The following is a 42,778-nucleotide window of genomic DNA, read 5'->3' on the forward strand; positions in this document are numbered from 1 at the left end:
GACGACCGGGTTGATAGGCCGGAGATGGAAGCCTCGTGAGGGGTGGAGTTGACCGGTACTAATAGGCCGAGGGCTTGTGCTGTAGATGTTCGCGTTCACTGTGTGGGTTCTGAGACCACGACCGGCCGGTTCCGGTGGTTGTGTGTGTCATGGTGTTTCGGTGGTCACAGCGAGAGGGAAACGCCCGGTTCCATTCCGAACCCGGAAGCTAAGCCTTTCAGCGCCGATGGTACTGCATGGGGGACCGTGTGGGAGAGTAGGACGCCGCCGAACAATATTTGAGAGAAAGCCCTGCCGGGTTCGCCCGGCGGGGCTTTCCCGCGTTCACGAGAGTCCCGTCCTCCGGGCTTTCGGGGTGGGTGGCGTATGCGTTACGACCTGGTGATCTTCGACAACGACGGTGTCCTGGTGGACAGCGAGCCGATATCCAACCGGATTCTCGCGGCCTATCTGACGGAGTTGGGGCATCCGACCACGTACGAGGAGTCCATCCGGGACTACATGGGCTCGGCCATGCACCGGATCCACGATCTGATCCTGGAACGCTCTGGACAGCGCCTGCCCCACGACTTCGACGCCGTCTTCCACAACCGGGTCTTCGAAGCGTTCCGGCGTGACCTGTTGCCCGTACCCGGTGTCGCCGAAGTGCTGGGGGCGCTCGACTCCGAAGGCGTGCCGTACTGCGTGGCCTCGTCCGGCACCCATGAGCGTATAAGAGTGGCGCTCGGAAGGACGAGACTGTACGGGCGGTTCGGGGAGGAACGGGTCTTCAGCTCGCAGGACGTCGGCCGGGGGAAACCCGCGCCGGATCTCTTCCTCCACGCGGCACGGGCGATGGGGGTGCCGCCCGAACGCTGCGTCGTTGTCGAGGACAGCCCACTGGGAGTACGGGCGGCTGTCGCGGCCGGGATGGACGTGTACGGGTTCACCGCCATGACGCCGGGGAAAAGGCTGCCGGAAGCGACGGGGCTGTTCTCCTCGATGGAGGAACTTCCCGGACTCCTGGCCTGAGCCGGCCAGGAGCGGCCCGATACGGTGGCCGGTATGAGTGGCGGCGCACAGCTGATGTGGGACGAGGCGGTCACCGGATACGACTTCGGGCCCGGGCATCCGATGGACCCGGTGCGCCTGAAGCTGACCATGGAGCTCGTCGAGGCGTTCGGACTGCCCGGCGCCTCCGGGCTGAGGGTGGTGGCCGCGGCGCCCGCCGGTGACTCCACACTCAGACTCGTGCACCGCTCCGACTACGTTGACACCGTGCGCCGGATTTCCGCGGATCCCCGGGCGGCGGACGGGTCGTACGGCATCGGGACCGAGGACGACCCGGCCTTCGGGGGAATGCACAACGCCTCGGCACTGATCGCCGGGCAGTCGGTCGGGGCCGCCGAGGCGGTGTGGCGGGGGGAGGTCCTCCACGGTGTGAACTTCGCCGGCGGACTGCACCACGCGATGCCGGGCGGAGCGGCCGGTTTCTGTGTCTACAACGATGCTTCCCTGGCCATCGCCCGGCTCCTGGAGCTGGGCGCCGAACGGGTCGCCTATGTGGATATCGACGTCCACCACGGGGACGGCGTCCAGGCGGCCTTCTGGGACGATCCACGGGTGCTGACGGTGTCCCTGCACGAGCACCCCCGCATGCTCTTCCCCGGAACCGGCTGGCCGGAGGAGACCGGCGGGGAGAAGGCGGAGGGGAGCGCGGTCAACATCGCGGTCCCGCCCGGCACGTCCGACGGCGGATGGCTGCGGGCGCTGCACGCGGTGGTGCCGGGGCTGCTGCGTTCCTTCCGGCCTCAGGCGCTGGTGACCCAGCACGGTGCCGACACACACATCGAGGACCCTCTCGCGCACCTGGCGGTGACCGTCGACGCGCAACGGGCCGCCGCGGAGGCCTGTCACGACTGGGCGCACGAGTACGCGGAGGGGCGCTGGGTGGCACTCGGCGGGGGCGGTTACGCGGTGGTCGATGTCGTACCCCGCGCCTGGACGCACCTGGTGGCGATCGCGGCGGGTGAGCCGATCGCCCCGAAGACCACGGTCCCGGAGGACTGGCGGCGGCAGGTGTACGCGCACACCCGGCAGGACGCGCCGCGGCGGATGACGGACGGGCGCGAGCCGGTGTGGTCGGACTGGGGGTCGGGGTACGACCCGGCGAGCGCCCTGGACCAGGCGGTGCTGGCCGCGCGGCGCTCGGTGTATCCGGCACACGGGCTGCTGCCCTGAGCCGCCGCGGAGCCTGGCTCCGCGTGTTCCGTACGACCGGGGGACGGCGCTCTCCGGCCGGTTCCCGGGCCTCTACGTCCCCCGTCCGGCGCTCTGTCGGCGCAGGGACCTCTCCTCCTCGCACCGGCGCAGGGGGGGATGTGTCGACATGGCGACTCGGTTCGGGGTACGTAATCGACTCCCCGGTGCTTACGGGGAGTCGCGCTGATTCAAGACGAGGGAGCGCGTCCTCCCCCCGATGCTCCGGGCGCGCCCTTCCGCCCGCTCCTCTCCCGTGCGTGCGGTCTCCGGCGCCGCGGCGACACCCGGAAGCCGTTGCGGAGTCGGCGATCGAGGAGTACCGACGGGCAGCGCGGCAGGTCAGCCGGGCATCGGGAGACGGGGCCGGCCGACGAGGGCTGTTTCGCGGCGCCCGCCGCCGGGTGGGAGGGAGCGGCCGTCCCGGCTCATGACTCCAAGGTATCGGACGGATACTTTCCGATTGCTCACTATGCCCCTGGTCGTTCATTTCTGTCACGTTTGGGGACCGGTGGCTGCTCCTCTTCCCCACTTGCATCACCCGCCCCTAATCTGGGGAGGAGCGCGCATGCGAGCTGGAGACACCGGAGGGGAAGCCGGTGCCCGACATGTGCGGAAGGTTCAGGTGTGACATGGCTGCTGCCGAGAGGCCTCTGAACGAGGTCGTGTTCCTGACCGTGGCGGAAGTCGCCTCGGTGATGCGAGTGTCCAAGATGACCGTGTACCGCCTGGTGCACAGCGGTCATCTGCCGGCGATCCGGGTAGGCAGGTCCTTCCGGGTGCCGGAGCAGGCCGTCCACGAGTACCTCCGCGGATCGTACGTGGAGGCGGAGAAGAGCGCGTAACCGCGGAACGACGGGCTTGTGGCCCCCTCGTGTCACGAGCACTATCCGGCGCCGGGTAGGCTGGGCCGACGTAGGTCGTGTGGGCTCGGACGCCCCGCACCGAGTGACGAAGTGAGCGAGGGTAAGTCGTGGGCTCTGTTATCAAGAAGCGGCGCAAGCGGATGGCCAAGAAGAAGCACCGCAAGCTGCTCAAGCGCACGCGCGTTCAGCGCCGCAACAAGAAGTGAGCGGGCGCGCCGCACACTGACCACCGCCCTCCCACCGCCGTGTCGGTGGGAGGGCGGTGGCGTTCCGCCGGGTGGAGGCGGCCGGCCGATACGGTGGCCACAGGCCCGCCCGCAAGCGGTTCGGGGAACAGGCCGCGAGGAGCGACGAGGAGTACGGAGGGCTGCCGGGGCCCGTGGCAGGGTTTCCGGGGGCGGTCAGCCGCACGCTGAGAGGGAGCAACGTTGGGCAAGGTCGTGCTCGTCACAGGCGTCGCCCGCCGACTCGGCGGGCGCTTCGTACGGCGGATACTGCGCGAGCCCGACGTCGACCGGGTCGTCGGGGTGGACGCCGTGCCGCCCGGACACCACCTCGGCGGGGCGGAGTTCGTCCGTGCCGACATCCGGCAGCCCTCGATCGCCGGGGTGCTGGCCGAGCACGGCGCGGACACCGTCGTGCACCTGGACGTCAGCGGGGTACAGCTTCTGCCCGGTACCCGCGCATCGGTCAAGGAGACCAACGTCATCGGCACCATGCAGCTCCTGGGCGCGTGCCAGAAGGCGCCGTCCGTGCGGCGTCTGGTGGTGAAGTCCAGCACGAACGTCTACGGCTCCTCCTCCCGCGACCCGGCGGTGTTCACCGAGACCACGCCGGCCAAGGCGCTGCCCGGCGGCGGCTTCACCAAGGACATCGTGGAGGTCGAGGAGTACGTGCGCGGATTCGCCCGCCGCCGCCCCGACGTGGCGGTGACGGTGCTGCGCTTCGCCAACATCCTCGGCCCCGACGCCGACACGCCGCTGGCGGAGTACTTCCGGCTGCCGGTGCTGCCGACCGTCCTCGGATACGATCCGCGGCTGCAGTTCGTCCACGAGGACGATGTCGTCGAGGTGCTGCGGCTGGCGGCCGGGGAGCCGCGGCGCGGCACGCTCAACGCGGGGACGTTCAACATCGCCGGCGACGGGGTACTGCTGATGTCCCAGGCCGCGCGGCGGCTGGGACGGCCCACGCTGCCCCTGCTGCTGCCGGCGGTCCGGTGGACCGGGACCGCGCTGCGCACGGTCGGTGTCACGGACTTCTCGGCCGAGCAGATCCGGCTGTTGACGCACGGCAGGGTCGTGGAGACCACGCAGATGCGCGAGGTGCTCGGTTTTGGGCCGCGGTACACCACGGCCGGGACCTTCGCCGACTTCGCGCGCGCAGGGAGCCCGGGGCTGTTGCCGCCGGAGAGACTCGCACACGCGGTGGACCGTATCGAGGAGGTCGTCCGCCATGGCTGACGCCAAGGTCATTCCCTTCGACGACGACCGGTCGCGCGGCGGCCCCGGGCGGTCCGCCCGGGGATGGACGGCGGGCGGCGGGCGGCGTACGGGCGACGAGGGCCGCCTCGGTCAGGAGGGCCGGGGCGGCGCGCAGGCGCCGCTCGGGGCCGTGCCCGAGGCCGGTGCGCCCGCGGGCACACCGGTGGGCGCGCGGCCCGGTCCGGGAGACGGGCCCCGGACATGGCGGGAGGAACCGGGTGAGCGGGACAGGGGTGACTGGGACCGCAGGATCGCCGGAGGGCTGGCCTTCCTGCGGCGTCGGATCACCGGGGAGTACGAGGTCGACGAGTTCGGCTACGACGCCGATCTCACCGGCCACGTGCTGATGTCGATGCTGCGGCCGGTGTACGGGAAGTACTTCCGGGTCGAGGTGCTCGGCGTCGAGAACATCCCGTCCGAGGGCGGCGCGCTGGTGGTCGCCAACCACTCCGGGACACTGCCGCTGGACGCGCTGATGCTCCAGGTCGCCGTGCACGACCACCACCCGGCCGAGCGGGCCCTGCGACTGCTGGCGGCCGACCTGGTCTTCATGCTGCCGGTCGTCAACGAGCTGGCCCGGAAGGCCGGGCACACCCTGGCGTGCGCGGAGGACGCCCAGCGGCTGCTGGAGCGGGGGGAGGTCGTCGGGGTGATGCCGGAGGGCTTCAAGGGACTGGGGAAACCGTTCTCCGAGCGCTACAAGCTCCAGCGGTTCGGGCGCGGCGGCTTCGTTTCGACCGCGCTGCGGACCGGGGCGCCGATCGTGCCGTGCTCGATCGTCGGGGCGGAGGAGATCTACCCGATGGTGGGCGACTTCAGGACGCTGGCGCGGTTGCTGGGCATCCCGTACTTCCCGGTCACGCCCACCTTCCCCTGGCTGGGGCCGCTGGGGATGGTGCCGCTGCCGACGAAGTGGACGATCCAGTTCGGTGAGCCGGTCCCGATGGACGACTACCCGCCGGAGGCGGTCGACGATCCGATGCTGATGTTCAACCTCACCGACCAGGTGCGCGAGACGATTCAGCACACCCTCTACCGGCTGCTGGTGAGGCGGCGTTCGGTGTTCTTCTGAGCGGGCGCTTCCGACGGTACGGGCTCCGGGCGGCCGGTGCTCTTCCGGCACCGGCCGCCCGGCCGCTAATCGGAGTCGTCGCCCACCTCGATCCCCAGCCCCGGCAGGAGGTTCGGGAGGAGCGGCGGGATGGTGATGCCCGGCTCGGGGAGCCGGGGAGCGCCGTCCGGTGACGCCGACGCGCCGTCCTCGCCGGGAGACGGCTCCAGCGGATCGCCGGGATCGGGGAGGAGTCCCTCCCCGTCCGGAGCGGCGGATCCGGACGAGCCGGACGAGCCGGACGGGCTGGGCCGCCGTCCACCGTCCCGGTCGCCTCCCTCCGCGCCGTCCGCACCGCTCTCACCGGGCGCGGGCGACGGCGGCCGGGCCGTGCGGTCGGCGCCTGGCCGTTCGCCGCGTTCGGTGCCGGGGGCGGAGTCTGTGTCCTCCCGCCCGGGGTCCAGCAGGGACCGCAGCGGGCCGACCTCGTCCTCTATGGCGTCGAAGAGTGAACTGACCTCTTCGCCCACGTCGGTGAGCTGGATGGGGAGGCCCGCGCGTACCTCGTCCCACCTGGTGCGGTGGGACTGGGAGAAGGACGACAGCGAGCGGATCGGTGCGATCTCGCCCTCGCGCTCATACGCCTGGCTGAGCAGCCGGTGGCCCTCGGAGACGTCGTCGCGCATGTGGGAGAGCGTCCTGCGGATCTCGCCGAGCGACTCGTGGTCCAGCGGGCCCGATCGGCCGCGCTCCAGCAGGCGCCGGGCCTCGTTCAGCCGTGCGGAGGCGTGGTCCAGATGGACTCCGCCGCGGTCGGTCTCGTCGCCCGCCATTCCGAGTCTGAGATCCTCTATGCCCAGTTTGAGGCTGTAGAGGGTGTCGCCGGGCAGAGCGTCGGTGCTGGCCACGGCGGCTCCGCCGAGGGCGCCCGCCGCGACGCCGATGCCCAGGCCGCCCGCCGCCAGTCCCCTGGTCAGCCGCGTCCTGGGACGCAGCCTGCGCAACGCTCCCAGCGGAGAGATTTGGCGGGATCCGCCGCGCCCCGTACGGGCGGAGCGCGGGCCGGGCACCGAGGCGCTCTCGCCGGCCCCGGCGAAGGCGCTCTCCGCGGCGGCGAGGAGCCGCGCCCGCTGGGCGGCCTTGACGTCGGGGTCCAGCACCGGTTTCGGCAGGGCGCCGAGCCTGTCCGCCAGTGACAGCAGTATCGTCCGCCTGTCGGGCGGCCCGCTCTCCGGCGCGGCTTGTGTCCTCTCCGCCGCCCCGGCCGGGGCGGCGGAGGCGGCGCCCCCGGACCGGTCGGCCGCCGTACCCTCGGGCTCGCGCTCGTCGAGGGCCTGGGCGAAGGCGGTTGCCCGCCGGCTCGGCGATACGGCTCCCATCACGGGCGGCACCTCCTCTCGTCAGCACAGTCGACTCCCTGCCCCACAGGAGGGTTGCACGGCCGTGCGGCGGCGGCTCGGAAGCCGCCGTCCGGACGCGACGGGCCGCGGGGAGTCTGCAAACCGCACAACGACCACCGGCCGGGGGGGTTACGCCCCGCGGGAGGCGCGATCGCCCTGCCGCCCCCCGCTGAATGGAACGTCATCGCGCGTCACCGTGTGTCATCGGCTGTCCTCCGGCAGCAGCCGGGCCAGGGTCCGCACCGCCCGGTACTGGAGGGTCTTGATCGCGCCCTCGTTCTTCCCCATGACCCGCGCGGTCTCGGCGACCGACAGCCCCTGCAGGAAGCGGAGCGTCACGCACTCCTGCTGCTGCGGGTTGAGGCGGCGGACGGCGTCCAGCAGGGCGGCGTTGGAGAGGGACTCCAGGACCGAGTCCTCCGGGCTGCGCTCCACTTCGTTGGCGTCGAGCATCTCGCCGGTGGTCACTTCGAGGCGGAAACGGCTCGACTTGAAGTGGTCCGCGACCAGATTGCGCGCGATGGTGACCAGCCAGGCGCCGAAGTCCCGGCCCTGCCAGGTGAAGGTTCCGATCCGGCGCAGGGCGCGCAGGAACGTCTCGCTGGTGAGGTCCTCGGCCGTGGCCCGGCCGCCGACACGGTAGTAGATGTAGCGGTAGACGGTGTCGGAGTACTGGTCGTAGAGGTGTCCGAAGGCCTCGGCCTCGCCGCCCTGGGCGCGTTCGACGAGGTCCATCATGCGGCGGCTGTCGCCGTCCACCGGCCGCCGGACGGTGCCCGAGGCGCGGGCGCGCCGACCCACCGCGGCGGTGCCGGCGGCTCCCTCGGCCAGGGCGTAGACGGGGCCTGCGGGGACAGGTGCGGCGAGGGCGGGAACGGCGTGCGCGGAGGGGACGAGGACGCGCAGTTGGTCGATGACCAGCGTGCGCAGCGCAGCCAGGCCCGAGGCGTCAACCCCGACGTGTGGGTACACGGGACTCCCAGAGGCAGAGCTTCCATCACGTGCAGTGCGGGACCGCCCGCCCGTCACAAGGGCGTGTGGACACCGGATTGCGTCTGAGGAGAATAACGCTTCGTGCAGGGAGTGCTACACCTGGTTGCCGGAATCGCCGGTTAGGTTCGTTCTGCTATGTGTTTACGGCCGCCCGGACGGCGAACCGGGATGCTGGTCCGACCGTTTCATGCCACTTTCCGATCGGCGGGCGGTTCGCTTGCGGCCGGGGGGGCGATCCTGTTCGAACCGGCGAGCGGCACCGGCGGCGGCCTCAGCGGCGGCGGCGCTGGATCGCCATGGCCGCGGCGGCGCCTCCGGCCACCGCGCCCACCCCGGCCGCGGCCGGGATGCCCACCTTCGCGGCCTTCCTGCCGGTCCGGTAGTCGCGCAGCCGCCAGCCCCGCGCGCGTGCGTGGGCGCGCAGTCTGCTGTCGGGGTTGATGGCGTAGGGGTGACCGACCAGCGAGAGCATCGGGAGGTCGTTGGCCGAGTCGCTGTACGCGGCGCAGCGGGAGAGGTCCAGATCCTCGGCGGCGGCCAGCGCGCGCACCGCCTCCGCCTTCGCCGGGCCGTGCAGCGGCTCGCCGACCAGGCGCCCGGTGTAGACGCCGTCGACGGATTCGGCGACCGTGCCCAGGGCGCCGGTCAGCCCCAGCCGGCGGGCGATGATCGTGGCGGTCTCCACGGGGGCCGCGGTGACCAGCCACACCTTCTGGCCCGCGTCCAGATGTGCCTGGGCCAGCGCGCGGGTGCCCGGCCAGATCCGGCCGGCCATGTACTCGTCGTAGATCTCCTCGCCGATCTCCATCAGCTCCGAGACGCGGTGGCCCTTGACGATGGACAGCGCGCTGTCACGGGCGTCCTGCATGTGCCCGGCGTTCTCCGAGCCCGCGAGCCGGAACCAGGCCTGCTGCCAGGCGAAGCGGAACAGCTCGCGCTTGCGGAAGAACTTCCGCTTGTACAGGCCGCGGCCGAAGTGGAACAGGGCCGCGCCCTGCATGATCGTGTTGTCGAGGTCGAAGAAGGCCGCCGCCCTGGCGTCCCCGTGCACCGGGAACTCCGGCTCCGCCGGCTTCCCCGCCTCGCCGGGGGGGAGTGCGTCGACCTCCCGCGAGGTCCTGCGCGCCGCCTCGGCCGCGGCCTCGCCTGCGAGAACGCTGCGAGCCGTCGCCGAACGCCTGCGGGGAACGAGCCATCCAAGTGCGGCCATGCCGCGAGCATAGCCAGTGTTCCGCGGGGTTCCGGTGACGGAGGGGTGTCGGCAGGGCGAGGACTGAGCCAACCGTGGAGAGGGCGCTCCCGGCCCCGCCGGGGACGGGGGCCGGACAGGGGGAGCCGGGGGCGGCGGTGACCGGGCGCGGCGGCACAATGGCGGTCATGAGGACCGTCACTCTCATCGGAAAGCCCGGGTGCCATCTGTGCGACGACGCACGCGCGGTGGTCAGCGAGGTGTGCGCGCGACTGGGCGCGCGCTGGGAGGAGAAGGACATCACGCAGGACGAGGAGCTGTACCGCCGCTACTGGGAGCAGATTCCGGTGGTGCTGGTGGACGGCGCGCAGCACGACTTCTGGCGGGTGGACCCGCGGCGGCTGCGCGCGGCGCTGGAGGGGTGACCGCGGCGGCGGGGGTGTTCGCCGGGGGGCCGTGCGGAGAGGGCCCGCACCCGGGGGTTCGACCGGGTCTCGACCGCTCCTCAGGACGTTCCACGGCCAACGGGCGTATATGTGGGAGGTGAGCCGGGCGGGATCCGGTTCCGTCCGGGGGGTGTGGCACCGGTCACTTTGGCCGGACAAAGCGGACACCGTCTTTGTGCACACGTTCACAAAGACATAGCCTGGGCGGGACGGAGCGGTCCGGACGCATGTCCAGCGGGTGTCCAGCGGGACCGCTCACCGCTTCGCGCAGACGGCAGGAGCAACGTGGCAACTGGCCGAACACACCGACCGGCGACCCGTAGCCGAGGGATCCCCGAGGCCACCGTCGCCCGGCTTCCGCTGTACCTGCGGGCGCTCACCGCGCTCTCCGAGCGCTCGGTGCCCACGGTCTCCTCGGAGGAGCTGGCGGCCGCCGCCGGCGTCAACTCCGCCAAGCTGCGCAAGGACTTCTCCTACCTCGGCTCGTACGGCACGCGCGGTGTGGGCTACGACGTCGAGTACCTCGTCTACCAGATCTCCCGTGAGCTGGGCCTGACGCAGGACTGGCCCGTCGTGATCGTCGGCATCGGAAACCTGGGCGCCGCGCTCGCCAACTACGGAGGCTTCGCCTCCAGAGGCTTCAGAGTCGCCGCGCTGATCGACGCGGACCCGTCGATGGCCGGGAGGCCGGTCGCGGGCATACCCGTGCAGCACACCGACGATCTCGAGGCGATCATCGAGGAGAACGGCGTCTCCATCGGTGTCATCGCCACCCCCGCCGGAGCCGCGCAGCAGGTCTGCGACCGGCTCGTGGCCGCCGGGGTGACCTCCATCCTCAACTTCGCGCCGACCGTGCTGTCCGTGCCGGACGGCGTGGACGTGCGCAAGGTCGACCTCTCCATAGAACTGCAGATCCTCGCCTTTCACGAGCAGCGCAAGGCCGGTGAGGAGGCGCCCGGCGAAGCCGGCGGCGACATCACCCCGCCCGCGGCGCCGCCCGCCGCGGCCGTACGCCGACGCGGCGAGGGGACCGAACAGGGGCCTGACGGGGACATGCCCGCGGTGATGCCGGCATGAACGAGCGAGCGGCCGTGAGACACCTCGCGCGCGCACCGCACACCGTACGGTCCGAGCGGAGCGGAGGACGCGCATGAGCCTGCTGGTAGTAGGGCTGAGCCACCGCAGCGCACCGGTGAGCGTCCTGGAGAGGGCCTCGCTGGCGCCCGAGGTGCGCGGCAAGCTCCTGCAGGACGCGGTCGGGGCCGAGCCCGCCTCCGAGGCCGCGGTGCTCTCCACCTGCAACCGCACCGAGCTCTACGCCGACGTCGACAAGTTCCACGCCGGCGTCGCCGAGCTGTCCTCCCTGCTGGCCCGCTACAGCGGCGTCGGCCTGGAGGAACTGACCCCGTACCTGTACGTCCACTACGAGGACCGGGCCGTCCACCACCTGTTCTCGGTGGCCTGCGGGCTGGACTCGATGGTCGTCGGCGAGGGCCAGATCCTCGGCCAGATCAAGGACGCGCTGGCCGTGGCGCAGGACCGGCACACCGCCGGGCGGCTGATGAACGACCTGTTCCAGCAGGCGCTGCGGGTCGGCAAGCGGGCGCACAGCGAGACCGGCATCGACCGGGCCGGGCAGTCCCTGGTCACCTTCGGCCTGGAGCAGCTCGCCGGTGAGCGCCCGGTCGCCGAGTGGGCGCGCGGCCGGCGCGCCCTGGTGATCGGCGCCGGCTCGATGTCCTCCCTGGCCGCCACGGTGCTGGCGCGCGCGGGTGTCACCGAATTGGTGATCGCCAACAGGACGCTGGAGCGCGCCCGGCGCCTGGCCGCCGGGCTCCACGGCGGCGGGCTCACCGCGCGCGCCGTGCCCGCCCACGAGATGCCCGCCGAGCTTCCGCACGCGGACATCGCCGTCTCCTGCACCGGCGCCACCGGGCTGGTGCTGACGGCCGACGACCTGTCGGCCGCGCTCGCCGCGCGCGCCGGATCCCCCGGCTCTCCCGGGCCCCGCGACTCCAGCGGTTCCCGTGAGGAGCCGATGGCGCTGCTCGACCTGGCCATGCCCCGTGACATCGACGCCGCCGCGCACCGCCTGGAAGGCGTACGGTTGGTGGACATCGAGTCGCTGGCCGAGGCCTCCGCCGACGCGCCCATGGCCGCGGACGTCGACAAGGTGCGCGGCATCGTCGCCGACGAGGTCGCGGCCTTCGGCGCGGCCCAGCGGGCCGCGACGATCACACCCACCGTGGTCGCGCTGCGCGCCATGGCCGCCGATGTCGTCACGGCCGAGATGGCGCGCCTGGACGGGCGCCTCCCCGGACTCGACGCCAAACAGCGCGCCGAGATCACCCAGACCGTGCGCCGGGTCGTCGACAAGCTGCTGCACGCGCCGACCGTGCGCGTCAAGCAGCTCGCCGGCGAACCGGGCGGCGCCGGATACGCCGACGCGCTGCGAGAGCTCTTCGACCTCGACCCGCAGACCGTGGCGGCCGTCAGTAACCCCGAACAGGAGCGGCAATGAGCACCAACGCACCCCAGCCGCTGAAGCTGGGCACCCGCCGCAGCCGACTCGCCATGGCCCAGTCCGGGCAGGTGGCCGAGCGCGTCCGGCGGCTCACCGGCGGGCCCGTCGAGCTGGTGGAGATCACCACCTTCGGCGATGTCTCCCGTGAGCACCTCGCCCGGATCGGCGGCACAGGGGTCTTCGTCTCCGCGCTGCGCGACGCGCTGCTCGGCGGCGAGATCGACTTCGCCGTTCACTCGTTGAAGGACCTTCCCACCAGCCAGCCGGAACAGCTGGCGCTGGCGGCCGTGCCCGTACGGGAGGACCCCCGTGACGCGCTGGTCGCCCGTGACGGCCTCACCTTCGAGGAGCTGCCCGACGGGGCGCGGGTCGGCACCGGCTCACCGCGCCGCATGGCGCAGCTGGCCGCCTGGGCCCGGTCGCTGGGCCGGGACGTCGAGATCGTGCCGATCCGGGGCAACGTCGACACCCGCATCGGGTACGTACGCTCCGGCGAACTGGACGCGGTCGTCCTCGCTGCCGCGGGCCTCAGGCGCGTCGGCCTGATCGGCGAGGCCACCGAACTGCTCAACCCCGGCGCGGTGCTCCCCGCACCCGGCCAGGGGGCGCTGGCCGTCGAGTGCGCGGCCTCGCGCACGGATCTCGCAGCCCTGCTCGCCGAACTTGACGATCCGCGCACGCGGGTCGCCGTGACCGCCGAGCGAACTCTGCTCTCCGCTCTGGAGGCCGGTTGCAGCGCGCCCGTCGGCGCGCTGGCCGATTTCCCTGCGGGAGGGCAGGATGTCACCGAACTGCGTCTGCGCGGTGTCGTCGGCACGACCGACGGCACCACACTGGTGCAGTTGTCCACCACCGGTCGCGTACCGGCGTCCGACGGTGAGCTGTTCTCCCTGGCCCAGGCCATGGGGCGTGAGCTCGCCGACGAGATGCTCGCCAAAGGCGCGGCCGGTCTGATGGGGGAGCGAGCACATTGAACCCCACCACCGATCACTCGTACGGCGCCCACGGGCACGTCACCTTCCTCGGTGCCGGGCCCGGGGACCCGGGACTGCTGACGCTTCGCGCCGTCGAGGCGCTGGCGCAGGCCGATGTACTGGTCGCCGACCCGCAGGTGTACGACGTCGTGCGGGCGCACGTGCGGGCGGGTGCCGACACCCCTCCGCAGGCAGCGGGTGACGACATGTCAACAGCCTCCGCGGGTGCCGACGATGCCGTAAATCTTGTCATGCGGGCCGTGCGCGGCGGCAAGCGGGTCGTCCGTGCGGTCGCCGGTGACCCCGGACTCGACGCGGACGCGGCGAGCGAGATGCTGGCCTGCGCCTCCGAGGGTGTCACCTTCGAGGTCGTGCCCGGCATCGCCAACGCGGTCGGAGTCCCCGCCTACGCGGGTGTGCCGCTGCGCAACGGTCACGGCGCGGACGTGCGGTTCCTGGACGCGCGGGCCGCCGACGCCCAGGCGTGGAACGAGGTCGGCTCCAGCGACGCCACCCTGGTGGTCTCCACGACGCTGGAGACGGTCGCCGCCACCGCCGCCGAACTGGTCACGGCGGGCCGCAAGCCCGACACCCCGCTGACGGTCACCGTCGACGGCACCACCACCCGGCAGCGCACCTGGACGGCGACGCTGGGATCCATTGCCCAGACCCTCAAGGCCGCCAAGGTGCTGCCCGCGGCGAACGGCTCCCGGCCGGCGATAGCCGTGGTCGGCGAACTCAGCGCCGCCGCGCAGCGCGACCGGCTGGCGTGGTTCGAGTCCAAGCCGCTGTTCGGCTGGCAGGTGCTGGTGCCCCGCACCAAGGAGCAGGCCGCCTCGCTCTCCGACCAGCTGCGCTCCTACGGCGCGGTGCCCAGCGAGGTGCCCACCATCGCCGTGGAACCCCCGCGCACCCCGCAGCAGATGGAGCGCGCGGTCAAGGGCCTGGTCACCGGGCGCTACGAATGGATCGCCTTCACCTCGGTCAACGCGGTCAGGGCGGTGCGCGAGAAGTTCGAGGAGTACGGCCTGGACGCCCGCGCCTTCGCCGGGATCAAGGTCGCGGCCGTCGGGGAGCAGACCGCGAAGGCGCTGGTCGACTTCGGCGTCAAGCCCGACCTGGTGCCCAGCGGCGAGCAGTCCGCGGCCGGGCTGCTGGAGGACTGGCCGCCCTACGACCCGGTCTTCGACCCGATCGACCGCGTCTTCCTGCCGCGCGCCGACATCGCCACCGAGACACTGGTGGCGGGTCTGATCGAGCTGGGCTGGGAGGTGGACGATGTCACCGCCTACCGGACGGTGCGCGCCTCGCCGCCGCCGGCGGAGACCCGGGAGGCGATCAAGGGCGGCGGGTTCGACGCCGTGCTGTTCACCTCCTCCTCCACAGTCCGCAACCTCGTCGGGATCGCGGGCAAGCCGCACAACGTGACGGTGATCGCCTGCATCGGCCCGGCGACGGCGAAGACCGCCGAGGAGCACGGGCTGCGCGTGGATGTCATGTCGCCGGAGCCGTCGGTGCACAGGCTGGCCGAGGCACTGGCGGAGTTCGGCGCCAGGCGCCGGGACACGATGATCGAGGCCGGCGAGGCGGTGCAGCGGCCCAGCGAGAAGCGTCCGGCCAGGAGGAGGGCACGGACATCGTGACGATCGGGAGCACCTACGGCGGCGGCTACGGGGACTTCCCCGTGGTGCGCCCCCGGCGGCTGCGCACCACCCCGGCGATGCGCCGGATGGTCGCCGAGCACCGGCTCCACCCGGCCGATCTGATCCTGCCCGTCTTCCTGCGGGAGGGCATCGCCTCCCCCGTGGAGATCTCCTCGATGCCGGGCGTGTACCAGCACACCCGCGAGACCCTGCGCAAGGCGGCGGCCGAGGCCGTGGCCGCGGGGGTGGGCGGGATCATGATCTTCGGCGTGCCCGGGGAGGGGAGGAAGGACGCCACCGGTTCCTGCGGCACCGATCCGGAGGGCATCCTCCAGGTGGGGCTGCGCGATGTGCGCGCGGAGGTCGGGGACGACCTGGTCGTCATGTCCGACCTGTGCCTGGACGAGTTCACCGACCACGGCCACTGCGGCGTTCTGGACGAGCGCGGCCGGGTGGACAACGACGCCACGCTGGAGCGGTACGCCGAGATGGCGTGCGTCCAGGCCGAGGCGGGCGCGCACGTACTGGGGCCCAGCGGGATGATGGACGGCCAGGTCGCCTTCGTCCGCCGCGCGCTGGACGAGGCCGGTCATCAGGACGTCTCGCTGCTGGCGTACACGGCCAAGTACGCCTCCGCGTTCTACGGTCCCTTCCGCGAGGCGGTGGACTCCTCGCTGGCGGGCGACCGCAAGGCCTACCAGCAGGACCCGGCCAACGCGCGGGAGTCGATGCGCGAGCTGGCGCTCGACCTCGCCGAGGGCGCGGACATGGTGATGGTCAAGCCCGCGCTGCCCTACCTGGACGTGCTGCGCCGGGTGGCGGACGCGGTGGACGTGCCCGTGGCGGCCTACCAGGTATCCGGTGAGTACGCGATGGTCGAGGCCGCCGCGCAGCGCGGCTGGATCGAGCGGGACCGGGCGATCATGGAGACGCTCACCGGCGCCAGGCGGGCCGGTGCGGACATGATCCTGACCTACTGGGCGACGGAGGCGGCCCGGCGGCTGCGCTGAGCCCCCGGCCCCGGGCGTGCCCAGGGCCGGCCGGGTTGGTCCGGCCCGAGACTCCGGCCCGTGGGAGCGGGGTCAGTCGCTGGGGAGACCGTCCGTGGTGATGGTGAGTTCCACGGACGTGTCGGTGATCTTCACGGGCTCGCCACCACCGGTCACGCCCGGGCCGGACGGGGCCCGGGCGCGTCAGTCCTTGACGCAGACGACCTGCCGCGGCCGATGTCCACGCCGACCGCCGCCGGGCAGACCGCGCCCTCCATCGTGATGACCGAGCCGGCGGTGGCCCCCTTGCCGTAGTGGACGTCGGGCATGACCGCCAGGCCCCTGGTCCACGGGAGCGTCGAGGTGTTGCGCGGCTGCCGCATCGCACCGTCCTCGACGCCGGAGGGGCCGGCCCACACCCGGATCGGCACCCGTGCCCCGGGAACCTCGGCGTACGACATGTTCGTTCATCCCCATAGCGAAGGCCTGGCGAAAGCCTGGCGGAGAAGTGCGAGCACGCCCTGCCGTGTGCGTGCGAACCGCGTACGGATCGCGCGCGATCCGGGTACGTCCGCACACGGAAGACGGACGTAATGCTGCATATGCGCCGATGGGCGAGGGTCCCGCGGCGCGTGTGACGGAGACCGTGCGATAGACATTGTGTTCTGTTGTGGTCGTATGACGGCAACGTGTTCTCGAGTGTTCGCGTGGACATGAGGAGTTGGGCAGTGCAGCGGAAGGCATACGCCACCGGCGCGGCGCTCGTCGCCGTGCTGGCCGTCGGGGCCGTGGGCTGCACCGGCGGCTCCGGCGCGGGCGGCTCCGCGGCCGACAGCAAGCCCGGCACGGTCGGCACCGCCGCCACGGCCCCGCCCGGTACCTACCGCGATCTGCCCGAGCCCTGCGGCGCGGTCGACACCGGACTCCTGCGGGCGATGCTGCCGGGCGCGGAGAGCGCCTCCCCGGAGAACGGCGCGGAGAGTGGCGACGAGACCCCGGCGGTGTACGAGGGCGAGCAGACCGTCACCTACGACGACGACCGCCGGGTCGGCTGCCGCTGGAAGAACTCCACCGGCCTGGGCAGCCGCCACCTCCTGGTCGATTTCGAGCGGGTGGTGTCCTACGACCCCGCCGTCAGCGACGACGAGCGGGCGGCGCGCCTGTACGAGGACATGGCGCTGGAGGCGGGCATCCCGCCCTCGCCGCCCGCGGACGAGGAGACCCCCGGTTCCGGGAAGGAAACGGGCGGGGACGGGGACGGCGCGGAGGAGGCCGGGGACGGCGGCGAGGACTCCGGCAGGGCGACCGGGACGGGGAGCGCCGAGCCCACGGAGAGCGGCGGCGGCGACGAACCTGAGGTCGCCGTTCCGCAGCCCACGCCCAGCGCGGCGCCTGCCCCGCGCCCCCTGGAGGACATCGGGGACGCCGCGTACATCGACGACGAACTGGTCACCGCGGACTCGGGCGTCCACCGCGACATCACCCTGGTCTTCCGCACCGGGAACGTCATCGTCACCGTCGAGTACGAGCAGTGGATGACGGACGAGCGCAGGCTGCCCGACAGCGCCGAACTGCAGGAGAGGGCGCTGAGGCTGGCCGGTCGGCTCGTCGGGGGGTTCGAGGCCTGACACCCGCTCACCGGCCCGCCCCCGTGCCCCGCCCCACCCGCCCCGCGCCCCCACCGGAACTGAGACGACGGACACACCCCGCCCCGGCGCCGCCCGGCAGGACCCGCGGCCGCTCTAGGCTGCTGCGGTGTCATCGCCCGATCGGCGTACCGTCGTGCCGTCCGACAGGGCGTGCCCGGCGCCCAGCACATCCGGAAGCGAAGGAACCATGCACCGTAACGCCACGCGCACCGCCGTCCGCACCCTCGCCTGCGCCGCCGTGCCCATGCTGCTGGCCGCGGGCTGCTCCTCCGGCTCCGGTGGCGACGACTCCGCCAAGCCCTCGCCCAGCGCATCCGCCCCGAGCGCGTCCCCGACCCCGGCGCCGGTGAAGTTCACCACCCTGCCCGACCCGTGCGAGACCCTCTCGGAGGACACGGTCGGCGACGTGGTGCCCGAGGCGAAGAAGAAGGGCAAGAACCTCGGTTCCAAGGACACCGACGGCTACGGCACCTGTCTGTGGAGCGGGCTGGACGACTACCAGTACCGGGCGCTCACCGTCTCCCTCAAGCGGTTCGACTCCGATGTGACGCTCGGCAGCGGCAGCGAGCGGGCCGCCGAGTACGCCGGCCGGCAGGTGGCCGCCGTCTCGCAGGACGAGGAGAACGAGAAGGTCAAGGACACCGCGCTCGACGGGGTCGGCGACCAGGCGACGTCCATAGCCTTCGAGACCGAGCGCAAGGACGACAAGAAGACCGAGGAGTACCGCGAGCAGCGGGTCGTCGTCATCACCGGCAACGTCGTGGTGACCGTGGACTACGAGGGCGCCGGCTTCGAGACCGGTGAGACGCCGAAGGCGGAGGACATCCGCGAGAACGCGGAGAAGGCGGCGAAGGAGGCCGTCAAGGCCGTCAAGTGACCGGGCCGGGGCCCTCCTCCGCCCCGTCACCCGCCGCGCGTACCCTGTCTTCCCCTCGGGGACCTTCAGTTCCCCGTCCCCCGCCGTCCCCCACCGCCCCGGCCGGGCGGCGGGCACCGGCGCCGACGACCGACGACGATCTCGCGAGGACACAGCAGTGGACCTGACACGCACCCACCGAATACTCATCGGCGTGGTCGTCGCCGGGGCGGTGGTGATCGCGGCGATCGGTTTCGCCGGATCGTACGCCGCCGTCCGCGACCTCGCCGAGCAGAAGGGGTTCGGCGGCTTCGCTCCGTTCTTCCCCATCGGCATCGACGCCGGGATCGTGGTGCTGCTCGCTCTGGACCTGCTGCTGACCTGGATCCGCATCCCCTTCCCGATGCTGCGGCAGACCGCCTGGCTGCTGACCGCCGCCACCATCGCCTTCAACGGCGCCGCCGCCTGGCCCGATCCGCTGGGGGTCGGGATGCACGCGGTGATCCCGGTGCTGTTCGTCGTCGCGGTGGAGGCCGCACGGCACGCGGTCGGCCGGATCGCCGACATCACCGCCGACAAGCACATGGAGGGCGTGCGGCTCTCGCGCTGGCTGCTGGCCTTCCCCTCCACCTTCCGGCTGTGGCGCCGGATGAAGCTGTGGGAGCTGCGCTCCTACGACCAGGTCATCCGCATGGAGCAGGACCGCCTCATCTACGAGGCGCGGCTGCGGGCGCGCTACGGGCGGGCCTGGAAACGGCGGGCGCCGGTGGAGGCGCTGATGCCGCTGCGGCTGGCGCGGTACGGGGTACCGCTGGCGGAGACCGGCCCGGCCGGGCTGGCCGCCGCCGGCATCGACCCGCGGGCGCTGACCGCCGCGGGCGGGAAGGCCGCGGTCGAGAGCGGGAGGACCGCGCCGGCCGAGGCGCTCACCGCGGGGACGTCCGCGGAGCGGGCGCCCGCGCCCGGCGGGGCGGCCGGCGGGGAATCCGGTCCCGGGCCGGACGGAACCCCGGCCGCGGAGGCGGCCGGACAGGAGCGGCACGAGCTGCTTCCGCCGTCCTGGCGGACCGCCGGGGAGAGAGGGGGCGCGGTGATGGAGGCCGGGCAAGGGCCGGTGCCTTCCACACGGGAGGCGGTCACCTATGTGCGGGCCGCACCGGCGGAAAGGGTGGCTCCGGCGCCGGAGACCGTGCCGGAGGCGGCGCCCCGGAACCGGTCCGAGCCGGAGGAGGCCCCCGTGACCGGGCTGACGATCCCGAGGGACCCGGCCAATCCGGGTGGGCCCCACCGCCCGCTGGGCGGGGCGCCGTCGGACAGCCGCTCCGCTCCCGTGCCGGCGCAGCGTACAGCCCGGCCGGAAGCGGAGGCGGAAATAGCCGACGAACCCGTCGGCATACCGGACGGGACGCCCCGCGAGGACGCCTACTACCGGGCCTACCACAGGTACATCGTGGAGAAGAGCGACTTCCCCAACCCTCACCAGCTCGCTCTGACACTCCTGGACGAGGGCATCAAGGACGCCAACGGTGGTCCCCTCAGCGAGTCCTACCTCCGCCCCTACGTACACGAGTTCAAGGACCGGTACCGGACGGGCCTGGGGGGCTGACCGCCCGCCGGGTGGCCGGCTCCGTCCGGCAGGGAGCCGAGCCCCCGGGCCGGGAGGCCGGCCCTCCCGCTCCGAGTGCGGAAGGCCCCGTGCCCGGGCCCCGGCACGGGGGGCGCCGGCGTCAGGCGCCCAGCAGCTTGCGCACCCGGTCCGCGCCGACCGCCAGCAGCAGCGTGGGCAGCCGCGGGCCGGTGTCGCGGCCCACCAGCAGCCTGTACAGCAGAGCGAAGAAGGCGCGCTGGGCCACCTTCAGCTCCGGCGTCGGCCTGGCCTCCGGCGACAGGCCCGCCCGGACCTTGGGCACGCCGTAGACCAGCGTGGTCAGACCGTCCAGCGACCAGTGGTCGTCCAGGCCCTCCAGCAGCAGCCGCAGCGACTCGCGCGCGTCGTCGCCGAGCGAGGCCAGCAGTTCGGTGTCCGGCTCCTCGCGCACCCGGGTGCGCTGCTCGGCCGGGACGTGGGTGCTGATCCAGCGCTGCGCGCAGTCCAGGCGCGGACGCGTCTCGTCCAGGGAGCCCACCGGGTTGTCCGGGTCCAGCTCGCTCAGGATGCGCAGCGTCTGCACCTCGTCCCCGGTGGTGATGTCCGCGACCGAGGCCAGTGTGCGGTACGGCAGCGGGCGCGGGGTGCGGGGCAGTTCGCCGCCGGCCGTGGTGGTGGCACGGCGGTGCGCGGCGGCGTCCGCGGGCTGCGCGGCGCCCTCGGCGACCTTGCGCTCCAGGGCGTCCCACTCGTCGTAGAGCCGCTGGATCTCCTGGTCGAAGGCGATCTTGAAGGACTGGTTCGGGCGGCGGCGGGCGTACAGCCAGCGCAGCAGCGGGGCCTCCATGATCTCCAGCGCGTCGAGCGGGGTGGGCACCCCGCCCTTGGAGCTGGACATCTTCGCCATGCCGCTGATGCCGACGAAGGCGTACATCGGGCCGATCGGCTGCTCGCCGCCGAAGATCTCCCGTACCAGCTGTCCGCCGACGACGTAGGAGGAGCCGGGGGACTGGTGGTCCACGCCGGAGGGTTCGAAGACCACGCCCTCGTACGCCCAGCGCATCGGCCAGTCGACCTTCCAGACCAGCTTGCCGCGGCGGTGCTCCGACAGCGGCACCGTCTCCTCGTTGCCGCACCGGCACACGTACGTCATCCGCGTGCTCTCGTCGTCGTACGCGGTGATCGTCGTCAGGTCGCGGTCACAGACGGAGCAGTACGGCTTGTACGGGAAGTACCCGGCGTCGCCCGTGCTGCCGTCGTCCTCGCCCGCGGCGCCCGAGCCCTCGGCGGCCTCGACCTCCGCGTCGTCCATGGGCTTGCCCTGCTTCTTCGGGGTCTTCGCGGCGCTCTCGGGCGTGACCTTGGTGCGGTAGCGGTCCAGGACGGCGTCGATGCGGGCGCGTTCGCGCATGGCGAAGAGGACCTGCTCGGTGTACGCGCCGGAGGTGTACATCTCCGTCTGGCTGATGCCGCGCACCTCGACGCCCAGTTCGTCCAGCGCTCGCACCATGGCGGCCCTGAAGTGCTCGGCCCAGCTGGAGTGCTCGCTGCCGGGAGGCGCGGGCACCAGGGTGAGCGGCTTGCCGATGTGCTCGGACCACGAGGCGTCGACGCCGTCGATGCCCGCCGGGACCTTGCGGAAGCGGTCGTAGTCGTCCCAGGACAGGATGTGCTCGCAGGGCACGCCCCGCCGCTTGATCTCGTCGGCGACGAGGTGCGGCACCATGACCTCGCGGAGGTTGCCCAGGTGGATGGGGCCGGAGGGGCTCAGGCCCGAGGCGCAGACGACCGGTTTGCCGGGGGCGCGGCGCTCCGCCTCGGCGATGACCTCGTCCGCGATGCGGGAGACCCAGTCGGCCTCTGTGCTCTGAGCCACGGTCGGCACGTCCCTTTCCTGGCTGTGGTGTCCAAGCTGTGGTGTCCAAGATGACGGCTCCATTGTTTCAGACGCGGTACGGGCCCCGCGCCCGTGACGAGCGCGCGCCCCGGCGGCGGGCCGCGTGGGATACTGGACCGATCCGGTAAACCCCACTCAGAGGAACGGCACTTCTTCATGGCCTCGGTCCCCTCCCTTGCCGCAACCGTCCACCAGCGCGTCGCGGACGCCCTCTCGGCAGCCCTGCCGGAGGCTGTGGCATTGGGTGCCGACCCTTCCTCTCGCTCTTCGAGCTGGGGAGATCCCATGCTGCGACGCAGCGACCGGGCGGACTTCCAGGCCAACGGGATGCTGGCGCTGGCCAGGAAACTGGGGGGCAACCCGCGGGAGCTGGCGGGCAGGGTGGCCGAGGCGATGCCGGAGGCGGACGAGATCGCCGGCGTCGAGGTCTCCGGACCCGGCTTCCTCAACATCACCGTCTCCGACGCCGCGATCGTGCGGACGCTGGCGGCGCGGGCGGCCGACGAGCGGCTGGGCGTGCCGTACGCCGAGCGGCCCGGCACCACCGTCATCGACTACTCGCAGCCCAACGTGGCCAAGGAGATGCACGTCGGGCACCTGCGCTCGACAGTGATCGGCGACGCGATCGTGCAGATCCTGGAGCACCGGGGCGAGAAGGTGGTCCGGCGGCACCACATCGGGGACTGGGGCACGCAGTTCGGCATGCTCATCCAGTACCTGGTCGAGCACCCGCACGAGCTGGACCACGCCTCCGGCGAGGAGACCGGCGGCCCCGGCGCGTCCGGTGAGGCCGCGATGTCCCGGCTGAACCGGCTCTACAAGGCGTCCCGTGCGCTGTTCGACTCCGACGAGGAGTTCAAGGCGCGGGCCCGCGACCGGGTGGTGCTCCTGCAGAGCGGCGACCGGACCACGCTGGAGATGTGGCGGAGGATCGTCGGCGAGTCGATGATCTACTTCCACGCGGTCTACGACCAGCTCGACGTGGAGATCCGCGACGCCGACGTGGTCGGCGAGAGCGCCTACAACGACGATCTCCAGCAGGTCGTGAAGGAGCTGGAGGACGGCGGCGTCGCGGTCCGCTCCGAGGGCGCGCTGTGTGTGTTCTTCGACGACGTCAAGGGCCCCGACGGCAAGCCCGTCCCCCTGATCGTGCAGAAGTCCAACGGCGGTTTCGGTTACGCCGCCACCGACCTGGCCGCCATCCGCGACCGGACGGGGAAACTGGGCGCCGACACCCTGCTGTACGTGGTGGACGCCCGGCAGGCGTTGCACTTCAAGATGGTCTTCGAGACCGCGCGCCGGGCCGGCTGGCTGCCCGAGGGCGCCGCGCGGCAGCTCGCCTTCGGCACGGTGCTGGGCAAGGACGGAAAGCCCTTCAAGACCCGTGAGGGCGAGACGGTCCGGCTGGTGGACCTGCTGGGCGAGGCCGTCGGGCGGGCCACGGCCGTGGTGCGGGAGAAGGCGGAGCAGGGCGGTCTGGAGCTGACGGAGGAGGAGATCGCCGAACGCGGCGCCCAGGTGGGCATCGGCGCGGTGAAGTACGCCGACCTGTCGACGTCCATGTCACGCGACTACGTCTTCGACCTGGACCGGATGGTCTCGCTCAACGGCGACACCAGCGTCTACCTCCAGTACGCCTACGCCCGGATCCAGTCGATCCTGCGCAAGGCGGGCGATGCGCGGCCCGCCGCGCACCCGGAGGCGGAACTGGCCCCGGCCGAGCGGGCGCTGGGCCTGCACCTGGACGAGTTCGCCGAGACGCTGGCGGGGGTGGCCGAGACGTACGAGCCGCACAGGCTGGCCGCGTACCTCTACCAGCTCGCCTCGCTCTACACGACGTTCTACGACCGGTGCCCGGTGATCCGGGCGGAGTCGGAGGCGGTCAGGGAGAACAGGCTCTTCCTGTGCGACCTGACGGCCCGCACCCTGCGGCAGGGCATGGCGCTGCTGGGCATCCGCACCCCCGAGCGGCTCTGAGGTCTCCGGGCTCCGGGGGCGGACCCGTCGTTCAGCGCTCGCGGTGCACCTTGGTGTTGGACGCCTGGGCGCGGGGGCGGACGACCAGCAGGTCGACGTTGACGTGCGGGGGGCGGGTGACGGCCCAGACGACGGTGTCGGCCACGTCCTCGGCGGTCAGCGGTTCGGCGACGCCCTCGTAGATCTTCGCCGCCTTCTGGGCGTCGCCGCGGAAGCGGGTGAGGGAGAACTCCTCGGTGCGCACCATGCCGGGCGCGATCTCGACGACGCGCACCGGCTGCCCGCACAGCTCCAGGCGCAGGGTCTCGGCCAGGACGTGGGCGCCGTGCTTGGAGGCGACGTATCCGGCGCCGCCCTCGTAGGTGCCGTGGCCCGCGGTGGAGGAGAGCACGAGCACGGTGCCGTCGCCGGAGGCGGTCAGGGCCGGGAGCAGGGCCTGTGTCACGTGGAGCGTGCCCAGCACGTTGACCTCGTACATCGACTGCCAGTCGGCGGGGTCGGCGGTGGCCACGGGGTCCAGGCCCAGGGCGCCGCCGGCGTTGTTGACCAGCACGCTGCCGGGGGCGAGGGCGCCGAGCCGGGAGGCGAAGGCGTCCACGGCGGCGCGGTCGGTGACGTCCAGGGGGTGCGCCTCGGCCCGGTGCCCGCCGGCGTTCAGCTCGGCGGCGAGTTCCTCCAGGCGGTCGGCGCGGCGGGCGGTGAGCACGGTGCGGTACCCGGCGGCGGCCAGTCGGCGCGCGGCGGCGGTGCCGATACCGCTGCTCGCGCCGGTGACGACGGCGGTGGGCTGCTGCTCGGCGGGCAGGGACATGAGGGGCTCCTCGCAGGGTGGCGGGCGTTCCCGGTCGGGATCGCCTCGAAGGATAGGGCGGCCGGTTCACCCGCCTCGCGGCGTGTGTGCGATCGGCGAGGCCCCGGCCGGCCCGGCCCGCGCTCCCGCGACGGGGCCCTCAGGGCCAGACCAGGCAGTACGGCTGGTGGCCGGCCTCGTGGAGCCGGTGGCTGAAGTCCTGCCACTCGTGCAGGAGCCGGTAGACGCCGAAGGCGTCGCACGGGCCGCCCCGGTCGGGCACGGTGGACCAGATGAAGGCGGCGGCGCCCACCGACTCCTCCCCGACACCGCGCAGCGGGTCGACGACCGTCATGGGGAGCTTGACCACGGCGTAGTCGGAGTGGAGGACGACCAGCTCCAGGGGCGGCACCCTGTGCAGCGGGACGCCCTCGATGCCGGTGAGGACCATGGCGGCCATCGTCTCCGGCTTGATCCTGGTGAACATGCCGTGACCCAGCTCGTCCCCGCCCAGCTCGTCCGGGCGCATCGTGATGGGCACACGGGCGGCTGTGGCGCCGTCCGGCGCGCCGAAGTACTTGTAGGTCACCCCCACCCGGCCACCCTTGCTGCTCCTCGTCTCCGTACCCTCGGCCCCGGCGGTACCGGCTCCGGCCGCTCCGCCGGTCTCGCCGACCGCCCTCGCGTCGCGGTCCCGCCGGTGGCGCCCCCGCGCCCGCCTGGGTCCCCGGCCCAAGTCCCCCGCGCCCTCGCCCAGTCCGCCACCGCGCTGCATGTCACCACCCGACCACTTGCGGCCCCCGCCGCGCAACCAGATCATCGTCTCAGAGACTTCCAGAGACCTCCCCTTCTGGCGGGCTGTGAAACGCCCGGCCGCACATGCGCGCGAGGCTCTGAGACCATGGCTTGCGTGAGCTATCCGTACGATGCCCCAGTATCGCAGTCGCTGTACGACCGCGCCGCCGCCGTGACGCCCGGAGGCGTGAATTCGCCGGTGCGCGCCTTCCGCGCCGTGGGTGGTACGCCCCGCTTCATGGTGTCCGGTACCGGTCCGTACCTCACCGACGCCGACGGACGTGAGTACGTGGACCTCGTGTGCTCCTGGGGTCCGATGGTCCTCGGGCACGCCCACCCCGCCGTGGTCGAGGCGGCCCGCGCGGCGGTCGCGCGCGGCACGTCCTTCGGTACGCCCGGCGAGGGCGAGGTCGAGCTGGCCGAGGAGATCGTCGCCCGCGTCGCCCCCGTCGACCGGGTGCGGCTGGTCTCCTCCGGCACCGAGGCCACGATGTCCGCGATCCGCCTGGCGCGCGGCTTCACCGGGCGGGCCAAGGTGGTCAAGTTCGCGGGCTGCTACCACGGCCACGTCGACGCGCTGCTGGCCGCCGCCGGCTCGGGCGTGGCCACCTTCGCCCTGCCCGACACCCCCGGTGTGACGGGCGCGCAGGCCGGGGACACGCTGGTACTGCCGTACAACGATCTGGACTCGGTCGCCGCCGCCTTCGCCGCGCACCCCGGCGAGATCGCCTGCGTGATCACCGAGGCGTCGCCGGGCAACATGGGCGTCGTGCCGCCGCGCGAGGGCTTCAACGCCGGGCTCAGGCGCCTGTGCGAGGAGAACGGCGCGCTGTACGTCTCGGACGAGGTGATGACCGGATTCCGCGTCTCGAAGGCCGGCTGGTACGGCCTGGACGGCGTCGTGCCGGATCTGATGACCTTCGGCAAGGTGATGGGCGGCGGCTTCCCGGCCGCGGCCTTCGGCGGCCGGGCCGACGTGATGGCCCATCTCGCCCCCGCCGGCCCCGTCTACCAGGCCGGCACCCTGTCCGGGAACCCGGTCGCCACCGCCGCCGGCCTCGCCCAGCTCCGCCTGCTGGACGACACGGCGTACGAGCGGCTGGACGCCGTCTCCGCCGAGATCCGCACGCTGGTCGCCGAGGCGCTGGCCGAGGAGGGCGTGGCGCACCGGCTGCAGAGCGCGGGCAACATGTTCTCGGTCTTCTTCACCGACGAGGACGTGGCGGACTACGACGCGGCCCGGCGTCAGGAGTCGTTCCGCTTCACCGCCTTCTTCCACGAGATGCTGGCCCAGGGGGTCTATCTGCCGCCCTCGGCCTTCGAGTCCTGGTTCGTCTCCACCGCCCACGACGGCCGGGCCGTCGAGCGGATCGCCGCCGCCCTGCCGTCGGCCGCACGCGCCGCCGCGCGGGCCGCGGCCACGGAGGAGGGGGCATGACCGGCGAGCCGAGCGGGGGCGTCCCGACCCCGGCGGAGTCGGCGGATCCCGCGGGCATGACGGATCCGGCGGACGTGGCGGTCACCGGCGAGACGGCGGGGGAGCGCGAGCAGCACGGCGGCGGCAGGCGCACCGTCGTCCACCTGATGCGGCACGGCGAGGTGGAGAACCCCAAGGGGATCCTCTACGGGCGCCTGCCCGGATACCACCTCTCCGACCTGGGCCGCCGTATGGCCGAGCGGGTCGCCGAGCACCTGGCCGGGCGCGACATCTCCCATGTCGTCGCCTCCCCGCTGGAGCGCGCCCAGGAGACCGCCTCGCCGATCGCCGAGGCCCACGGCCTGGACGTGGCCGGTGACGAGCGGCTGATCGAGGCGGAGAACATCTTCCAGGGCAAGACCTTCGGCGTCGGTGACGGAGCCCTGCGGCGGGTCGCCAACTGGCCGCACCTGCGCAACCCCTTCCGCCCGTCGTGGGGCGAGCCGTACATCGACCAGGTGGTGCGGATGATGGCGGCGCTGGAGGCCGCCCGGGACGCCGCCCGCGGCCACGAGGCGCTGTGCGTCAGCCACCAGCTGCCGATCTGGACGGTGCGCAGCTTCGTCGAGCGCCGTCGGCTGTGGCACGACCCGCGCAGGCGGCAGTGCACCCTGGCGTCGCTGACCACCTTCACCTTCGTCGGCGACCGGATCGTCTCGGTCGGCTACAGCGAGCCGGCTCGCGATCTGGTGCCGCCGCATCTGAGGGCCGGGGCGAAGCCGGCCGGGGGGCAGGGGGGCAAGGGCCCCGGGTTCGGCGCCTGACCGGTTCGCGCCGCCGTCCCGCGAAGGGCCGCGGGGCGGCGGTTCCGGAGCCGGTCGCGGCCGCCCGGCGACCGCATCCAGGGGTGACGCAAGTCACATCCGGACAGGGGGAGTTGTCAGGTTATCGCCCGGTGGGGCCTTTTGGCGGGGGTGGGGGAACGCCTGCGCGAGGCCCATGGGAAACTTTTCACATGTTTCTTCGCGCTACCGGCTCCCCAGGCCGATCCCGGCGGTCCGCGGCCGTCACCGCCGCGGCGGTCTGCGCGCTGCTCCTGTCGGGCTGCGGCGGTGAGGGCGGTCAGGAGCAGAGCAGCGGTTCCGGCAAGAACTACGTGGACGGAACGGGCGCGGTCACCGAGGTGGAGCCGGCCGACCGCGAGCCCGCCCCCGAGCTCTCCGGCGAGACGGTGGACGGGAAGCGGCTGGACGTCGCCGACTACCGGGGCGACGTCGTGGTCCTCAACGTCTGGGGGTCGTGGTGCCCGCCCTGCCGCGCCGAGATGCCGCACCTGGTGAGGGTGGCCGGGGAGACCGAGGACCAGGGGGTGCGGTTCGTCGGGATCAACACCCGTGACCTCGACCGTGTCCCGGCCCAGCGCTTCGAGGAGGAGTACGAGGTGCCCTACCCCAGCCTCTACGACCCCTCGGGCAAGCTCCTGCTGCGCTTCCCCAAGGGCAGCCTCAACCCGCAGGCCATCCCCTCCACCCTCGTCCTCGACCGGGAGGGGAGGATCGCCGCCCGGGCTCTCAAGCCGCTCGGCGAGGAGGAACTCCGCTCCATGATCGACCCCCTGGTCGAGGAGAAGTGAGAGGGATGCTCCACCTCGCCTCGGCCACGGGGGTCAACGAGACCGTCCTGACCGGCGGTCTGCTCCTGGCGGTCCCCGTCGCCCTGCTGGGCGGGCTGGTGTCGTTCTTCTCCCCTTGTGTCCTGCCGCTCGTCCCCGGCTACCTCTCCTACGTCACGGGGATCGGGGGCGCCGACCTGGCCGAGGCGCGCAGAGGGCGGATGGTGATCGGCTCCTCCCTGTTCGTCGCGGGCTTCACGGCGGTCTTCGTCTCGGGCGGCGCCCTCTTCGGATACTTCGGCCAGACCCTCCTGGAGCACCAGGAGACGATCAGCCGGATCCTGGGCGTTGTCCTGATCGCCATGGGCCTGCTCTTCGCGGGGCTGCTCAGGGGGGTCGGGCAGCGCGAGTTCCGCTTCCACCGCAGACCGGCCGTGGGCCTGGCCGGGGCCCCCGTGCTCGGTGTGCTCTTCGGTGTCGGCTGGACCCCGTGTCTGGGACCCACACTGGCCGCCGTCAACGTGCTGGCGTTCAACGAGGCGAGCGCGGGGCGGGGGGCGCTGCTGACGGTCGTCTACTGCCTGGGTCTGGGCCTGCCGCTGATACTGGCGGCGGTGGCCTTCCGGCGGGCGATCGGCGCCTTCGCCGCGGTCAAGCGGCACTATGTGTGGGTCATGCGGATCGGCGGGGGGATGCTGGTCGCGCTGGGGGTTCTGATGCTCACCGGTGTGTGGGACCTGCTGCTGACCGAAATGCTCACCTGGACCTCCAGTTTCACCGTAGGGATCTGAGATGCCCACAGCCGATGTCGGGAACGCCCCCGAGGACACCCGGGCCGACGCCGAGGAACGGGAGACGGGCGGCCGGATCTCCACGGCCCCCCGCGAGGACCCGGCGGTCGACATCCCCGTTCTGGGGCCGGTGGGCTGGGCCCGCTGGTTCTGGCGGCAGCTCACCTCGATGCGGGTCGCGCTGATCCTGCTCTTCCTGCTCTCGCTCGCCGCCGTCCCCGGCTCGCTGATCCCCCAGAACGGCGCGGACGCCTTCGCCGTGCGGGACTTCAGGGAGCGCAACGGGACGCTGGCGGAGGTCTACGACAGACTCCAGCTCTTCGACGTCTACAGCTCGGTGTGGTTCTCCGCGATCTACATCCTGCTGTTCGTCTCGCTCATCGGCTGCATCCTCCCGCGCAGCCGGCAGTTCGCCGGCCAGCTCCGCTCCCGACCGCCGCAGGCGCCGCGCCGGCTGACCAGGATGCCCGCCCACACCACCTGGCGCACCGAGGCCGAGCCGGAGCGGGTGCTCCGGGCGGCGCGGACGCTGCTGCGGGGGCGCCGCTTCCGCATCTCCCCGGCCGAGGAGCACGGAGGGCCGGACGGGCCCGGCGGGCCCGGCTCGGGGGACTCGGTCGCGGCCGAGAAGGGTTACCTGCGCGAGGCCGGGAACCTCGTCTTCCACATCTCGCTGATCGTGATGCTGCTCGCCTTCGCGGCCGGGCAACTGTGGAACTCCGAGGGCGGCAAGCTCGTCGTGGAGGGTGACGGGTTCTCCAACACGCTCGTCCACTACGACGACTTCACCTCCGGGTCGCTGTACGACACCGGCGACCTGGACGTCTTCGGATTCACGCTGGAGGAGTTCCATGCCTCCTTCGAGCGCACCGGCCCGCAGCGCGGCACCGCGCGCACCTTCCGCGCCGACGTCTCGTACTGGGAGGGCGCCGACGGCCCCGAGGAGAAGACCTCCATCGAGGTCAACCACCCGCTGAAGGTCGGCGACTCCAAGGTCTTCCTGGTCGGCCACGGCTACGCGCCGGTCGTCACCGTCACCGACGGGCAGGGGAGGATGGCGTACCGGGGCCCGGTGCCGTTCCTGCCGCAGGAGAGCCTGGGCCTGACCTCCACGGGCGTCATCAAGGTCACCGACTACCGCGACAAGGACGGCGAGAAGGAGCAGCTGGGCTTCCAGGGCATCTTCACGCCCACCTACGGGATCGACGCGGAGCGCGGACCGCACTCGACCTTCCCCGAGCTGGACTACCCGGTGCTCTCCCTCAACGCCTTCCACGGTGACCTGGGCGTCGACGCGGGGCTCCCGCAGAACGTCTACCAGCTCGACACCGACAAGATGGAGCAGTTCGAGGCCGAGGACGGCGACCTGTTCCGGGCCGACCTGCGCCCCGGCGAGTCGGTGGAGCTGCCGGAGGGCGCGGGCACCCTGACCTTCGACCGCGTCGAGCAGTGGGCCAGCTTCCAGATCTCCCAGGAGCCCGGGGAGGGCTGGGCGCTGGGCGGGGCCGTCGCAGCCGTGCTCGGCCTGGCCGGCTCGCTGTTCGTCCGGCGCCGCAGGGTGTGGGTCCGCGCCCGGCGCGGCGCGGACGGCGTCACCGTGGTGGAGATGGCCGGGCTGGGCCGCAGCGAGTCCGCGCGGCTCCCCGAGGAACTGGGCGAGCTGGCCTTCGCCCTCCAGGACGACGCGCCGCCCGCGGCGGAACGGGACGGGGCGGAACCGGCCCCCGGCCGGGACGCAGGGGGAAGTACAGGGGGGACCGCGGAAGACGTACCGGCTGCCACCGAGGACGCCGGCCCCTCGTCACGAGGAGAGAACGAGTGAACCCAGTGGACATCGCCGTCGCAGCCAACGAGGGTCTCGCCGAGTTCAGCAACCTGCTGATCAAGTCGGCGATGGCCGTGTACGCCCTGGCCTTCGTCGCGCACATCGTGGAGTGGGTGTTCGGCAGCCGCAGCAAGGTGGCCCGCACCGCCGCCGCGCTGACCGCCGACGGTTCCGGAAAGCCCGCAGGTGCCCGGAGCACCGCCGCGGGGAAGGGCGCCGACAGGGTCTCCGTCACCGTGCGGACCTCCGGCGGCGGCACGGAGGTGCTGGAGCGGCCCGCGGTCGTCACCCGCTCCGCCCCGGGCCGCCGGGCCGGTGTGCCGGACGGTCCGGGCGCGCACGGCGGCGACGAGCGGGGTGACCTGTACGGCCGGATCGCCGTCTCGCTCACCGTGCTGGCCTTCCTGCTGCACTTCGGCGCGGTGCTCACCCGCGCCCTGTCGGTCCAGCGTGCCCCCTGGGGCAACATGTACGAGTTCTCGACGGCCTTCTCGATGGTCGCCGTCGGCGCCTACCTGGCCTTCCTGGTGGCGAAGAGGGACATCCGCTGGATCGGGCTGCCGCTGGTCACCACCGTGCTGCTCGACCTGGGCCTGGCCATCGTGGTCTTCTACACCGAGAGCGACCAGCTCGTCCCGGCGCTCGACTCGTACTGGATGTGGATCCACGTCTCGCTGGCCATCGTGTGCGGCGCGCTGTTCTACCTCGGAGCGGTCTCCACGCTGCTGTACCTGTTCCGGGACCGCCACGAGGCCAAGCTGGAGGCCGGCGGCCGGCCGGGCGCCCTCGCCACCTCCGTGCTGGAGCGGCTGCCCAGCTCCGCGTCGCTGGACGGCTTCGCCTACCGCATCAACGCCGCCGTCTTCCCGTTCTGGACCTTCACCATCATCGCTGGCGCCATCTGGGCCGAGAACGCCTGGGGCCGCTACTGGGGCTGGGACCCCAAGGAGACCTGGTCCTTCATCACCTGGGTCGGCTACGCGGCGTACCTGCACGCCCGTGCCACGGTGGGCTGGAAGGGGCGCAGGGCGGCGTACCTGGCGCTGATCGCCTTCCTGTGCTTCCTGTTCAACTACTACGGCGTCAACGTCTTCTTCGACGGCCTGCACTCCTACGGCGGGGTGTGACCCCGCCCCGGCGTGACACGGCGCGGGCGCGCTCTCAGGAGGCGGCGGGCGGGGTGGTGTCCTCCGGCCCGCCGTTCTCCCTGTCTGCCTCTCTGTCGGCGCTGCCGGCGCTGCCGCCCTTCCTGCCGTCCCTCCGGCCCCGCTCCTCACCGGACTCCGGCTCCCGCTTCCGTTCCGGCTCCGGCGTCTCGGGGCGCTGCCGTCCGCGCTCGTTGATCGACTTCAGGAAGTCGGGGTTGTCGTCCGGCGCGACCCAGCGGCGCTCGGCGGAGCGGGTGGCGCCGTAGGGCGCGTTCCTGCGCGGCCGTCCTGCCAGGAACCAGGCGATGGGCCCGAACAACACCGAGCCGAAGAGCACGATGATGAAGACCCATGCCAGCTTCGGCAGCTTGCGGACCTCGTCCTCGGGGGTGTTCAGGCAGTCGATGAAGGCGTAGATCCACACTGCCAGGATCAGAACGGTCGGAAGAAGCCTGAGCATTGGGCAACGCCCCCTGGAAGCGTGTAGTGCGGCAGGTGCCGGTCCCTGTGCGGACCCGTGGTCCGGGATGCCTGGCCGGAGCCGGAGGAGGCCCCGTGACACGCCCAGGGTAATCGGTGTCGGATACTTGCCCGTATGGCATACGACGATCTCCGCTCGCTGCTGCGGGCCCTGGAGCGCGACGGCGACCTGGTACGGATCAAGGCCGAGGTCGATCCCCATCTGGAGGTCGGGGAGATCGTCGACCGGGTCCAGAAGTCCGGCGGTCCGGCGCTGCTCTTCGAGAACGTCAGGGGCTCCGGCATGCCGCTGGCGATGAACGTCTTCGGTACCGACCGCCGCACGCTCAAATCGCTGGGCCTGTCCTCCTACGACGACATCAGCGAGAAGATCGGCGGACTGCTGCGCCCCGAGCTGCCGCAGGGCTTCGTCGGGATGCGCGAGGCGTTCGGCAAGCTCGGCGCGATGGCGCACGTACCGCCGAGGAAGGTGAAGGAGGCGCCCGTCCAGGAGGTGGTCCTCACCGGCGACGACGTCGACCTGGAGAAGCTGCCCGCGCTGTTCACCTGGCCGAAGGACGGCGGCTCCTTCTTCAACCTGGGACTGACCCACACAAAGGACCCCGAGACCGGCATCCGCAACCTGGGCCTGTACCGCCTCCAGCGGCACGACCGGCGCACCATCGGGATGCACTGGCAGATCCACAAGGACAGCCGCAACCACTACCAGGCGGCCGCACGGCGCGGCGAGCGGCTGCCGGTCGCCATCGCCTTCGGCTGCCCGCCCGCCGTCACCTACGCCTCCACCGCGCCGCTGCCGGGCGACATCGACGAGTACCTGTTCGCCGGGTTCCTCCAGGGCAGGCGGGTGGAGATGGTGGACTGCAAGGCGGTGCCGCTCCAGGTCCCCGCCCGCGCCGAGGTGGTGCTGGAGGGATGGCTGGAGCCCGGCAGGATGCTCCCGGAAGGGCCGTTCGGCGACCACACCGGCTTCTACACGCCGCAGGAGGACTTCCCGGCCCTGACCATCGACTGCGTGACGATGCGCAGACGGCCGGTCTTCCAGTCCATCGTCGTGGGCCGCCCGCCGACGGAGGACGGGCCGCTGGGCCGGGCGACGGAACGCTTCTTCCTGCCGCTGCTGAAGATCATCGTCCCGGACATCGTGGACTACCACCTCCCCGAGGCGGGCGGCTTCCACAACTGCGCGATCATCTCGATCGACAAGAAATACCCCAAGCACGCGCAGAAGGTGATGTCCGCCATCTGGGGCGCGCACATGATGTCGCTGACCAAGCTGATCGTGGTGGTCGACTCCGACTGCGACGTCCACGATCTGCACGAGGTCGCCTGGCGCGCCCTGGGCAACACCGACTACGCCCGCGACCTCCTCCTCACCGAGGGACCGGTGGACCACCTGGACCACGCCTCCTACCAGCAGTTCTGGGGTGGTAAGGCGGGCATCGACGCCACCGCCAAGTGGCCCGAGGAGGGCTACACACGCGACGGGGGCTGGCCGGACATGGTCCTGTCCGACCCCGACACGGCCGAGAAGGTCGACCGCCGCTGGCGGGAGTACGGGCTGTGAGCGCCCTCACCGAGGGCGCCGCGGGTCCCCGGCCCGCCGGCCGGGTCAGGGCGTTCCTGCGGCTGGTGATGATCGAGCACTCGGTCTTCGCGCTGCCCTTCGCCTACATCGCCTCGCTCACCGCGATGTTCCTGGACGACGGCACGGTCCACTGGCGGGAGCTGCTCCTGGTCACCGTCGCGATGGTGGGGCTGCGGACCTTCGCGATGGCCGCCAACCGGATCATCGACCGGGAGATCGACGCCCGCAATCCGCGGACCGCGGGGCGCGAGCTGGTCACCGGGGCGCTGTCGGTGCGCACCGCGTGGGCCGGGGCACTGGTCGCGCTCGCCGTCTTCCTGGGAGCCGCCGCGCTGCTGAACCCGCTGTGCCTGATGCTCGCGCCCGTCGCCGTGGTGCCGATGGTGGTCTACCCGTACGGAAAGCGGTTCACCGACTTCCCGCACGCCATACTCGGGCTCGCGCAGGCCATGGGGCCCGCGGGCGCCTGGATCGCGGTCACCGGCGCCTGGTCGTGGGAGGCGCTGGTCCTGGGTCTGGCGGTGGGCGTGTGGATCGGCGGCTTCGACCTGATCTTCGGCTGCCAGGACGTGGCCGCCGACCGGGCACACGGGGTGCGGTCCGTCCCAGCGCGCTTCGGCATAGCCGCCGCGCTGTACGGGGCCCGCGGCTCCCACGCCGTCACCGTGGCGCTGCTGGCCTGGTACGGGGTGCTGACCGGGGCCGGCGCGCCGTACTGGGCGGGGCTGGCGGTCGTGGTGGCGGCGTTCGTCTACGAGCACTCCATCGTGCGGCCCGGCGACCTGTCCCGGCTGAACCGGGCGTTCTTCACCGTCAACGGCTTCATCGGGATCGCGCTGTTCGGCTGCGCCCTGCTCGATCTGGCGCTGCGCGGCCTGACGGTGTGACGGTGCGGTCGCGGGACGGTTCCGTCCGGTCCGGCCGATCAGGTCAAGGCTGGTCAGGACTGGTGGTCAGGGTATCTGCCGCCGGACTCGCGAGACCGGCGCCGACCGGCGGAACCAGAACGCCGCCAGCACCCCGCCGATCAGCCCGAACAGATGCCCCTGCCAGGAGACGCCCTGCGCCGTGGGCAGCACGCCCCACAGGATCGAGCCGTAGAGCAGCACGACCGTGATGCCCACGGTTATGTCGAGTGCGTCCCGGTCGACGAAACCGCGCACCAGCAGATAACCGAAGAGACCGAAGACCACGCCCGAGGCGCCCGCCGTCAGGGAGTTCTCCGGCGCGGTGAGCCAGACGCCGAGGCCGCTGACGACGATGATCGTCAGACAGACGGCCAGGAAGCGGCCTATTCCGCGTACGGCCGCCAGAAAGCCCAGTACCAGCAGCGGCAGGCTGTTGGCCGCCACGTGGTCCCAGCCGAAGTGCAGGAAAGCCGCCGGTACCACGTCGGCCAGCTCGTCCGTCTCGCGCGGTGAGATGCCGTAGGGGTCCAGGGAGTTGCCGGTGGCCACGTCGACGGCCTCCAGCACCCACAGCAGCGCCACCCAGGACGCCATCAGCACCCCCGCCGACATCGCTCTGGAGGCGCGTGAGGGGCGGGACGCCCCTGCCGTCGGTCCGTACACCATCCGGTCTCTCCCGTTCGATACCGCTGTCGGTCCCGGCATCCCCGGCACCCCGGACACCACTGCCGGTACCGCCGCCGACGCCGGCAGCGCCGCCGTCCTCCGGCCTGCCCGTTCCACCACCGCGTACGTCCTGAGAACGTCACGGAACGTGTCGGTAGTTCCGGCCGGGGCGACTCAGGGCCGGGACGAGCCCAGCTCCTCGTAGAACACCGCGGCCATCACGTCCTGCGGATCCAGCCACCTGGCTCCCCGCGGGGCCCTCACCGGAACCGCTGAACCGGGCGCGAAGGACATCGTGAACGGTATCTCCGCCGAGCCCTCGACGCCCGTCTCCCCGGAGAACTGCGCCAGGTCCACCGTCATTCCCGACAGGACACCGCCGCGCAGTGCCAGCTCCGCCGTGACCCGCCGGTCCGGAGCCCGCTCCAGCCAGGAGAACCCGATCCCGTCGAAGCGGTCCTCCAGCGGGGCCAGCGCCTCCGCGAGGCCGTCGGCGACCTCGCGGGCCGGGAGCGTCACCCTGACGCGCTCGGTGCCGTCCGCCCGCCCGGCGTCCCGCAGGACGGCGTGGTCGTCCAGGGCCCGGCGCACCGCGCCGATCACATGGTGCTGGGCCCGGGCGCTCTGCAGGAGGTCCACACTGTTGGCCAGCCGCTGGGCGCGCTCGCCGTACTTGCCGCCCACCGCCCGCGCGAAGTGGTCGAACTCCTCGGGGTCTATCTGCACCCACCGGCCCTCGAGCATGTCCCGGGCGGCGGCCAGGGAGGGCGGCAGGCCGTCCGCCGAGCGGGCCAGTTCGGCCGCCTGCACCACCGTCTCGCGGCTCCGGTCCGTCTCGTGCGCCAGCCGCGCCCAGTCGGCACGCACGTAGAAGTCGGCGCCGACCGACTTGTAGGCGGCCACGTCCCGGTTGCCGAAGTTCACGGCCGCGGCCGTGTCGATCCTGTCCTTCCGGCCGAGGTCCTTCAGCGGCCTGTCCGCGCCGAACACGAACGCCGTCTCCATCCGGGACAGCAGCAGCGCGTCGGTGCGGGAGGCCGCCGGGCCCATGCCCCGCTCGTGGTTGCGCCGCAGGAAGGCGTGTATCTCGTCGGCGGGGGCCTCGACGCGCACGGCGACCGACACCGTCTCCCACTCGCCGAGCCTCTCGACGGACTGGCGGGCCCTGGCCTCGGCGCCGCTCTTCTGGGGAGTCCCACAGGCGGCGGCGACCAGAAGGACGCAGCCGGCCGCCGCCAGGCACATGCGCCCGGTGCGCGGGCTCCGGGAGGTGCCTGGGGTGCGTGAGGTGAGCGGGAGGCGCTCGGCGTGCGCGATGGGCGTGCGGGGCGTACGGGACATGCGGCGATCCAACTACCTCGGAGACGGAGACGGCCAGGGTCCGGGTGCCCCGGTCGGCGCGGGAGGGCGGTACGGCGGCCGTTAGGCTCGGTGCCGTGAGGGACAGTGTGCGACGGCCGTGGATCGTCGGTGTATCCGGGGCGTCCGGGACGCCGTACGCCGCGTCGGTGATCCGCGCGCTGCTCGCGGCGGGCGAGGACGTGGACCTGGTGGTCAGCCGGGCCTCCCGGCTGACCCTGCTGGACGAGACCGGCCACCCCTTCCGCGACGCCCACTGGCGCGAGGACCTGCGCCGCTGGCTGGCCCGGGGCGCGGACGGCTCCCCGGACGCGTACGACGTGGCGGTCCCCGAGCCCGGCTCCCGGACCGGCTCGGTGCCGGACGCGCCCGGCACCGTACGGTACTGGCCCGCCGGCGACCTGGCCGCGGGGCCGTCCTCCGGCTCGTACCCGGCCAGGGGCATGATCGTCGTCCCGGCCTCCACCGCGTCCGTGGCGGGCATCGCCCTGGGACTCTCCAAGGACCTGCTCCAGCGCACGGCGAGCGTCACGCTCAAGGAGCGCCGCCCGCTGGTCGTCGCCGTGCGCGAGACGCCGCTGAACGGCCAGACGCTCAGGCACCTGGTCACCCTGGACGAGGCCGGGGCCGTGGTGCTGCCGGCCTCGCCCGCGTTCTACGCGGGGGCGGCGCAGATCCAGGAACTGGTCGACTTCGTCGCCGGCCGCGCGCTGGACGCACTGGGCGTTCCGCACGATCTCTACCGCCGATGGGAAGGTGAGCTGGGGGGCGCACAGAGGCAGTCGTAGGGCGATGCCCCCGGATGCCTTAGATTCGATTACGGAAAGCTCTTGCGGTATCCGACAGCCGAACAGCCCGTACGACGGCCCGAACGACGGAAGGCACCAGGACGCATGGACGCGGTGGACAGACAGCTCATCCAGGCGCTGCGCGAGAACGGCAGGGCCTCGTACGCGGAGCTGGGCCGACTCGTCGGCCTCTCCGGCCCCAGCGTGACCGACCGCATCAACCGGCTGGAGGCGGCCGGCGTCATCACCGGATACCGCGCGACCGTGGACGCCCCCTCCCTGGGCCTGGGCGTCACCGCTCTGATCGGCATCCAGCTCTCGGACTCCGTCGACCACGAGGACGTGGTGGAGCGGCTGCGGGACCAGGCGGAGATCGAGGACTGCTGGTTCATCGCCGGGGACGACTCCTTCATGCTCAAGGTGCGCGCCACCGACGTGGACGGCCTGGAACGGACGATCCGCAGGCTCTCGGGCACCAAGGGCGTCTCGCGGACCCGCACCACCATCGTGCTCTCCACCAAGTGGGAGAACCGGGTCGGCGTACTGCCCACCGAGGAGTGACCGCGCCCGCCCGCGCCCCGGGGCCCCGCCCGGTGCGCGGCGGGGCAGGCGTAGGCTCAATGAGCCGCCCGTGAAGGACGGCCCCGCAGGACCCGCAACCCCGTACACACCGAACAAGGAGGCGGCGAGGCATGGACGCTGGGCTCAAACGCGAGCTGGAGGAGAAGGTCCGCGCCGGTGAGCGGCTGAGCCGTGAGGACGGCATCGCCCTGTACGAGTCCGACGACCTGGCCTGGCTGGGCGGCCTCGCCCACGAGGTGCGTACCCGCAGGAACGGCGACGTCGTCTACTTCAACGTCAACCGCCACCTGAACATGACCAACGTGTGCACGGCCTCGTGCGCCTACTGCTCCTTCCAGCGCAAGCCGGGGGAGAAGGACGCGTACACCATGCGCATCGAGGAGGCCGTGCGGCTGGCCAGGGCGATGGAGGGCGACAACCTCACCGAGCTCCACATCGTCAACGGCCTCCACCCCACCCTGCCCTGGCGCTACTACCCGCGCTCGCTGCGGGAGCTGAAGAAGGCCCTGCCGGACGTCTCCCTGAAGGCGTTCACCGCCACCGAGATCCACCACTTCGAGACGATCTCGGGCCTGTCGGCCTCAGAGATCCTCGACGAGCTGATCGACGCCGGACTGGAGTCGCTCACCGGCGGTGGCGCGGAGATCTTCGACTGGGAGGTGCGGCAGCACATCGTCGACCACCGCACCCACTGGGAGGACTGGTCGCGCATCCACCGCCTGGCGCACTCCAAGGGCCTCAAGACGCCCTGCACCATGCTGTACGGGCACATCGAGGAGCCCCGCCACCGCGTCGACCACGTGCTGCGGCTGCGTGAACTGCAGGACGAGACCGGCGGCTTCCAGGTCTTCATCCCGCTGCGCTACCAGCACGACTTCGTGGACATGAAGGACGGCAAGGTCCGCAACCGGCTCCAGGCCCGCACCACCATGGCCACCGGGGCGGAGGCGCTCAGGACCTTCGCGGTCTCGCGGCTGCTGTTCGACAACGTGCCGCACGTGAAGGTGTTCTGGGTGATGCACGGCGTGCAGACCGCCCAGCTCGCCCTCCAGCACGGCGCGGACGACATGGACGGCTCGGTGGTCGAGTACAAGATCACCCATGACGCGGACAACTACGGCACCCCCGACAAGCTCACCCGGGAGGACCTGCTGGAGCTGATCCGCGACGCCGGCTTCCGCCCCATCGAGCGCAACACCCGCTACGAGATCGTCCGCGAGTACGACGGCCCGGACCCGGCGCGGCGTGAGTCGCCGCAGCCGATGCGGCTGTGACCCGGCACCGGGCGTGACACGGAACACCGGTGAGAACGGCTCGATGACACTGCGGTACGTACTCGATCCTCCCGTCGACCGGCGGCTGGCCGACGGAATCTGCGACCTGTGGGCGCGGGTGACCAACGCGGGCGGCGCCGTCGGCTTCGCACCGCCGGTGACCGCCCAGGAGGTGCGGCCCGAGCTGGCCCGGCACCTGACGGCGATGGCCGAGGGGCGGGCGCGGCTGCTGGCGGCGTACGACGAGGAGGACCGGGTCGCGGGCACCGCCTTCCTGATGCCGAACACACACCGGCTGATGCGACACTGGGTGTGGCTGTACACCGTGATGCTGAGCCCCGAGCGCCAGGGCCGGGGTGAGGGCCGGGCCCTGATGGCCGCCGTGGAGGAGGCCGCCCGGGGCATGGACGGCGTCCACGGCATCCGGCTCACCTGCCGGGGCGGGCTCGGGCTGGAGCACTTCTACGGCTCGTGCGGCTACAAGGAGGTCGGACGCGTGCCCGATGCCATCCGCGTCGCGGACGACGACCTCCGGGACGACATCACCATGTGGCTCCGGCTCAGCTGACCCGGCCACGCCGAAAGGATCCACCACCGTGACCAGCACCTCGGAGACCGGCACCACGAACACCGGACCGGCCACCGGACCGGACACCGTGTCCGCCGCCGCGCCGGTCCGCAAGCCGCACGCGACGCTCCGCTACACGGCCATGCGACTGGGCGTCTTCCTCGCCTGCTTCGTGGTCGTCGCGGTGCTCGCCTACGTCGGCATCCTGCCCGAGGCCATCGGCAGGGCCAACCCGTTGTGGCTGCTGATGCTCGCCATGGTCGTCTCCGCGCCGCTCAGCCTGGTGCTGCTGCGCCGGCAGCGCGACGAGATGTCCGTGCGGATCGCCGAGCGCGTGGACCATGCCAAGCGGAAGCTGGCCGCCAACCAGAGCCAGGAGGACTGAGGGCGGGCTCCTCGCCGCACGTAACCCTCGTCACACTCCCTCACGACGCCCCGCCGGGAATGCCCTTCCCCCGCGGGGCGTTGTGCGTCGGCGGAAACCATTCCGCCAGGCGGCGCCCGGGAAGCCCCGGGGCCCGGTGTTAGCGTGAGGACCATGACGAGCGCAGCCCGCACCACTCCCCAGGCCAGGAGCACGATGCTCGTGGCCCGGCTGCACGTCGACCTCTGCCGCTGCCTGTCCGCGGCCTGTCGCATCGGCTGAGCCCCGCGCGACCACGGCGGCCGGGGTTTCCTCCGGTGCGCTCTTCCCTCTTTCCCGGTTCTCCGGGACCGTCGTGTTCCCGACGCACGCGCAGAACCCGGAGAACCCCCCCCCGAGAACTCTGTCCCCATCACATGTCCCACCGGAGTGTGCCCGTGTCCTCCAACACGCCATCCAGCGCGCCCGGCGAGTCCGGCAAGACCGCCGCGTCCACCGAGGCCGCCGCGTCCACCGGGCCGAAGCGCCGCACAGGCCTCGCCAGAGTCCCCTTCTGGGCCCAGATCCTCCTCGGCCTGGTCCTGGGAGTCCTGCTGGGCTGGGCCGCCCGCAGCGGCGACATCGCCTGGCTCAGCACCGCCCTCGACAGGGTCGGCGGCACCTTCGTCCAGCTGCTGAAGCTGGCCGTCGGTCCGCTGGTCTTCTTCGCCATCACCGTCTCCATCACCAACCTGCGGAACGTCTCGGGCGCGGCCCGGCTGGCCGGACGCACCCTGCTGTGGTTCATGGCCACCTCGCTGGTCGCCGTCGGGATCGGCCTGACGATCGGTCTGCTGACCAACCCGGGCGAGGGCACCGGACTGTCCCCGAAGGACGGTGCCCGACCCGAACAGGCCGGTTCCTGGCTGGACTTCCTCACCGGGATCGTCCCCACCGACGTGGTCACACCGTTCACCGAGCTGAACGTCCTGCAGATCGTCTTCATGGCCGCCGTCGCCGGCATCGCCGCGCTGCGGATCGGGGAGAAGGCGGCGCCACTGCTCTCCTTCGCCGAGTCGGCCCTCACCCTGCTGCAGAAGGCCCTGTGGTGGGTCATCCGGCTGGCCCCGCTGGGCACCCTCGGCCTGATCGGCCGTGCCATCGACCAGTACGGCTGGGACCTGATCGGCCAGTACGCCACCTTCACCGCCGACGTCTACATCGGCTCCCTGCTGGTGATGTTCGGTGTCTACCCGCTGCTGCTGTCCCTGGCCGCCCGCGTCAGCCCGCTGCAGTTCTTCCGCGGCGCCTGGCCCGCCATCCAGCTGGGCTTCGTCTCCCGCTCCTCGGTCGGCACCATGCCGGTGACCCAGAAGGCCATCGAACGGCTCGGGGTGCCCAGGGAGTACGCCTCATTCGCCGCGCCGTTCGGGGCCACCACCAAGATGGACGGCTGTGCGGCGGTCTACCCGGCGCTCGCCGCGATCTTCGTCGCGGAGATCTTCGGGATCTCCCTCGGCGTCGCCGACTACGTGCTGATCGCCTTCGTCTCGGTCATCGGATCGGCCGCCACCGCCGGTCTCACCGGTGCCACCGTGATGACCACGCTGACCCTCTCCACCCTCGGCCTGCCGCTGGAGGGCGTGGGTCTGCTGCTGGCGATCGACCCGGTCCTGGACATGATCCGGACGGCCACCAACGTCGCCGGCCAGGCGGCGGTCCCGGTCGTGGTCGCGGCCCGCGAGAGGATCCTCGACCTGGACGCCTTCCGCGGCGCCCGGAGCTTCGACATCGACTCCCTCGACGACACCGGCGCCCTCGACGACACCGGTGGTGCCGGAACCGCACCCGCCGGAGGGACGGGGGACCGCCGGAGCGGTGAGCCGGCCCCCGCCACCGTCTGACCGGCCCCGCACGACCCCCGCCACCGCCTGACCGGCCCCGCACGGCGTCCACCACAGGGCTTGGTCAAGTTCCGGAGTCGTGCGGCTGGGTCGGGCTGTGACCGGTTGGGGTGCATAGCAGAGCAGGCACGGGCTTCGTGATCATTGGGGTGTCGAAGCTCAACGATCATGAGGTGGCC

Annotated in this window: 39 protein-coding genes, 2 rRNA genes and 1 pseudogene; 32 read left to right on the plus strand and 10 right to left on the minus strand. The window is 72.2% G+C overall.

Annotation, left to right across the window (positions count from 1 at the left end; genetic code table 11):
• The 8 genes from LJ221_RS06570 to LJ221_RS06605 form a co-directional block, all read left to right on the plus strand.
• Window positions 1-82 (plus strand): 23S ribosomal RNA (locus LJ221_RS06570); the annotation flags it as partial.
• 74 nt (window positions 83-156) lie between these two features.
• Window positions 157-273 (plus strand): 5S ribosomal RNA (gene rrf / locus LJ221_RS06575).
• 93 nt (window positions 274-366) lie between these two features.
• Complete coding sequence (locus tag LJ221_RS06580) at window positions 367-1,011, plus strand: HAD family phosphatase (protein ID WP_241714577.1); 645 nt, start codon at window positions 367-369, stop codon at window positions 1,009-1,011.
• Between the two features lie 33 nt (window positions 1,012-1,044).
• Window positions 1,045-2,220 carry an acetoin utilization protein AcuC gene (locus LJ221_RS06585; RefSeq protein ID WP_241714579.1) on the plus strand — a complete coding sequence of 392 codons (1,176 nt, stop codon included), beginning with the start codon at window positions 1,045-1,047 and terminating at the stop codon, window positions 2,218-2,220.
• Between the two features lie 650 nt (window positions 2,221-2,870).
• Entirely contained in the window at window positions 2,871-3,083 is a 213-nt protein-coding gene (locus tag LJ221_RS06590; RefSeq protein WP_177214038.1) for a helix-turn-helix domain-containing protein, read from the plus strand.
• A 128-nt stretch (window positions 3,084-3,211) separates the two neighbouring features.
• Window positions 3,212-3,310 (plus strand): 30S ribosomal protein bS22, encoded by a 99-nt coding sequence (locus LJ221_RS06595; protein ID WP_003948845.1) that lies wholly within the window; start codon window positions 3,212-3,214, stop codon window positions 3,308-3,310.
• A gap of 222 nt (window positions 3,311-3,532) precedes the next feature.
• Window positions 3,533-4,564 carry an NAD-dependent epimerase/dehydratase family protein gene (locus LJ221_RS06600; RefSeq protein WP_241714580.1) on the plus strand — a complete coding sequence of 344 codons (1,032 nt, stop codon included), beginning with the start codon at window positions 3,533-3,535 and terminating at the stop codon, window positions 4,562-4,564.
• Window positions 4,557-5,657, plus strand: a complete 1,101-nt coding sequence (locus LJ221_RS06605) for a lysophospholipid acyltransferase family protein (RefSeq protein ID WP_241714581.1) — start codon at window positions 4,557-4,559, stop codon at window positions 5,655-5,657. The genes LJ221_RS06600 and LJ221_RS06605 overlap by 8 nt, the downstream gene beginning before the upstream one ends.
• 65 nt (window positions 5,658-5,722) lie before the next feature.
• Here the strand turns inward: LJ221_RS06605 and LJ221_RS06610 are convergent, their stop codons facing one another.
• The 3 genes from LJ221_RS06610 to LJ221_RS06620 all read right to left on the minus strand — a co-directional run bounded on the left by LJ221_RS06610 (window position 5,723) and on the right by LJ221_RS06620 (window position 9,239).
• A complete protein-coding gene (locus LJ221_RS06610) occupies window positions 5,723-7,018 on the minus strand; it encodes a DUF5667 domain-containing protein (RefSeq protein ID WP_241714582.1) in 1,296 nt (431 codons plus the stop codon).
• A 219-nt stretch (window positions 7,019-7,237) separates the two neighbouring features.
• The gene (locus LJ221_RS06615) at window positions 7,238-8,008 is read right to left on the minus strand and encodes an ECF subfamily RNA polymerase sigma factor, BldN family (RefSeq protein ID WP_241714583.1); all 771 of its coding nucleotides are present in this window, start codon (window positions 8,006-8,008) and stop codon (window positions 7,238-7,240) included.
• A 292-nt stretch (window positions 8,009-8,300) separates the two neighbouring features.
• Window positions 8,301-9,239 (minus strand): HAD family phosphatase, encoded by a 939-nt coding sequence (locus LJ221_RS06620; protein WP_241714584.1) that lies wholly within the window; start codon window positions 9,237-9,239, stop codon window positions 8,301-8,303.
• Window positions 9,240-9,397: 158 nt separating this feature from the next.
• On the opposite strand from LJ221_RS06620, the gene LJ221_RS06625 reads away from it, so the two are divergent.
• The 6 genes from LJ221_RS06625 to hemB all read left to right on the plus strand — a co-directional run bounded on the left by LJ221_RS06625 (window position 9,398) and on the right by hemB (window position 15,815).
• A complete protein-coding gene (locus LJ221_RS06625) occupies window positions 9,398-9,643 on the plus strand; it encodes a glutaredoxin family protein (protein ID WP_374228393.1) in 246 nt (81 codons plus the stop codon).
• 306 nt (window positions 9,644-9,949) lie between these two features.
• Entirely contained in the window at window positions 9,950-10,741 is a 792-nt protein-coding gene (locus tag LJ221_RS06630) for a redox-sensing transcriptional repressor Rex (RefSeq protein ID WP_241714586.1), read from the plus strand.
• Between the two features lie 73 nt (window positions 10,742-10,814).
• A complete protein-coding gene (locus LJ221_RS06635) occupies window positions 10,815-12,185 on the plus strand; it encodes a glutamyl-tRNA reductase (protein WP_241714587.1) in 1,371 nt (456 codons plus the stop codon).
• Entirely contained in the window at window positions 12,182-13,162 is a 981-nt protein-coding gene (hemC, locus tag LJ221_RS06640) for a hydroxymethylbilane synthase (protein WP_241714588.1), read from the plus strand. Before LJ221_RS06635 ends, hemC begins: the two co-directional genes overlap by 4 nt.
• A complete protein-coding gene (locus LJ221_RS06645) occupies window positions 13,159-14,805 on the plus strand; it encodes a bifunctional uroporphyrinogen-III C-methyltransferase/uroporphyrinogen-III synthase (RefSeq protein WP_241714590.1) in 1,647 nt (548 codons plus the stop codon). The genes hemC and LJ221_RS06645 overlap by 4 nt, the downstream gene beginning before the upstream one ends.
• Complete coding sequence (hemB, locus tag LJ221_RS06650; protein WP_308314731.1) at window positions 14,802-15,815, plus strand: porphobilinogen synthase; 1,014 nt, start codon at window positions 14,802-14,804, stop codon at window positions 15,813-15,815. The genes LJ221_RS06645 and hemB overlap by 4 nt, the downstream gene beginning before the upstream one ends.
• A gap of 173 nt (window positions 15,816-15,988) precedes the next feature.
• Here the strand turns inward: hemB and LJ221_RS06655 are convergent.
• A pseudogene (locus LJ221_RS06655) lies at window positions 15,989-16,255 on the minus strand (RtcB family protein); the annotation flags it as partial.
• A 267-nt stretch (window positions 16,256-16,522) separates the two neighbouring features.
• Between LJ221_RS06655 and LJ221_RS06660 the strand changes: the two are divergent.
• The 3 genes from LJ221_RS06660 to LJ221_RS06670 all read left to right on the plus strand — a co-directional run bounded on the left by LJ221_RS06660 (window position 16,523) and on the right by LJ221_RS06670 (window position 19,905).
• Window positions 16,523-17,422: a hypothetical protein gene (locus LJ221_RS06660; RefSeq protein WP_241714591.1), complete on the plus strand. Its 900-nt coding sequence runs from the start codon at window positions 16,523-16,525 to the stop codon at window positions 17,420-17,422.
• Window positions 17,423-17,630: 208 nt separating this feature from the next.
• Window positions 17,631-18,320, plus strand: coding sequence for a DUF3558 family protein (locus LJ221_RS06665; protein WP_241714592.1), 690 nt, complete (start codon window positions 17,631-17,633; stop codon window positions 18,318-18,320).
• Between the two features lie 163 nt (window positions 18,321-18,483).
• Window positions 18,484-19,905 (plus strand): DUF2637 domain-containing protein, encoded by a 1,422-nt coding sequence (locus tag LJ221_RS06670; RefSeq protein ID WP_241714613.1) that lies wholly within the window; start codon window positions 18,484-18,486, stop codon window positions 19,903-19,905.
• Window positions 19,906-20,026: 121 nt separating this feature from the next.
• Here LJ221_RS06670 and lysS read toward each other — a convergent pair whose 3' ends face one another.
• Window positions 20,027-21,763: a lysine--tRNA ligase gene (gene lysS / locus LJ221_RS06675; RefSeq protein WP_241714593.1), complete on the minus strand. Its 1,737-nt coding sequence runs from the start codon at window positions 21,761-21,763 to the stop codon at window positions 20,027-20,029.
• 177 nt (window positions 21,764-21,940) lie between these two features.
• On the opposite strand from lysS, the gene argS reads away from it, so the two are divergent.
• Window positions 21,941-23,761 (plus strand): arginine--tRNA ligase, encoded by a 1,821-nt coding sequence (argS, locus tag LJ221_RS06680; RefSeq protein WP_241714594.1) that lies wholly within the window; start codon window positions 21,941-21,943, stop codon window positions 23,759-23,761.
• Between the two features lie 31 nt (window positions 23,762-23,792).
• Here argS and LJ221_RS06685 read toward each other — a convergent pair whose 3' ends face one another.
• Window positions 23,793-24,572, minus strand: a complete 780-nt coding sequence (locus LJ221_RS06685; protein WP_241714595.1) for an SDR family NAD(P)-dependent oxidoreductase — start codon at window positions 24,570-24,572, stop codon at window positions 23,793-23,795.
• Window positions 24,573-24,711: 139 nt separating this feature from the next.
• Entirely contained in the window at window positions 24,712-25,326 is a 615-nt protein-coding gene (locus tag LJ221_RS06690) for a hypothetical protein (RefSeq protein ID WP_241714614.1), read from the minus strand.
• Between the two features lie 126 nt (window positions 25,327-25,452).
• Here LJ221_RS06690 and hemL point away from each other — a divergent pair, with 126 nt between their 5' ends.
• The 6 genes from hemL (at window position 25,453) to ccsB (ending at window position 32,118) form a co-directional block, all read left to right on the plus strand.
• The gene (hemL, locus tag LJ221_RS06695) at window positions 25,453-26,784 is read left to right on the plus strand and encodes a glutamate-1-semialdehyde 2,1-aminomutase (protein ID WP_241714596.1); all 1,332 of its coding nucleotides are present in this window, start codon (window positions 25,453-25,455) and stop codon (window positions 26,782-26,784) included.
• A 146-nt stretch (window positions 26,785-26,930) separates the two neighbouring features.
• A complete protein-coding gene (locus tag LJ221_RS06700) occupies window positions 26,931-27,587 on the plus strand; it encodes a histidine phosphatase family protein (protein ID WP_241714615.1) in 657 nt (218 codons plus the stop codon).
• A gap of 191 nt (window positions 27,588-27,778) precedes the next feature.
• The gene (locus LJ221_RS06705; protein ID WP_241714597.1) at window positions 27,779-28,396 is read left to right on the plus strand and encodes a TlpA disulfide reductase family protein; all 618 of its coding nucleotides are present in this window, start codon (window positions 27,779-27,781) and stop codon (window positions 28,394-28,396) included.
• A gap of 5 nt (window positions 28,397-28,401) precedes the next feature.
• On the plus strand, window positions 28,402-29,166 hold the full coding sequence (locus LJ221_RS06710; RefSeq protein WP_241714598.1) for a cytochrome c biogenesis CcdA family protein: 765 nt from the start codon (window positions 28,402-28,404) through the stop codon (window positions 29,164-29,166).
• Between the two features lies 1 nt (window position 29,167).
• Window positions 29,168-30,988, plus strand: coding sequence for a cytochrome c biogenesis protein ResB (locus LJ221_RS06715; RefSeq protein ID WP_241714599.1), 1,821 nt, complete (start codon window positions 29,168-29,170; stop codon window positions 30,986-30,988).
• Between the two features lie 5 nt (window positions 30,989-30,993).
• Window positions 30,994-32,118, plus strand: coding sequence for a c-type cytochrome biogenesis protein CcsB (gene ccsB / locus LJ221_RS06720; RefSeq protein ID WP_241714617.1), 1,125 nt, complete (start codon window positions 30,994-30,996; stop codon window positions 32,116-32,118).
• 34 nt (window positions 32,119-32,152) lie between these two features.
• On the opposite strand, the gene LJ221_RS06725 is transcribed toward ccsB, so the two are convergent.
• The gene (locus LJ221_RS06725; RefSeq protein ID WP_241714600.1) at window positions 32,153-32,599 is read right to left on the minus strand and encodes a PLD nuclease N-terminal domain-containing protein; all 447 of its coding nucleotides are present in this window, start codon (window positions 32,597-32,599) and stop codon (window positions 32,153-32,155) included.
• Between the two features lie 135 nt (window positions 32,600-32,734).
• Here LJ221_RS06725 and LJ221_RS06730 point away from each other — a divergent pair, with 135 nt between their 5' ends.
• Entirely contained in the window at window positions 32,735-34,186 is a 1,452-nt protein-coding gene (locus tag LJ221_RS06730; protein ID WP_241714602.1) for a menaquinone biosynthesis decarboxylase, read from the plus strand.
• A complete protein-coding gene (gene mqnP, locus LJ221_RS06735; protein WP_241714604.1) occupies window positions 34,183-35,094 on the plus strand; it encodes a menaquinone biosynthesis prenyltransferase MqnP in 912 nt (303 codons plus the stop codon). Before LJ221_RS06730 ends, mqnP begins: the two co-directional genes overlap by 4 nt.
• Before the next feature lie 66 nt (window positions 35,095-35,160).
• Here the strand turns inward: mqnP and LJ221_RS06740 are convergent, their stop codons facing one another.
• Window positions 35,161-35,781: a rhomboid family intramembrane serine protease gene (locus tag LJ221_RS06740; RefSeq protein WP_241714605.1), complete on the minus strand. Its 621-nt coding sequence runs from the start codon at window positions 35,779-35,781 to the stop codon at window positions 35,161-35,163.
• A 174-nt stretch (window positions 35,782-35,955) separates the two neighbouring features.
• Window positions 35,956-37,122 carry a hypothetical protein gene (locus LJ221_RS06745; protein WP_241714606.1) on the minus strand — a complete coding sequence of 389 codons (1,167 nt, stop codon included), beginning with the start codon at window positions 37,120-37,122 and terminating at the stop codon, window positions 35,956-35,958.
• A 95-nt stretch (window positions 37,123-37,217) separates the two neighbouring features.
• Here LJ221_RS06745 and LJ221_RS06750 point away from each other — a divergent pair, with 95 nt between their 5' ends.
• The 6 genes from LJ221_RS06750 (at window position 37,218) to LJ221_RS06775 (ending at window position 42,599) form a co-directional block, all read left to right on the plus strand.
• Window positions 37,218-37,928 (plus strand): UbiX family flavin prenyltransferase, encoded by a 711-nt coding sequence (locus LJ221_RS06750; protein WP_241714607.1) that lies wholly within the window; start codon window positions 37,218-37,220, stop codon window positions 37,926-37,928.
• 105 nt (window positions 37,929-38,033) lie between these two features.
• On the plus strand, window positions 38,034-38,489 hold the full coding sequence (locus LJ221_RS06755) for an Lrp/AsnC family transcriptional regulator (protein ID WP_241714608.1): 456 nt from the start codon (window positions 38,034-38,036) through the stop codon (window positions 38,487-38,489).
• Window positions 38,490-38,620: 131 nt separating this feature from the next.
• Complete coding sequence (mqnE, locus tag LJ221_RS06760; protein WP_241714609.1) at window positions 38,621-39,784, plus strand: aminofutalosine synthase MqnE; 1,164 nt, start codon at window positions 38,621-38,623, stop codon at window positions 39,782-39,784.
• 43 nt (window positions 39,785-39,827) lie between these two features.
• The gene (locus LJ221_RS06765; RefSeq protein WP_241714610.1) at window positions 39,828-40,352 is read left to right on the plus strand and encodes a GNAT family N-acetyltransferase; all 525 of its coding nucleotides are present in this window, start codon (window positions 39,828-39,830) and stop codon (window positions 40,350-40,352) included.
• A gap of 88 nt (window positions 40,353-40,440) precedes the next feature.
• The gene (locus LJ221_RS06770; protein WP_374228394.1) at window positions 40,441-40,737 is read left to right on the plus strand and encodes a DUF4229 domain-containing protein; all 297 of its coding nucleotides are present in this window, start codon (window positions 40,441-40,443) and stop codon (window positions 40,735-40,737) included.
• Between the two features lie 416 nt (window positions 40,738-41,153).
• Window positions 41,154-42,599 carry a dicarboxylate/amino acid:cation symporter gene (locus LJ221_RS06775; protein ID WP_241714611.1) on the plus strand — a complete coding sequence of 482 codons (1,446 nt, stop codon included), beginning with the start codon at window positions 41,154-41,156 and terminating at the stop codon, window positions 42,597-42,599.
• The last annotated feature ends 179 nt before the right edge of the window (window positions 42,600-42,778 follow it).

The sequence above is a fragment of the Streptomyces sp. CNQ085 genome, assembly GCF_022614595.1.
In the GTDB taxonomy this organism is placed as follows: Bacteria; Actinomycetota; Actinomycetes; order Streptomycetales; family Streptomycetaceae; genus Streptomyces.

Excerpts from the sequence above, each read along its gene's own strand:
- LJ221_RS06590 (WP_177214038.1), top strand. The coding sequence starts at position 2,871 with ATGGCTGCTGCCGAGAGGCCTCTGAACGAGGTCGTGTTCCTGACCGTG.
- LJ221_RS06625 (WP_374228393.1), top strand. The coding sequence starts at position 9,398 with ATGGCGGTCATGAGGACCGTCACTCTCATCGGAAAGCCCGGGTGCCAT.
- LJ221_RS06700 (WP_241714615.1), top strand. The coding sequence starts at position 26,931 with ATGCGGCACGGCGAGGTGGAGAACCCCAAGGGGATCCTCTACGGGCGC.
- LJ221_RS06580 (WP_241714577.1), top strand. The coding sequence starts at position 367 with ATGCGTTACGACCTGGTGATCTTCGACAACGACGGTGTCCTGGTGGAC.
- LJ221_RS06605 (WP_241714581.1), top strand. The coding sequence starts at position 4,557 with ATGGCTGACGCCAAGGTCATTCCCTTCGACGACGACCGGTCGCGCGGC.
- LJ221_RS06765 (WP_241714610.1), top strand. The coding sequence starts at position 39,828 with ATGACACTGCGGTACGTACTCGATCCTCCCGTCGACCGGCGGCTGGCC.
- LJ221_RS06690 (WP_241714614.1), bottom strand. The coding sequence starts at position 25,326 with ATGCAGCGCGGTGGCGGACTGGGCGAGGGCGCGGGGGACTTGGGCCGG.
- LJ221_RS06755 (WP_241714608.1), top strand. The coding sequence starts at position 38,034 with ATGGACGCGGTGGACAGACAGCTCATCCAGGCGCTGCGCGAGAACGGC.
- hemL (WP_241714596.1), top strand. The coding sequence starts at position 25,453 with ATGGCTTGCGTGAGCTATCCGTACGATGCCCCAGTATCGCAGTCGCTG.
- LJ221_RS06725 (WP_241714600.1), bottom strand. The coding sequence starts at position 32,599 with ATGCTCAGGCTTCTTCCGACCGTTCTGATCCTGGCAGTGTGGATCTAC.
- LJ221_RS06585 (WP_241714579.1), top strand. The coding sequence starts at position 1,045 with ATGAGTGGCGGCGCACAGCTGATGTGGGACGAGGCGGTCACCGGATAC.
- LJ221_RS06710 (WP_241714598.1), top strand. The coding sequence starts at position 28,402 with ATGCTCCACCTCGCCTCGGCCACGGGGGTCAACGAGACCGTCCTGACC.
- LJ221_RS06705 (WP_241714597.1), top strand. The coding sequence starts at position 27,779 with ATGTTTCTTCGCGCTACCGGCTCCCCAGGCCGATCCCGGCGGTCCGCG.
- mqnE (WP_241714609.1), top strand. The coding sequence starts at position 38,621 with ATGGACGCTGGGCTCAAACGCGAGCTGGAGGAGAAGGTCCGCGCCGGT.
- LJ221_RS06745 (WP_241714606.1), bottom strand. The coding sequence starts at position 37,122 with ATGTCCCGTACGCCCCGCACGCCCATCGCGCACGCCGAGCGCCTCCCG.
- argS (WP_241714594.1), top strand. The coding sequence starts at position 21,941 with ATGGCCTCGGTCCCCTCCCTTGCCGCAACCGTCCACCAGCGCGTCGCG.
- LJ221_RS06715 (WP_241714599.1), top strand. The coding sequence starts at position 29,168 with ATGCCCACAGCCGATGTCGGGAACGCCCCCGAGGACACCCGGGCCGAC.
- LJ221_RS06685 (WP_241714595.1), bottom strand. The coding sequence starts at position 24,572 with ATGTCCCTGCCCGCCGAGCAGCAGCCCACCGCCGTCGTCACCGGCGCG.
- LJ221_RS06620 (WP_241714584.1), bottom strand. The coding sequence starts at position 9,239 with ATGGCCGCACTTGGATGGCTCGTTCCCCGCAGGCGTTCGGCGACGGCT.
- LJ221_RS06740 (WP_241714605.1), bottom strand. The coding sequence starts at position 35,781 with ATGGTGTACGGACCGACGGCAGGGGCGTCCCGCCCCTCACGCGCCTCC.
- LJ221_RS06730 (WP_241714602.1), top strand. The coding sequence starts at position 32,735 with ATGGCATACGACGATCTCCGCTCGCTGCTGCGGGCCCTGGAGCGCGAC.
- LJ221_RS06635 (WP_241714587.1), top strand. The coding sequence starts at position 10,815 with ATGAGCCTGCTGGTAGTAGGGCTGAGCCACCGCAGCGCACCGGTGAGC.
- LJ221_RS06665 (WP_241714592.1), top strand. The coding sequence starts at position 17,631 with ATGCACCGTAACGCCACGCGCACCGCCGTCCGCACCCTCGCCTGCGCC.
- hemC (WP_241714588.1), top strand. The coding sequence starts at position 12,182 with ATGAGCACCAACGCACCCCAGCCGCTGAAGCTGGGCACCCGCCGCAGC.